Raw genomic sequence first — 57,671 nt, 5'->3', positions numbered from 1 at the left:
CGGCAAATCTTGCGAGCGCTGCATTATGACGACGCTGGACCCAGATACCGCAGAGCGATCTCCCGATCAAGAGCCTCTACGTAGCCTTGCCAAATTTAGAAAAACCGCTGGTGCTGTGCTATTTGGTCAAAACATCATCGCGCTGAATGAGGGCGAATTACGGCTGGATATGCCGGTTGAAGTGCTGGCGTAAAATTTTAAAGCCTTATAAAGAAAAATGATTGTGAATAGCGCCGCAGTTGACTGCCGCGCTATTTTTTTGCCTACGGCCGTCATTAGTGAAAATATTTCAAATTTAGCAAGCTAAACTGAGTTTTTATTTAAGATTGTTCGGGGTTATTGCGATGCAAGAAATAGCATTGTTATTGCAAGGCGGTGGGGCTTTGGGGGCTTATGAGCTGGGCGTGTTGCGCTATATGGGCGAGCAAAATAGGCTGCCAGTGCAATTGGTCGCTGGTGTTTCGATTGGTGCGGTGAATGCGGCGGTGCTGGTCGGCTCGCGTGATGCCGACCCGATTGCGGCGCTCAATACGCTGTGGGAAAAGCTCACCGTGCCGCATCTGCCATTTTTGCCTGAGGTGTTCGAGCAAAATCGGGCGCTGCTGGGCAATCCGCATATGTCGCGCTTGCGGCATGATTACTGGAACATGCAACACTGGACAGCGTTGTATTCGGCCGATCCATTGCGCGAGCTGCTGCATGAGCTGATCGATTTTGACAAACTGAATGCCTCAGCGACCGAGCTGCAATTATCGGCGGTGCAAATCGAATCGGGTGATGTCGAGATTTTTAGCAATCGCCAACACATTATTACGGCTGAGCATGTGATTGCTTCCTTGTCGATTCCGCCGATGTTCCCACCCGTGGAGATTGACGGGCTGCATTATTGGGATGGTGGCCTGTTTGATAATGCGCCGCTGAGGGCGATGATTGATGCGTTGCCGGTGGGCAGCGCCACTCGATTCGTGATTATTAATTTATTCCCATTGAAAGGCCAATTGCCCGATGGTTTAGCGCAAGTGCAAGATCGGATGCTGGAAATTATCTTCTCGAATAAAACGTTAGGCGATATGGCGCAAATGCAAACGTATAACGAGTTGACTGAACTCGCAGCCGCTTTGGATAAGGAATTGGCTGCCGATTCGAGCATTCGCCAGCAAGCAGGGTTTTTGCGAATTCAGAAATATCGCTATTTTGAAGATCCGATTGTCATCACTAACGATGAGCCTGAATCACAAGAAGGTACTTTAGACTTTTCAGGCAAATCCTTAGCGCGCCGCACTGAGGCGGGTTACCGCGATGCAGTCAGGATTTTCAATGCCAATTAAATAATTCGACAAGCAAAATTTTTCTTGAATTAAAAGGGTATAGCTAGCTAGGTATTGATCAATGATGCCTAGCTGCTTATACCCTTTAATTTTTATTTAAAGATAAATCCTTAATTTCTTGCTTCAGTCTGAAGCAAAGTTCGCTCTAGTGTGATTTGTACACAGAAGGTGTAACTGCACAAATTGGCCATGACTTAGCGCAAATTCTTACTTGAAAAATCAGCGTAGTCTGTGATGACAACATTTCGATTTTGATGAGGGCGATATCATGGCAACGACGGCTTTTTTTATCCCGAGTGTGAATTTAATGGGCGCAGGCTGTTTAAGCGACGCAGCGAAAACCATCCAAAGTTATGGCTTTAAAAAAGCGTTATTGGTGACGGATGCGCCCTTGGTCAGCATTGGCTTGGTGAAACGCGTGACCAATTTATTGGCCAGCCAAGGGGTGGATTGTGTGGTGTTTGATGGCGTGCATCCGAATCCAACGACAGCGAATGTGGCCGCCGGTTTGGCGCTGCTGCAAACCCATGCCTGCGATTGCGTGATTTCGCTCGGTGGCGGCTCACCGCATGATTGCGCTAAAGGCATCGCGTTGGTGGCGGTTAATGGCGGTGAAATTAAAGATTACGAAGGCTTGGATCGTTCGGCCAAACCGCAGTTGCCACTGATTGCGATCAATACGACGGCGGGAACGGCCAGTGAAATGACGCGCTTTTGCATTATCACTGACGAATCTCGCCATGTGAAAATGGCGATTGTTGATAAGCACACGACGCCGATTTTGTCGGTGAATGATCCCGAATTGATGCTACTTAAACCCGCAGGATTAACTGCGGCAACGGGTATGGATGCGTTAACGCATGCGATTGAAGCGTATGTATCGACTGCAGCGACGCCGATTAACGATGCTTGCGCGCTCAAAGCTGTTGAGATTGTCAGTCAGTCGCTGCGCCAAGCGGTGCAGCATGGCGACGATATCGCTGCACGCGAGCAAATGGCCTATGCGCAATTTTTAGCGGGGATGGCGTTTAATAATGCATCGCTCGGCTACGTGCATGCAATGGCGCATCAGCTGGGTGGTTTTTATGATTTGCCACATGGCGTTTGTAACGCAATCCTGTTGCCGCATGTTCAGGCGTATAACAAGCAAGTGTGCGCCAAACGTTTAGGCGATATTGCACGCGCGATGGGTGAAACGACTACTGGTTTGACCGACGATGCCGCTGCCGATGTGTGCTTGGCTGCGATTCGTAAACTCTCAGTTGATGTGGGCATTCCGACGGGTGTAGCGCAATTGGGCGCGAAAGAGGAAGACATTCCAACGCTGGCTGCCAATGCACTGAAAGACGCGTGTGGTCTGACCAATCCAAAACAGCCGACATTCGATGAAGTCTGCGAAATTTACCGCGCCGCTTTGTAATTGATTCGGTGAAATAGAAAAAGCCGCTTTGAATTTAAAGCGGCTTTTTCATGCTTAAGTATTAGCTCTACTGCAAGGAAGTCCAAATATCATCCCAATCGCTGTCTTGAATAATGCCTTCGCGTTTGAGCGTGATTTCGCCATTTTTGCCAATGACGACTAAGCTTGGGTCGCGCTTGATGCTGCCAAAGCTGTCTTTGTAATCTGAGGCATTGCGCCAAACGAGTGGAAATTGTTCGTCCTTTGGCGTTGTTACATTGACGAGCTGCGCGTAGTTTTTAAAGTGTTCGGGTTTTTTGTCTAAACCAATCCCAATCACCGAAAATTGGCTTTTTTTATTCGATTTATAAAACTCACGAATCAGTTTTAAGTTGTAAACACAGGCATCACAACCCGCGCTAAAAAAAGCCAGTAGCACGGTTTGATTTTTGTATTGCTGTAAAGAAACGGGTTTTCCGCTCATGATATCTACGCCTTCTAGCGTTTGTGCTGCGGCGGCGTAACCTTGGCTCAATAAAAATAAGGCAATAAGCCAATGGCGGATTTTTTTCATGCTTGCATCTCGGATGGGGGTTGGTGGCAAGAGCGTTGAATCAGTGTATCAAGGCCAAAGCGGCAGAGGGGCACGCAGGCGATGATCAACAGCATCAGCCCCCATTCTAAGTGATCTTGTAATGCTGACGGAATATCTTTCAATACATAGTAGTAAGATAACACTGCAGTTAAGTTTAATGCCGACAACCCCAGTGCAGATAATCTTGTGAATAGCCCCAGAGTTAGCAAGATGGGCAGTAATAATTCGCCAGCCGTTGCGCCGATTGCGGCAATCAGCGGCGGCAAGACGGGCACATGATATTCATTGCTAAATAAAAATAGGGTAGTGCTCCAGTCCTGAATTTTGGTCAGCCCAGACAGGAAGAAAACTTTGCTGATATAGAGGCGCAGCAGCAAGTCTGCGACTGGCGCGAGGGCACTGAGCGGTTTGGCCGTAATCAGTGCCTTTAAACAGTCGAGTCGTGACATCAAAATGGTCCAAGTATGGGATTCATTAATATAGTCGAAGTACGGCGCGTTTTCTTACATAAGTCGGCCAGTGAATTTTTTTTAGCGGTCAGGGCTGCGCTGACGCAGCCCTGTTGAGCGCTTAATGCGCTGCTGATTTACGTTGTAAATGCCGGCGCATTCGCCGCAGACCCAATGCGATGGTCGCCACGATTATGGGAATCGCAATCGCAGTGCTGATTTCAACATTCACATGCCAGCCACCGGCTTTGAGTCCTTTGAGCCCATAGCCCAGCAAACCAACGATGTAATAGGTAATCGCCGCGACCGATAAACCTTCAACAGTTTCTTGCAGCCGCAATTGCAAATCCGCGCGTTGCGACATCGCGCCGAGCAGGCTTTGGTTTTGTTGCTCCAAGCTAATATCAACACGGGTGCGTAGTAGCAAAGTCGCGCGGCTGACGCGTTCGGCGAGCTCACGTTGCCGCCGTGCCACGACCGCGCAATGCTCTAGCGCTGGCGTGAGGCGGCGCGAAATAAATTGCGTCAATGGCGGAATGCCTTGGATTCGCACTTCGCGCAACTCGGCGAGGCGCGTTTGCACAATCTCAAAATACGCATGCGAGGCGCTAAAGCGGTAATCGGTTTGCGATAGCGCGCCTTCGACGCGCGCTGCCAGTTGCGTCAATTGATCGAGCAAATTCGCTTCATCGGCTTGCCGCGCATCGGAGATTTGGCTAATTAGCTCGGCTAACTGCCGATCTGCGCTAGCCAGTTCGGGTGCAATCGATTGCGCCAAGGGCGGCGCGAGCATCGCCAGCGTGCGGTAGCCTTCAATATCAAACAGCCGTTGCAGCATGCGCCCAGCTTGGCGGCGACCCATAAAACGATCGACTAGCACGTAATGCGTGAAGCCATTGGCGTCGGTTTGGAAATCGCTGTACGCCATGCCCGCACCTTCGCCGATTTCCGCGCCAATCAACTCATTGCCCGCAAAAAAGTCGCGCGCGATGTGCGTGACAGTCAGCGGCGATTGCGCTTGCGGCAATACAATCGCATGCGTGGCGACCAAGATATTGCCCGGTAATTGCGACAGCCATTCGGCGGGCAATTCGGCCAGCGCAGGTTGTGCAAAGGGTTCGTTGTTGATCTTATTTGATGTCAACGGCGCGCTAACGCTAAAGCTAGAAAACTCGCTATAGCGCATCCACAGCACTTGGCAATCGCCCAAGTCCAAATTGAAATGGCTGGCGCTCGCGCTTGGTGGCGTTTGGCCGTAATGCTGTGCCAATTGCGTAAACAGCCACAGCTCATGCGCCAAACTCAGATGATGATTTAAGTAAGCCAAATGGCTGATTCGCCCCGGTGTCGGCAGGCGCGGGTAGGGATAAGTGTGAGCTTCGTTGGCAATGCTGCGGCGTTGTGGATGTTCGTGCAGCTTGAGCTCGAATGCGCGGGTTGTGGTGTGCATCGTCGTCTCCAATGAGTGCCGTTGTGCGGCAGCACAGACTACGTAGCACAAGCCATGCCAATGTGGTTCATAAAGGGTATATGAACATAGGCTTTATTTTGTAATGGCTAGGAGTAAATACATGATGGATGTATTAGAGGGGTAAGCGGCAGGGCGCTAATTTGGTGCAGATGAAGTTGATTTTTATGTGCTGCAATAAAACTGAGTGCAATAAAAAAGCCACCGACAAATCGGTGGCTTTCACATTCAAATGACCGCAATTAAGCGCGTTTTTTGAATTCGTTGGTGCGTGTGTCGATCTCGATTCTGTCGCCGATTTCGATGAATGCCGCTACTGGCAATTCAAAGTCAGTACCTTTGAGTTTAGCTGGCTTCATTACTTTGCCTGAAGTGTCGCCACGAACCGCTGGCTCAGTGTATTCAACTTCACGCACAACCACGGTTGGCAATTCAACAGAGATGGCTTTGCCATCGTAGAAAGTCACTTGGCATTGATCTTCCATGCCATCAACGATCAGGCCACGGGTGTCGCCCAAATTGTCGGCTTCAACGTCGTGTTGGTTAAATTCTGCGTCCATGAAAATGAACATTGGGTCTGCGAAGTATGAGTAGGTGCAATCGAGTTTTTCGAGCGTCACAACTTCCAATTTGTCGTCTGATTTGTAAACGACTTCAGAGCCAGAGCCTGTCAACAGACCTTTCGATTTTACTTTAACTACTGAAGAGTTACGGCCTGATTTTGAGAACTCAGTTTTTTGTACGACCAAAGGTTGGCCGTCAACCAAGATGACGTTACCAGCGCGAACTTCGTGTGCAGTTTTGATTGCCATGTTTTTACATACCTAAAAGCGGGATTAATTGAAGAACAAGTTTTAAGAGTGCGGCGATTTTGAAGTGCGAAACCTCAGTACTTTTAAAACGCGCTCGACACAATCCGCCATTTTAAATGGATTGGGTGAATTTGACCAGATTAGTCGCAAGATCTCCGTGCGCCGCTAGTCGCTTCGCCCAGTTTTTAGCATGTTGACGCAAAATTTCTCGCTCGGTATTGAGCATTCTCCAACTTTGCGCAATGTCGCCGCCTTGATTCCACGCGTAATAAAAGTCGCGCAGCGCTGTAGCGAGTTCCGGTGGCAAATCAGCCAGATACAGCTGCAAAAAGGCATCCAGCTTTTCAAGGTGCGTGTCTTCCGACTGCGGATAAATCTGCCAAATCATTGGCAACGCCGCCCATTGCGCGCGCACAAACGAATCTTCGCCGCGAACAAAATTCAAATCACAGCTCCACAGCAGCCGGTCGTAATCGTCTTGGCTGAGCATGGGCAAGATGGCGAGACTGACTGCGCCGTATTGATATACTTCCCCAGTGTGTAGCTCACCAAGCATTAATAGCTGTTCTATTTGTGGCAATACCCTACCTTCAGGTACAAAGAGCACAATTGGTGACGGACTGTCTTTGAGCTGCTCTAGCCATGCGTTGAGCGCTGGGTTTTCGTAGGCAAACAGTGAAAAATATTGCGTGTCAGCGTTTGTTACGGGCAGTTTGGGAGCCAGTCGTTGGCGCAGCGCTGCGGCATCGCTTGCTGTCCACGCGGCGCGTTGTTGGCGCATACTTTGCTCGCCAATCAGCCCGCCGGTTTTCTCATTAAAGCCGGGAAAGAAAAAATATTTTTTCAGCCCATTCTGCGGTGAGGGCAGGCCATGGCAGCCGCTGACCCAATCTTCGGCGCTGAGATAATCCAGATTGATCCAGATGGGCGCTGTCGAGTTTGCTGCCGCATGGGTGCGCATTTGCTCGATATAGGCGGGCGGTAAATCGCAGGCAAAAGTCTCGATAACGACATCGCTGGCGGGGATAGCTGCAGGCCAGTTTTCTGGCCAATGCCGAATCGTCACCGTTTCTAGTGTTTGCGTTGCCAAGTTGGAATTAATTTCAGGACGAATTTTGGCAAAGCTGGCTAGATCGTCCACCCATAAAGTGACGTCCAGTGCATGCTCGTTCGCGAGTTGCCGCGCCAAACGCCAGCAGACACCAATATCGCCAAAATTGTCGACAACGCGACAGAAAATTGCCCAAGTTTGCACGTGCTATTTCCGATAGTTTTTTAGTTTCTTCAACAGAAAAGGCCTCGGCGAAACCGAGGCCTTGAATCTTGCTTAATCTAGTGCTGATTATTTCTTTTCAGCCACTGCAGGCGTTTCCCAAGGCAGTGGTACTTTGATGCCATTCAAGATAAACGTGCCTTTAGTCAGTGATGCCGTCGTTGCCAGCAATTTACCTTCAACGCGAATTAGATTTTGTTCTGCGAGTTTATTAATTTGTCCTTCAACAAATTGCCCGGCCAAGAAATCCAAATCCGCCATATTCACTTGTGTATCCGGGCCGCCAAATACATTGCGTGCTTGCCACAGTGCCAAGGTTTCGACCACTTTACGTGGTACGGCAAAGTCGGCTTTGGCGACGATTTTATTCACTAATTCAACCGGTTTATCTAAATCGCTGGCGACAAAACCTTTCAGGCCAACTTCGCCGGTGAAGTGAATCGCGCCATCGGGCAATTTGACTTCGAGCTTTTTGATCGCCAATTGCGGATCATTTTGCAGCAGTGGCAGGCCGTGGGTTTTGGCTAAGGTCGTCAGCGCGGCGGTGAGTTGCTCGCGGTCGAGGTTTTGTTTTTGCAGTTTGGTTAGCTCATCGCCGATTTTAGCCAGCGTTGCGCCGTGCAAATGATTCGCTTCGGCAATTAAGACCGCTGGGCCGTAGGGCTGGCCGTCGAGGATCAGCTTGGCTAGATCAATTTTGGCGCTGCCATTAATAAATTCGCCCGCTTCTTTGATGTCGCCCACATAGCTTAGGTTTTCTAATTGCAGTTTTAGTGGCGTGCCTTCAATCAGATTCAAATCAAGCTTGCCAATTTTAGCGCTGGTGCTGCCCAGCATAATGCCGCTTTTGCCGCGTACTTGTTGCATATTCAGGCTAAAGTCGGCGAGTGAAAATTGACCTTTGCTTTTGGCTTCGCCAGTAATCCCCGGCGCAGTGGCGATCAGCGTCACGCGATTAAAATCGCCGCCGTAATCAAGCGTCGCGTTCAGACCTTTCCAATTGGCTTTGATGCCGGAAAGGGCTTCTTCGTATTCAAAGCTAGGCACAGAAAGATGCACGACACCATCATCATTAAAGCTGATGCGATTTTCGATATTAATGGGCTGTTGTTCGCCAAAGAATTTGGCTAAAAATTTCTGGGTATCGGCTGCAAACACAAATTCAGTATTGACTGCAGCCTTATACGGTATGAAGTTAAATTGGCTCAATAGCGGTAAAGGGCCGTGTTTGATGTGATTGGTATACGTTACTTCAAAGGTTTGCAGTGGCTGGCCTTCTTTTTCGAGCAGAAAACGATACAGCTCTGGGCGCACTTGCAAGGTGGTGGTTTCAGTCGAGCTGAACCAGCCACGTTGATATTTGTGGTTTTTCACGATGAAATACGGCAAGTTGGCGAGCCAGTCATGCTGTTTTTGCATGGTTTTTTCGACGGCTTGGCCTGCATAATAGCTGCCACCGACATAGGCAGCGGCGAGTGTAGCGAGGCTTAAGCTAGCGGCGATGACAACTTTACGTTTCACAGTGAATTCCTTTCGAACAGTAAGATTTGGTGTTGATAGTGTACCGTATGCTTGAGCCCCAACGTTCTACTCACCATGGTTGCGCTCATGCCGCGCGGCACTGACTTTTCTTGAACGGCCAAGAAAAGTAAGCAAAAGAAGGCCGCCCTAGTATCTGCATCCGGCTTCGCCGGATTCCCTCGCTGCGGACAATCGGCAAGGCGGCAGGCTTTAACAAAACAGAGCCCGCCGAAACCCCTTGCCGCTTGTTCCTCGCTCGGTTTGATACAAGGGATTTTAAGCCCCAGCCCAACGAGCGCGGCACTGCACAACACCAATCTGAACATTACCCTCTAGCAGGGCTTACGACTTAAATACGACGTGCTAGTTCCTCGGCAGTGCCAAGGTAGGTCGCTGGCGTCAGTGCTTTAAGGCGATCTTTCGCGTCTTGTGGGATCGCCAAGCCTTCAATAAATACCGCCAAGGCTTCTTTGGTAATACCGGTCTTGCCGCGCGTCAACTCTTTGAGTTGCTCGTACGGATTAGGCACACCGTAGCGGCGCATCACGGTTTGAATTGGCTCAGCCAAGACTTCCCAGTTGTTGTTCAAGTCAAAGGCCATCGCATCGCGATTGGCCATCAATTTGTTCAATCCTTTGAGTGCCGCCACGTAGCCAAGCAAGGTGTAGCCCATACCGACGCCCATATTACGCAATACGGTCGAATCGGTCAGGTCACGCTGCCAGCGCGAAACCGGTAATTTTTGGCTCAAGTGGATCAAGACTGCATTGGCCATCCCGAGATTACCTTCGGAATTTTCAAAGTCGATTGGATTCACTTTATGCGGCATGGTTGAAGAACCGACTTCGTTCTTGTTCACACGTTGCTTGAAGAAACCCAGCGAAATGTAACCCCAGATATCGCGGTTCATATCGACCAAAATCGTGTTGGCACGTGCGAAATCATCAAACAACTCGCTCATATAATCGTGCGGCTCGATTTGGATCGTGTATGGGTTGAAGTTGATGCCTAGACTTTCGACAAAGCGTTGGCAGAAACCTTCCCAATCAAAGCCAGGGTAGGCTGACAAATGCGCATTGTAGTTGCCGACTGCGCCATTGATTTTACCAAGCAATTCAACATCAGAAATGCGCGCCAGTTGACGTTCCAAACGGAAAGCCACGTTGGCCATTTCTTTGCCCATCGTCGTTGGTGTTGCCGGTTGGCCGTGCGTGCGGCTCATCATCGGTGCATCGGCCAATTCGTGCGCCAATTCTTTGAGTTTGGTGATGATTTCAACCAATTTTGGCAACATCACATCAGTGCGCGCGCCTTTAAGCATCAAAGCGTGCGATAGATTATTGATGTCTTCTGAAGTGCAGGCAAAGTGAATAAATTCACTCGCCGCAGACACTTCAGCGTTGCCTGAAAGGCGCTCTTTTAACCAATATTCCACGGCTTTCACGTCGTGGTTGGTGGTGCGCTCTATCGTTTTCACTTCAAGTGCGTGGTCGGTATTGAACTGGCTCACAACCGCATCGAGTTCGGCGATGGTGGCGGCAGAAAACGGCTTGATGTCTTCAAGCGCAGCGTCGCTGGCCAAGGCTTTCAGCCAAGCCACTTCGACCGTCACGCGGTTTTTAATCAGTGCATATTCACTGAAGTGGGCGCGTAAATCGGCCAATTGTTTTTCGTAGCGGCCGTCGAGCGGCGAAAGCGCGGTAAGTGCTGAAAGTTCCATAATGCCAACCCGTCCGTAGGTCTTAGAGTCTGTTTTAAAAGCCGAGAGCGCCCGTTATCACGGGAGGCATAGCTCTTTTATAAACAGGCTCTACTCTATAAAAGCGGCGATTCTAACACAGTGCGGGTGTCGGCTCACAGCCCAGCGCGCCGTGAGTCGGATCACTTTTTGTGTTGGCACGATGCACAACTATGATTGGGTTCGTGACAGCCGATTGAATCGGATGAATAATGCGATGTCTTACAAAAACGATCTTTTTTGTGATGATTTGTTTATTTTTGTAAGTCTTAACAGGTTTCATACGAGCAGGCCAATCGAGCGTGCCGTAACAAGTGTGGAGAGAGAGTGTAATGGCAAACTATACCCAGTTAACCCCCGAATGGCAGGAATGGATTGTTGATAATCTAGAGCGCGGCTGTCAGGCGCAAACTTTGGTGCAAACGATGATCGCCAAAGGCTTTGATGCGATGTTTGCCAATGCAGTGGTGTTTCATTTTTCGGCTAATCCAGTGCAGCGTTATTCACCGAATGCTCCAAGCGATAATCCTATCGCTTGAGGGGTATGTTCTTCTGTACTTTATTTATAAATAGCTCTGCTGATATACCCATATCATTTTATTAATAGTATCAATTTGTGTGCAGTTTGCGATACGGCAAAGCTGCACATTTTTGCGTCAAATTTTTATATTAAATTCGGGTTGCAATTAAAGTATTAAAATAGGTTCGCTATCGCTAAATCAAAATAGTAAATAGTTGGCAGGCTGCATTAATGACGCCCCAAAATGGGCAATTCCCGCTACGCTTGGCAGCAGTGATGATTATGGTGTGGACGGGTGCACTGGCGACATTGAAGCTTGAGCGCGGCATCAAATATGAGTTAGTTTTTCGTCTTTATATATCCGAGCAATTTGCACCCATTTCCCGCTTTGCGTTCGTAATAAGGAGGCTTAAATGTCGACGATTCTTGTTCCTGTTGATGGTTCTGTTCAATCGATTCGCGCTGTGGCTGCTGTATTGGCATTTCGCTCGCATGAATCGTATCGCGAGTTGTTTTTGTTGAATGTGCAGCCGCCTTTATTGGGGCGTACCCGAGGCTATGTGACGCATCAACAGTTAGATGAGTTATATCGAGCCGAGGCAAATTTAGCGTTAAGTTCAGCAATTGAATTGATTGTGGCAGCAGGTGTTCCGTACCAACAGCGAATGGTGATTGGTGCGCCAGCAGAAATGATTGCTACCGTCGCTCAGCAAGTGGGGGCGAGCCAAATTTTTATGGGAACGCGAGGTCGAGGGGCTAGCGCTGCGATTTTACTCGGTTCAGTTGCCAATCAGCTGGCTAGTTTGACGGATTTACCGCTAACACTGGTGAACTGATTTTGCTCAAGGAGACGATACGATGCCGACGATTCTAATTCCGATGGATGGTTCTGATTGCGCTAAGCGCGCGCTTGAGCATGGCTTGACTTTGGCTGCACGCGATCCTTCGCTCTCAATCACTTTACTTAATGTTCAGCAACCGACTTTATATGCGTCTTTGCTCGAAGGGATTAGCCCCGAGCTGCCGATGCAACAACTGTTAATTGAGCAAGGCGATGCCACATTGCAAACTGCAATTGAGCGGGTGCAAGCAGAGGGCGTTAAGTGTTCGCCGTTGACTAAACTGGGTAAACCAGCGCATTTAATTTGTGAACTCGCAGCACAGCCCAATTGCCTTCGCGTGGTGATGGGGACGCATGGGCGAGATAGCCTCGCGCGGATTATTCTGGGTTCGGTTGCCTATCAAGTTCTCGCGCAATCGCCAGTGCCAGTGACATTGATTAAATAAGCCGCTGAGTTCGAACTTGTAAGCACGCATCCTTGATGCGTGCTTTTTTGCGTCCTAAATTTCACTTGTTTACGTAATACTTTCAATTTTCTGTGTTTAATATATTGATTTAATTAGCAATCAGCGTTTGGAGCAAACTTACAAAAAATGCCCTTGAAGTATTGCTAATGAGAATGATTGTCGATATTATGCGCAAATGATTCTCGATAACAAAACAACGATTTGTGCGGTTGTCCTTGCTCATGCGGCTTTGCTGTATGGCGTGGTGAATATGCCGCCAGCCCCTACACGCCAAGCCGAGCCGCTGCTTATGGTTGCTGTGCCATTGCCGATGGGCGAGCCTGCGCCCGAAGTGATGCCAGCCAAACCGCTCGTCAAAGTAAAGCAAAAGCTGCAGCAAATTAAACAAGCGGTGCAAGAAAGGCGCCAAGTGAAAGCCAAGTCGGCACCGGTTTTACCTGTGCAAGCGGCGACGCCCGATCGCGTTGCCACGATGGAAGTCGCTGCCGTTGAAAAACCTGAAATTGCTCCGGCTAAAAACGAAGGGCAGGGCGAAACCAGTGCTAAATCAGTGGCCGCAGCAGCTGGCGGTGGTGCACAAGGGCAAAGCACTGAGCGCAATGAGGCGCCAACTGAGCCGAGCTTTCATGCCAATTATTTGAATAATCCGAAGCCACCTTATCCACCGCAATCACTTGCTTTGGGCGAAAAAGGGGTGGTGATGTTGCGTGTTGCGGTCAATGCCGCGGGGCAAGCTGAATCTGTTGTATTGCATAAAAGTAGCGGTTTTCCTCGCTTAGATGTGGTTGCCCAAAACACGGTGCAACGCTGGCGCTTTGTACCAGCTAAACGCGGCGACCAAGCGGTGGCTGGAACGGTGATTGTGCCGGTTAATTTTTCGATCAAAAATTCTTGAGGTATTGAGTAATGGATTTGTCTTTGGTTTTGCATTCAGGTGATCCGGTTTTGCAGTCGGTTTTTGCTTTATTGGTGGTGATGTCGGTGGTGAGCTGGGTCGTGATTGCCGCGCGTTCACGTTTGCTCTGGGTGATGAAACGTCATCAGCAGCAATTTATGAATCAATTTTGGGACGCCAATGATTGGCAAGTCGCTTTGGGTTTGGCGGCTAAAAATCAGTCACCAGCGGCTAAATTGGCGACTTCAGGTGCTGATGGCCTGCGCCACTACCGCGCACATGAAGGCAGCGGCTTGGGTAAAGCAGTATCGCTTGATGATTATTTAGTACGCAAATTGCGTACGCGTTTAAGCCAAGAAACAGCGCAAATGGAGCGCGGTTTAACTTGGTTGGCAACGACCGGTTCGGTTGCACCATTTATTGGTCTATTCGGTACGGTGTGGGGAATTTATAACGCGCTGGTCGGTATCGCAGCCAGTGGCAATGCCTCATTGGCAACGGTCGCTGGCCCGATTGGTGAAGCTTTGGTCGCCACCGCTGCGGGTTTGGCTGTAGCGATCCCAGCCGTCGTCGCCTACAACGCTTTTGTTCGCGCCAATCGCCGTTTTGGTCAAGAACTCGATGGTTTTACACATGATTTGCATGCGCAGTTGTTAACCGAAGGCGGCCACGGAATTCGCTAAGCGCAGTCATTTAAAAGTAAATCAGCTGATCTACGAGAAACTGCCGGTGCGCTGCTGCGCTTGTGCTGGTTTCTTGTGGGGGCTTTAAGGAGTAAGCAATGGGATTCGGTAGTTTTGGGCAGGATGATGCCGCGCCAATGGCAGAGATTAATACGACGCCGCTCGTGGATGTGATGCTGGTGTTGTTGGTGGTGTTTATTGTGACTGCGCCGGTGATGACGCATGCAGTCAGAGTGGAGTTGCCAAAAGCGACGACCACGGTTGTGCAGCAGCAAAAAACGCCGCTTCGGCTGACTTTACAAGCGGACGGCGCTTTGCTCGATGACAAAACTCCGATTGAACTTGCTGCGCTTGATGCGCGTTTTGCTGCTGTGTTTGCGGCTGATCCGCAAACTGAAGTGCATATCTATGCCGATAAAACGGTGCAATACGAACGAATCGCACAGACCATGGCCGCCGCTCAGCGGGCAGGTTTAACCCGAATTGGTTTAATGACCAATGGACAAGGAAGTTGAGATTGTCCTGTATACGAGTAGTACATCAAAAATTGTTTTGCCGCGCTGTGTCGCTTGGCCGCACTTGTGTCACTGCTGCTGGGCTGTACGCCGCGCCATAAAATTTTTGCAGATTTAACGCGCTTGAACTGGCGGGTTGAGAAACCCGCCATTTTTTTGTCAAAAATTAAAAAAAACCACCCAAAAATAGAGAAAACCATGCGAGAGAAACAAAAGTCAGGCATTCGCCATTTTGCAAAACTACCTGCCGCTGCCGCCTTATTTGGCGCAGTTGCGGGCGGTGTTCAAGCCGCTGAAACCGTATTAGCGCCGGTTGAAGTGAGTGCAGAAAATCCTCAAAGTAGAAACGGTACGGCCGATACGTATAAAGCGCCAACCGTTAGCGTGGGCCGCATTCAGCAAGAAGCGCGCGATGTACCACAATCAATCACCAGTATTACGCAGCAGTTGATGCACGACCAAGATGCCAACACGCTGAAAGAAGCGCTACGCAATGCCGTGGGCGTGACATTTAATGCTGCCGAAGGTGGCGCAAGTGGTGACGGTATCCGCATTCGTGGTTTTGGCGCTTCGAACGATCTGTACTTGGATAATTTCCGCGATTCAGCGCAATACAATCGCGATACTTTCCATATTGACACGCTTGAAGTATTGCGTGGCCCAGCTTCGATGTTGTTTGGTCGCGGTTCAACCGGTGGTGTGGTAAACCAAGTGAGCAAGAAACCATTCCGTGGTGATTTAAATCAGGTTTCTACATCGATTGGTATGGATTCGTTTTACCGCGTTGAAGGCGATTTTAATAAAGCCATCGGTGAAAATACAGCCGCGCGCGTGAATGTGATGGGGCAAAAAGCCGATAGTTTCCGCGAAGGCGCAGAAATGAATCGTTGGGGCGTTGCACCGACCATTACTTGGGGCCTTGGTGATCCGACGCAAATTACTTTGTCGTACTTGCATTATAAAGAAGACAATGTGCCAGATTATGGCGTGCCTTATAACCGTCAGGGACCAGGTTTTCGCACTACGACTGGGCCGAATGGCAAACCGGTGCAAACACCAGTAACAAATGAGTCGGTTCATGGTACGAATACACCGATTGATCGTGTTGATACCTTCTATGGTTTGAAAGATTTTGATACTGAAGAAACGCAAACTGATGTGTTGACTTTAAATATTGAGCATCAAATTAATGCCAATATGAAAATAAAAAATGCAACGCGCGCGGGTAAATATGATTTAGATTTGCGCGCTAGTGCGCCAGGTTTGTCGTTTGCGGCACCGACTGAAGTAGTCAACGACAATACAAAAATCACACGCGGCCGCAAATTGCGTATGCGTGAGCAAGAAATCTATTCGAATGTGACTGATTTTGTGTGGGATTTCGAAACAGGCACAATTCGTCATAACCTCTTGGCCGGTTTTGAATTAACGCGTGAAACCTTGCTCAGCACGGGCCGTTTGCAATTGGATACCACAGGTAAAGTGAAACCAAGTGCAACGACTGGTCTAGCTGGTTGCACTTTGCCCAACACGACCGTGGGCAATCCTGTAACGGGTGGTGTGCCAAGTAATTGTAGCGATCCGGTTAATACAGTAACTGCAGATTCGACAGCCGATACGATTGCGTTCTATATGCAAGATATGATCGATTTGACGCCGCACTGGAAAGTATTGCTCGGTGCACGTTATGATCATTTCAAAGCCAGTACTGAAAATAAATCGTTTACCAAGCAAAAGCCAGCAGATAATGTGAGCCGCACGGATAAAGTGTGGAGCTATCGCACGGGTTTGATCTACCAACCAGATCAAGTTCAGTCGTACTATGTATCCTACGGCACATCGTTCAACCCATCAGCTGAAGCGTATTCGACTGACCCGAAAGGTGCTCTGACGGATCCAGAAGAAAACGCAAACTATGAAATCGGCGCGAAATGGACTTTATTTAATGGCGATTTGGCATTGCGTACTGCCGTGTTCCGTACAGAAAAAACCAATGAGCGTCAAACGGATATCGAGCCTGGTGTTATCAAACCTTACTTGCTTTCAGGTAAACGCCATACTGACGGTATCGAATTGGAAGCTGCAGGTCGTTTGAGTGACAAATGGCAAGTGTTTGCTGGTGTTGCTTTGATGGATCCAGTGATTGATGATGTTGCTAATCCAGCGCGTAAATACCAAGAAGGTAATCGCCCAGATAACGCACCAACTTATACGGGTAATTTGTGGAGCACTTACCAAATTACTAGCAATTGGAAAATCGGTGGCGGGATGAACGCGATTAGCAAACGTTATACCAACTTGGATAATATCGTGTACTTGCCAAGCTATGTACGTTGGGATGCGATGGCAGAATGGTCGCACCGTGATGTGAGCATTCAATTAAACGTGTTGAACTTGTTTGATGAAGATCATTTCGAAGGTCTGTACCAAGGCTTTGCAGTACCAGGTACGACGCGTACGGCACGGGTTACAGCAGCGTATAAGTTCTAATTCTGCTGTAGTTTATTGCCAAGTATTCGGGTAAAAGTTTTATGGCAAGGAGTTGAAGCCGCAGACAGTACATTGAGTACGACTCGGGAAACTACGATGCAAGAAAATTTTTACTTATCTACTTAGGTATTGGCTTGTAGCCATTGAATGGGGTGTTCCTTATGCGAATACCCCATTTACTATTTGGAGTTTATATGTTGTTACATATCCCTGCGGTACTGGATGCGGCTACTGTATTGGCGTGCCGCGAGCGGCTTGATCGTGCGGCTTGGTTAGATGGTCGGATTACGGCGGGTAGCCAATCGGCCAAAGTAAAAAACAATCAGCAATTGCCTAACGATGAAGTCAATGCCGTCGCAGTACGCGAGGTAATTTTGGCGGCGCTGGCAAAAAATGATTTGTTCTTTTCGGCGGCCTTACCGAAACGGATTTTCCCGCCGCTGTTTAATCGTTATGGCGTGGGCATGGGCTTTGGTATGCATGTCGATAACGCAATGCGTCGCATGACCGAAACTGGCGAATGGGTGCGCTCGGATTTATCCGCGACGCTATTTTTCTCTGATCCTGCTGAATATGACGGCGGTGAGTTAGTGATTGAAGACACTTATGGCGTGCATGAAGTCAAACTTGCGGCTGGTGATATGATTTTGTATCCATCCAGCAGCTTGCATCGTGTTGAGCCGATTACTCGTGGCACGCGCGTCGCGTCGTTTATGTGGATGCAAAGCATGGTGAAAGACGGCGGCGAGCGCGGTTTGTTGTTTGAACTCGATACCAGCATTCGCCAATTGCGCGCTGATCATGGCGATAACGCTACGGCAATTTCATTAACGGGCGTTTACCATAATCTGTTGCGTAAATGGGGCGAGATTTGAGGTGGCTGGCTGAGGATGATCAAAGACGGCGGCGAGCGTGGTGTGTTATTTGAACTCGATACCAGCATCCGTCAATTGCGCGCGGATCACGGCGATAACGCGACGGCAATTTCGTTGACTGGCGTGTATCACAATCTGCTGCGCAAATGGGGCGAGATTTGAGGTGGCTGGCCGAGGATGGTGAAAGACGGCGGCGAGCGCGGTTTGTTGTTTGAACTCGATACCAGCATTCGCCAATTGCGCGCTGATCACGGCGATAACGCTACGGCTATTTCACTGACGGGTGTGTACCATAATCTACTGCGTAAAGCTGGCATTGTGCTAGCGCATTGCATTTTCAGCAAATGGCCTGATATAACACCTTCTATTATTTCGCGGAATTGATTCATGGAAGTGTTCATACTGCTCGGGCTGATTGTACTCAACGGCCTGTTTGCAATGTCGGAATTAGCGCTAGTCAGCTCGCGCAAAGCGCGGCTGGCTAAAATGGCCGATGCAGGTCATCGCGGTGCGATTGCTGCGCTTAAATTAGCCGAAGAACCAACCCAATTTATGTCGACGGTGCAAATTGGTATTACGTCGATTGGTGTGCTCAGCGGTATTGTCGGTGAATCAGTGTTGGCCAAACCTTTGGCTCTGTGGCTGGTTGAAATCGGCCTGCGCCCCGAACTCAGCGCTACCAGCGCCACGGTGATCGTGGTGGCCTTGGTAACTTATTTCTCGATTGTATTGGGTGAATTGGTACCCAAGCGTTTGGGACAGATTAGTCCAGAAAAAATAGCTGTTTTAGTCGCGCGGCCCATTCAAGTTTTAGCGCTTATTTCTAAGCCTTTCGTTAAATTACTGACGGTTTCAACCAAAGCGATACTGAGTTTGCTGGGTGCAGACCAAAATACGCAGCAAGTTGTTACGCAAGATGAAATCGATGCGATGCTGCATGAAGGCTCGGAATCGGGGCTGATTGAAGAGCATGAACATACGATGATGAAAAACGTGTTGCGTTTGGACGATCGGCACGTTGCTTCAATGATGATTCCGCGCACAGACATGATTGTGTTGGATTTGGACGATACGCTGGAAGCGAATATGGCGATTGTGTCTAGCGTGCCTTATTCGCGCTTTCCGGTTTGTCGTGATGGATTAGATAATTTGCTCGGCATTTTGAGCGCTAAAGATCTACTGCAAAAAGTGCTTAAAGGCGAAAGCATCGATTTATCCAGTAATTTGCAGCCTTGCGTGTTTGTGCCTGAAAGTTTGAGCGGGCTTGAATTGCTGGCACAAATGCGTACTTCTGGTGTGCAGATGGTGTTCTTGATTGACGAATACGGCGAAGTGGAGGGCTTAGTCACTCTGCAAGACGTACTGGAAGTGCTGACCGGCGAATTTGCGCCGCAAAACGGTGATGAAGCTTGGGCTATCGAACGCGCCGATGGTTCGTGGCTGCTTGATGGTTTAATCCCGATTCATGAGCTAAAAGATCGCCTTGATTTGCAATCGCTTCCCGATGAAGCCAAACATAATTACCACACACTCAGCGGATTAATGATGCATTTGCTCGGTCAAGTGCCGCGCACTGGCGATATTGCGTATTGGGAAAATTGGCAGCTTGAAGTCGTCGATATGGATGGTCGCCGGATTGATAAAATTTTGGCGGCGAAGAAAGTAATTTAAATTTTTAGGGGTATTGCCAGCTAGTCATTGGTTATCATTGCTTAGATAGCAATACCCTTAGTGCAGATTTTAGGTAAATTAATTTATTCAGTTTCAGCTTTGCCCGCCGCCGCCGCGCGAAGCTTGTCTTTTTTACTCATTCGCAAGCCTTTGATACCACCCGTGCCTTGCTCAGTCGTTGTAATCACGTCTTGCGGCTCAAAACCGGCGATTTGCTCGCGTTCAATTCGCATTTTGAGGCGATTTTCGAGCAGGCGAAAATGCGCTTCAGAGCTGGCGCTGACCAAACTAATCGCGACACCGCTACCACCCGCGCGCGCGGTGCGGCCGATGCGATGCGTGTAATCACTTGGTGAACGCGGCAAATCAAAATTGATCACGCACGGCAGATTGTCGATATCAATCCCACGCCCGGCCAAATCGGTCGCGACTACGACTTGTAAATTCGATGATTTAAATTCAGCCAATACTTGGCTGCGGCGGCCTTGGCTAAATTCGCCATGAAATGGCGCAGCTTTGATGCCTGCACCGCATAAATAACGCGCCAACTGCTCGGTGATGACTTTGGAAGCGACAAACACCAGCGCCCGCTCGTCGCCACTGTCGATAATCATTTGCGCCAGCAATTCTGCGCGGCGCGACTCGTCCACCGCAATCGCGCGTTGCAAGATATTCGGCGTATTTGCTTCAGACACTTCCATGATGATGCGGCTTGGATTATTCAAAATGCCAGCGGCCAGCGCACTCACATCATTCGGGAATGTCGCCGAGAAAAACAGGTTTTGCCGTGGCACTGGCAGTAGCGCCAAGATACGCTGGATTTCATCGCTAAAGCCCATATCGAGCAGGCGATCCGCCTCATCCAGCACCAGCGTATTAAAATTTTCCGGTTTGATCGCATTTTGCATGATCAAATCCAGCAAACGCCCCGGCGTTGCCACCAGCACATCGGCACGGCCACGCAGCGCCATCATTTGCGGATTAATCGACACACCACCAAACACGCTGACAACCTTAATCGGCGTTGGCAGATGTTTGGCCAAACCTTTGATTTCCTCGCCCACTTGCACTGCCAGCTCGCGCGTTGGTACCAAAATCAGCACTTTGCGCTGTACGGTTTGCACCAACTGTAAGAGCGGCAAAGCAAATGCAGCGGTTTTCCCCGAACCGGTCGCTGCCTGCGCCAGCACATCATCACCGCGCAAAATCAGCGGAATCGCCGCCGTTTGAATCGGCGTAGGCAGAACATAAAGTTTTTTACTGGCAGCGAGTGCAACGGCGGGAGATAAACCTAAAGCGCTAAAGGGCATGAAAAGCCTTAATCAAATAAACAGCGAAAGGTGCATGATACCAAGCGAGCGCGCTGCGCGAGAGAAAACATCACCATTGCTGCACGCCAACGGCAATTCAGTAAATAGAAACGGCAGGTTTACAATGGCAAAGCAAGGCGACGTTACGTGATAGTTACAATACAATGTCATTTAACGGTCAATAAGCTGTTCTTCACGCTAAACGCACGTCAATTTTTGATGGCAAAGTATCAACGCCATAGATTAGTGCCTACAAATACATCACCCACTTAAGCGACCCAAGTACATTCTGAGGGAAGTACCACCATGTATAAGAAACTCACCAAAAAACAGGTTAACCGGCTTGAGCAGCGTACGCTGAGTATTTCTATTTACACGATTATCGGCTTGGCCATCGCCGGGATTGGCTACGGGCTCTACATCGGCTCTGAAGCGGTGATGCTCGATGGCTTTTTTGCGTTAACCAGTTTGATGGGATCTGGGCTGTATTTGCTGGCGGCCAAGGTGGTCGAAAAACCGGCGGATCGGCATTTTCAATACGGCTACGCGCACATCGAGCCCTTGGTGAATAGCTTTAATAGTCTGATTTTGATGATTGTCTGTTTGTACGCTTTTTTTAATGGCCTTAAAGGTTTAAGTAGCGAGGGAAATCTGGTCGATGCGAATGACGTCGTGGCCTACAGCTTAATCACCGCGCTGGTGTGCGCGATTGTTTGGCAGTACGAGCGCCGCGTTGCACTGCGCAGTGATTCGGATTTGATACGCAATGACGCGCGTGAATGGATGATCAGTATGAGTTTCAGTGTGGTGACGAGCTTAGGCTTTGCGCTGCTGTGGGTTTTGCCAGAACCTGCGCGGACTTGGTGGGCGCAGTATGCCGATAGTGCAGTACTGGCTTTTTTAGCGTTGCTGCTATTGCCGGTACCGATGAAAACGTTTTACGTGAATATGCGGGAAGTGCTGGTGATTACCAATCCGCAGGATGAAGTGACATTGCGCGTGGCCGAAGTGATGCGGCAGATCGAGGCTGAATATGATCTAGAGGATTATTCCACGCACATTGCCAAAACCGGCCGAATTCATGTGATTGAAATTAATATTATGGTTGGGCCCGATTTCAAATTGCGAGGCGTGCCAGAGCTGGATGCGTTGCGCGCTAGAATCTGGAAAGACATCGGTTTACCACTAGAAGAAGCTTGGCTAGGTATTTTATTTACCGCGAATTCGCGTTGGCTGTGATGGGTTATATGTTGGCTGAAGTGTAGAGAATACAGACGCAGCGTTTTTGGAGCGGGCTGGCCCGCTCCTGCATACGATGACAGAGATGACCGTCGTATACTGATTTACTTTTTAAAAGCCGCCGTGATTTTACCGACGAGGGTGACCACGGCTAAAGTTGCTGCCCCAGCGGCAACGCCGACGATGGCATTGAGAAATGACGGCGTCAAAATGGCCAGCGTATGACCGAAATAGGGAATGGTTTCTGCATCGTGGCCGATGTGCTCGATGGTGTGGTGCAGGAAATCAATGCCGTGCGTGATAATCCCACCGCCGACCATAAACATCGCTAGCGTGCCGACAATCGCTAAAACACGCATCAATTTAGGCGCGCCCGCTAGCAGTGCGCGGCCTAGCATTCTGGTGAATAGATTGCTGTTGGGGCGTTGATTTAGATACAGCCCTGCATCGTCCATTTTCACAATTGCGGCAACAAGGCCATACACGCCAACAGTCATAATCATTGCGATGCCCGCCAATACGCTGAGTTTGCTCATAAACGCCGCTGTCGCAACTGTGCCTAGCGTAATCACAATGATTTCGGCAGAGAGTACAAAGTCAGTGCGGATCGCACCTTGGATTTTTTCGTTTTCAAAAGCCACTAGATCGATTTCGGTGTTTTGCACCGCTTCACTCAGCGCTTTATGCTCTGCATCATCTTCGGCATGGCTGTGCAAAAATGGATGGGCAATTTTCTCAAAGCCTTCAAAGCATAGATACAAACCACCCAGCATCAACAGCGGCATAATCAGAGGAATTGGGTAGCCAAAGGCTTTAAGTTGATCTTCGATAAAGCTAATCAGTAGCGCGGCAGGAACCAGAATCAGTTTGTTTTTAAATGAGCCTTTGGCGACGGCCCACACCACCGGCAATTCGCGCTCGGCGCGCACGCCTGAGACTTGCTCGGCATTGAGTGCCAAATCATCACCCAATACGCCAGCGGTTTTCTTAGCAGCAACTTTGGTCATTAAAGCGACATCATCGAGCACGGCTGCGATGTCGTCGAGCAATACTAAAAGGCTGGTTCCGGCCATGATTTATCCCAATTTATATAGTGTAATTTGGGCGTTAATATACCTGAAGTTCGCGAGGAAAAAATAAAATGCCCACTTAAAAGTGGGCATTGTCGTCAACAGCAGAATAAGTCTTGCGCCCGAAATTGTTCGCGCACGCGGTGGACGAGTTCTTGGCTGGGAGGCCGAGTTTCTGTTAGCTCGTATTTCATCCCCAGCTCTGCCCATTTGTCTTCGCCCATTTTGTGAAAGGGCAGCACTTCAACGCGCTCAATGAGATCCGGCGCTTGGCGGTTTAGATCGCCCAAATACTGAGCTAAGCCCGCTACATCGGCTTCATCGTCGCTAATACCAGGCACGAGCACATAGCGTAGCCAGATTTTTTTTTGCATTCGAATCAGGCGTTCGGTGAAATCTAAAGTCGGTTGCAGCGGTTTGCTGGTGAGTGCTTCGTATTTTTCGGGATTAAATTGCTTGATGTCGAGCAGCACCAAATCAATATTGTCGAAATACTCATCAGGTAAATGCGCGGCTAAAAAGCCTTGCGTATCGAGCGCCGTATGGATTTTGAGTTCATGCTTGGCGCGGCGGAAGATCTCGCCGATAAAATGCGCTTGCATCAAAGGCTCACCGCCCGAAATGGTCAGCCCACCGGCAATCCGCAAGAAACTGGCGTATTTGCCGATTTCGGCAACGATGGCGTCGACAGTGTATTGCTTGCCGTTGTGCAGTTTCCACGTATCGGGATTGTGACAGTACAGACAGCGAAATTGGCAGCCGCTGACAAATAGCGCAAAGCGCATACCGGGGCCATCCACCGCTGCGCCAGTTTCGATGGAATGCACGTAGCCAAATTGCTTGCCATCGGCGTCAAAGGCGGCGGGGACGATTTCACCTGCAGGTTTTTGCGTGTCGATAGGCATCATAGTTTCCAGTGTGGTTTTTATAATTTTAACTGATGTGACTTGCAGCGCGTGTGAATGAATGACTTTGAAGCGCTAGAAGTGAAAACAGACCGCAGGCTTGCCTGCGATCCGTTAATTAGAGCAGGGTGAGTGCATGTTTTAAGCTGAGCGAACGCCCGTCAGAACAGGGAGGCCGGAACGCAGAAACCGGAATGTACTTTTGTACATGAGGCTTCTGCAATTATCGAGTACCGCCTGAGCTGTTATCACGGGATGAATCGCCAGCTTAAAACAGGTACTCAGCACTTTTCGTGGAAAGTGCGGCTGATCACGTCTTGCTGTTGTTCGCGAGTGAGTTTGACAAAATTCACTGCATAGCCTGAAACGCGAATGGTGAGCTGCGGATATTTATCCGGATTTTCCATTGCATCTTCAAGCGTTTCTTTATTCAAAACATTCATGTTCAAGTGAAAAAGCTGAGCCATCATTGATCCTTTTGGGTATGTGCTTGTAGACATTATTTGTTAATGTCTGCATGGCAATACCCTTGTGAGGCATTGCCAAGCTTAAATCATTTCAGAATGTGAATTAAAAGTAGCGAGCCCTCGTCAGAATGGTGAGGCCGGAACGCAGGAACCGGAATGTACATGGGTACATGAGGCTTCTTCAATTCTCGAGTACCGCCCGAATCATTATCACGAGAGGCGTAGCACTTTTAAACGCATTCTTAACACTTCGCGTGGAAGGTGCGGTTAATCACGTCCATTTGCTGTTCGCGGGTGAGTTTCACAAAATTCACCGCATAACCTGAAACACGTATCGTCAATTGTGGATAGTTTTCTGGGTGTTCAATCGCATCCATCAAAGTATCTTTATTCAGCACATTCATGTTCAAGTGGAACAATTGATCGGGGCCTTGTTCGATTTCGCTTAGCTTCTGATCAACGAGCTCGGCGCTGGTGCAGTTAGGCACTTCTTCACCGTGGGGGCCAAACAAACCATCAATCGATGCGGCAAGGGTTTTCACGCGATCTGCTGCGTTGTGGCCCAGTGCGTCTGGCGTCATTGAAGCAGTCCAAGACACACCGTCGAGTGCTGATTCGTACGGAATCTTCGACACTGAGAAACCAGCAGCGACAAAGCCATTGGTATCACGGCCATTCATCGGGTTTGCGCCCGGTGAGAATGGCGCACCTGAGCGGCGGCCATCTGGCGTGTTACCGGTTTTCTTGCCGTAAACCACGTTCGACGTGATCGTCAATACCGATTGTGTTGGCATTGAATCACGGTAGAACACGGGTTGCGCTTTGATTTTCGCCATAAACTCAGTGGTCAACCACACGGCGATATCATCAACGCGGTCGTCGTTGTTGCCGTAAGCTGGGTAGTCGCCTTCGATGACGTAATCAACGGCCAAGCCAGCGTCATTGCGTTTGATATGCACTTTGGCGTGTTTCACCGCAGACAATGAATCGGCAGCGACTGACAAACCAGCGATACCACACGCCATCGTGCGCAAGATGTCACGGTCGTGCAGCGCCATTTCGATGCGTTCGTATGAGTATTTATCGTGCATGTAATGGATTGAGTTCAGTGCAGTCACATACGTTTTGGCTAGCCAATCAAGCATGACGTCGTATTTCGCCATCAATTCGTCGTATTCAAGCACGTCGCCAGTGATGGGTGTAAAGCCTTTCGCAACAGTTTTGCCGGTTTTTTCATCCACACCGCCATTGATTGCATAGAGCATGGCTTTGGCCAAATTCACGCGAGCGCCAAAGAATTGCATTTGCTTGCCGACGCGCATCGCTGAAACGCAGCAGGCAATTGCATAATCGTCGCCCCATTTCGGTAGCATCAAATCATCGTTTTCGTACTGAATCGCCGAGGTGTCGATTGAGACTTTCGCGCAGAATTCTTTAAAGCCTTGCGGGAATGAAGTCGACCACAAGACGGTCAAGTTTGGCTCTGGTGCTGGGCCAAGGTTGTACAGTGTGTTCAATACACGGAAGCTGGTTTTACTGACCAAAGTGCGGCCATCTTCACCTGTTCCGCCGATGGACTCAGTCACCCAAGTTGGATCGCCAGAGAATAGATCGTCGTATTCTGGCGTACGCAAGAAGCGCACGATACGTAATTTCATGACCAGATGGTCGATCAATTCTTGGGCTTGCGATTCGTTAATCGTGCCTTCACGAATGTCACGCTCGAAGTACACGTCAAGGAAAGTCGAAATTCGGCCAATTGACATTGCTGCGCCATTTTGTTCTTTTACGGCAGCCAAGTAGCCGAAATACAGCCATTGCACAGCTTCTTGCGCAGTTGCAGCAGGGCGGCTGAGATCAAAGCCATAGTTTTTCGCCATTTGTTTGAGTTCAGACAGCGCTTTGATTTGCTCTGACAACTCTTCACGCAAACGGATCACATTTTCGGTAAACGGGACGTGATCAAGCTCGGTTTTTTCGCGTTTTTTATCCGCAATCAAGAAATCCACACCGTACAGTGCCACGCGGCGATAGTCGCCGATAATGCGGCCACGGCCGTAGGAATCAGGCAAGCCGGTAATCACGCCTGAGCTACGGCAGGCCATGATTTCGGGTGTGTACACATCAAAAACGGCGTTGTTATGATCTTTGCGATATTTAGTGAAAATATCTTTGATCTGCGGATTCATTTCAAAATGGTAGGCTTTCAGGCCGTTTTCGACCATTTTTAGACCACCGTTGGGCATAATCGCACGGCGCAATGGTGCATCCGTTTGCAAGCCAACAATGGTTTCGAGTTCTTTATTAATATAGCCAGGGCCATGCGCGGTGATGCTTGAGCCGATTGACGTTGAAACTTCCAATACGCCGCGTTTGCGCTCTTCTTTGAGTAGTGCCGATAATTCTGTCCAAAGCTGCGTCGTGCGTTCAGTTGGGCCTGCCAAAAATGAATCATCACCCGTGTATGGCGTGTAGTTGGCTTGAATAAATTCGCGAACTAGCACTTTATCTTGCCATTCACCTGCGGTGAAACTACGCCAAGCGTTAATTTGCACGTTTTCTTGAGGGGCATTCATGGGGTGAGACTCCTTTTGGCGATGTCCTGTTGGGACTATCTATTGCGTCGAAGCTTTGGGCTGAACTCAGCGGGTAGCTGAGTCGCGTCTATGCAGCTGGGTTGTTGTGATTCATTTTGCAGTTTGTCCAGCAAGTTGGGTAGGACGAATGGGCGAAGTATCGTCAATAAAGCCGTGCTGACATTTGATATACATCATATTTCAGACTATGTTGCCGCTTATTTCTGACTACGCCTTTAGCATCCAAAGTCCAACTTTATCTGTGCTGGATTTTTCTGATTTCCATGACAATATCTTATGCTTTTACTGGCTGAAATGGAATGTGAAAATTGGCATAAGCTTCGTCAGAATTTGATGTAAATCAAATTTTGCATGGGCTTTGCAAACAAGAAAATGGTTTGCGGAGAGGGTGCGGAAAGGTGTTGATGTATATGCAGCTAGCACTTATAGATTAAGTGCTAGCTGCATATACCCTTAGAAGCGTGGTTCAGCTGATTGGGGTCCAAGCCAGCTGCGTAAATCGGCGAGCAATTCATCACGTAGTAAGACACGCCATGCGTGGTTGAGCGTCATTTGGCAGCGCGCTGCGCTGTTGTGATAATCGATTTCCACTGCACAACCATGCTCGGCGACATGCGGTGACAAAAGCTGCTTGAGTCGCGCCGCATCGCCATCAGAGCCCAGATTAATTTTGAGGGCGCGGGCGAAATGGCTGCGCGCTTCGGCGACATCAAACACGCGATCCGCGATAATCCGCTGGCCACCAGAAAAACGATCTTCCGAAATTTTGGCTTCAATCACCAGCAGTGTGTCTTCTTTGAGCTTGGTGCGATTGGCCTCATACGATTCCGAATACAGCGTTAGTTCCACTTTGGCGTGCCCATCATCGAGTTGCAAAAAGCACATCCGGCCACGTTCGCCGTTTTTGATTCGCATCCCAGCGACAATCCCAGCAATAAATTGCGGCTCGCGCTGATTGTTCAGGCGATCTAAACGCGTGCGGATCAGCCCTTTAATCGATACCGCGTGCGCGTCAAAGGGATGGCCGGATAGATAAAATCCCAGAGCAGATTTTTCTTCGGCGAGTTTGATTTTATCGTCCCACAGCGGCACTTCGATGTGCTCGATTTGCGGCGCAGCCGACGGCTCGAGCATATCAAATAGACTGCATTGGTTGGCGTTGGCCAGTTCCGCTTCAGCCACCGCCATCGCTTGCTCGACATTGGCCATCAATTTAGCGCGATGCGGATCAATTGCATCAAAAGCGCCGCCACGAATCAGCGCATCGACGACGCGTTTATTGACTTCTTTTTTGTCGGTGCGGCTGCATAAATCGTAAACATCTTTAAACGGGCCGTTTTTCTCACGCTCGGCCACAATCATATTCACTGCGCTTTCGCCGACGCCTTTAATCGCGCCGAGCGCATAACGAATTTGCTTTTTGCCAATGGGTACAAAGCGATAAAAGCTTTCGTTTAAATCCGGCGGCAAGATGACGAGCTTGTTCTTTTTATCGAGGCAATCGTCATAAAACACTTTGAGCTGCTCGGTATTATCTAGCTCGGACGACATCGTCGCCGCCATAAATGCCGCAGGATGATTGGCTTTAAGCCAAGCGGTGTGGTACGACACCACCGCGTACGCCGCCGTATGCGATTTATTAAACCCGTACTCGGCGAACTTGGTCATCAGGTCAAACAGTGTTTCGGCGAGCTTCGGGTCGTAGCCTAACTTGGCCGCACCCTCGGCAATCGTCTCCCTGTGCTTGGCCATTTCTTCGGGCTTTTTCTTACCCATCGCACGGCGCAACATATCGGCGCCACCGAGCGTATAGCCACCGATAATCTGCGAAATCTGCATCACCTGCTCTTGATACACGATGACGCCGTAAGTCGGCTCCAAGCATTTTTCCAAATCAGGATGGAAATAATCGGGTTTTTCTAGGCCTTTTTTCCGATTAATAAAGGTGTCGACCATGCCGGAACCCAGCGGCCCTGGACGATACAGCGCCAACACCGCAATAATGTCCTCAAAACGATCGGGCGCGAGTTTTTCCAGCAGCCGTTTCATGCCGTCCGACTCGACCTGAAACACGCCAGTGGTGTTGGCATCACGAAACACTTGATACGCGGTTTGGTCGTTAAATCCCATACTCATCAAGTCGAGATATTCGCCGGTTTGCGTCTTAATATATTGCAGCGCCAGCTCGATAATCGTTAGATTTCGCAGTCCCAAAAAGTCGAATTTCACCAGCCCAACGGCTTCAACGTCGTCTTTATCCAGCATGGAGACGGGTGAGGCATCGTCCCCTGATGCTTGATACACCGGACAAAAATCAGTGATTTTGTTCGGCGCGATCAACACGCCACCGGCATGCATACCGATATTGCGCGTGAGGCCTTCGAGCTTTTTCGCTAGCTCCCACAGCTCTTTTAATTCTTCTTCACGCTCAACTCGCTCGCGTAATTCGGGCACCATTTCCAGCGCATCATCCAGACTGTATTGCTTGCCCGGCGCAGCGGGGATTAGTTTGGAAACGCCGTCACAAAACATATACGGCAAATCGAGAACGCGGCCAACGTCACGCACCACGGCTTTGGCGGCCATCGTACCGAAAGTCGCAATTTGGCTCACGGCATCCGCGCCATATTTTTTGCGCACATACTCAATAACGCGCCAGCGATTTTCTTGGCAGAAGTCAATATCAAAGTCGGGCATTGAAACGCGTTCTGGATTCAAAAAGCGTTCAAACAGCAGCGCATACGCGGTCGGATCAATATCAGTAATGCCAAGGCTGTAAGCAACCAGCGAGCCAGCACCCGAACCACGGCCTGGCCCGACTGGGCAGCCATTCACTTTGCCCCATGCGATAAAGTCGGCAACGATCAAAAAGTAGCCGGGGAAACCCATGCCAACGATGGTATCGGTTTCAATTTTGAGTCGCTCATAATAGCGTGACCGCTCCGCCTCGCGTAGTGCTTCATCGGGGTATAGCTGCGCAAGGCGCATTTCTAAACCGCGCTTGGCCTCATACACCAAGAAATCATCCAGCGTCATGCCGTCTGGCGTCGGGAAGGGCGGCAGTACGTTTTCGCCGAGTACGATTTCAATATTGCAGCGCTGCGCAATCGTTACTGTATTGGCGAGCGCTTCGGGCAAATCGGCAAACAGTTCCTGCATTTGCGCGGTGGATTTAAAATACTGTTCTTCGGTAAAGTCTTTCGGGCGGCGTTTGTCGTTCATGACAAAACCCGCCGAAATGCAGGTGCGCGCTTCGTGGGCTTTGAAATCGTCTGGATCCATAAACTGGATCGGATGCGTCGCGACGACGGGCAACTGAAGTTCACCGGCTAAATCGAGCTGCCGTTGCAAGCTGGTTTCGCTCGCGGAATTGCCAGTGCGCTGGATTTCTAAGTAAAAACTAGCCGGAAATTGAGCTGCCCACCATTGCGCCGCAGCCTTGGCTGCCTCCGCGTTATTAGCCAATAATTGCTGACCAATTTCACCGAGTTCAGCACCTGAAAGTGCGATCAGGCCGCTATTATCGCCAGTCAGAAACCATTCTTTTTTCAACTCGCCACGGCCGCGATACTGATTATCGCGAAACGCCATCGTAATCAATTCGCACAGACGGCCATAACCGGCGCGATTTTTACAAATCAGCAGCGTGCGAAACGGCTTGTCGCGGTTATCTGGATTTTCTATCCACGCATCCAAGCCGATAATTGGCTTAATCCCCGCATTGCGGCAGGCTTTGTAATGCTTGACCAGACCAAATAGATTCATCAAATCAGACATGCCCAGCGCCGGCATTTTGTCGGCTTTGGCGCGTTTGACGGCATCTTCTAAACGGACAATACCGTCAGAAACTGAAAACTCGGAATGGAGGCGGAGATGGATATAGGCAGGTGCATTCATTGATGCATTTTATCATTACTCAATCGCTCGCCCTTCATTTTGTAGAAAAAAGGCCGATAATTAAGCGGTAACACAATGAAGGGGATCAAAATGAGCGATAGCATGGTGAATGCGGCGAGCAGTGCCTCGGCGAATAACCCCGTACCGCTGGTGATGTTGCGTAAAAGCATGGATATTCAGGCGCAAGGCGTATTGAGTTTATTGGCTGCGCTGCCACAAGCTGCCACAGTGAATCCGCCTAATTTGGGGCAGAATGTGGATGTCAAAGCATAGGTAGGTATTGAGCTGTAATAATTATTGGTAAAGGCTTGCAGCGATATACATAAAAATACGGCGCAAATGCGCCGTATTTTATTTTGCTACTTACATCTGATAAGTGCAAAAGTTTTATGGCAAGGCGCCGACGCCGCAGACAGTACAATGAGTACGACAAGGCGAGACAACGATGCAAGAAAACTTTTGCTTATCTACTTGGCTTAATGGCTAAACACCATCACGCCGTCTTTCACATCGACTTGAATCGTGTCTTTGGCAGCAAATTCGCCCGCCAAGAGACGTTTTGCCAACACGTTTTCCAGTTCGCTTTGGATCGCGCGTTTCAGCGGCCTTGCGCCGTAAACTGGATCAAACCCCGCTTCCGCAATTAAATCGAGCGCCGCATCGGACACTTGCAAGCCTATATCCATTTGCGCCAAACGGCTAGTGAGTTTATCCAACTGAATCCGCGCAATATGCCGAATTTGCGCTTGGCCTAGGCCGTGGAACACGACAACTTCGTCGATCCGGTTGATAAACTCTGGCCGGAAATGACTCTTCACTTCGGTCATTACCGCCGATTTAATCACTTGATAATCGGCTCCGGCCAAGCGTTGAATCTCATCGCTACCTAGATTCGACGTCATAATCACCACTGTGTTTTTAAAGTCCACGGTGCGACCTTGACCGTCAGTCAGGCGGCCATCGTCCAGCACTTGTAGCAGCACATTAAATACATCTGGATGCGCTTTTTCGATCTCGTCGAGCAAAATCACGCTATACGGTTTTCGGCGAATCAGCTCGGTCAAATAACCGCCTTCTTCATAACCAACGTATCCTGGCGGCGCACCGATCAAGCGCGCTACGGAATGCTTCTCCATAAACTCGCTCATATCGACGCGAATCAAATGCTCTTCTGAGTCGAATAAATAGTTCGCCAGTGTTTTGCACAGCTCGGTTTTACCGACGCCAGTTGGCCCTAAGAACAGGAAGGAGCCATAAGGCCGATTCGGGTCGCCTAATCCGGCGCGCGAGCGGCGAATTGCATCGGAAACCAAACGCACAGCTTCGGCTTGGCCCACCACGCGTTCGTGCAAAACGTCTTCCATATGCAGCAATTTTTCGCGTTCGCCTTGCAGCATTTTACTGATAGGAATGCCCGTTGCACGGCTCACCACTTCGGCGATCTCTTCGGCGCCGACTTGCGTGCGCAGCAATTTATTTGCGCCGCCAGTACTTTCTTTCGCTTCAGCCGCATGAAGTTTGGCTTCGAGTTGTGGCAACTGACCGTATTGCAATTCGGACGCTTTGTCCCAATCACCGGCACGGCGTGCGTTATCCATCGCCATTTTAACTTGCTCGATTTCTTCTCGTATCGCTTGGCTACCGAGCACGCTGGCTTTTTCGGCTTTCCAAATTTCATCCAAATCTGAATATTCTTTACCCAGCTGCTCGATTTCAGCTTCGATCAAGGCGAGGCGTTTTTTACTCGCGTCGTCTTTCTCGCGTTTCACCGCTTCGCGCTCGATTTTGAGCTGGATAATGCGGCGATCAAGCTTATCCATCACTTCTGGCTTGGAATCGATTTCCATTTTGATTTTTGCCGCCGCTTCATCGATTAAGTCGATGGCTTTATCTGGCAAGAATCGGTCGGTGATATAGCGATGCGAGAGTTCTGCCGCCGCTACAATCGCCGGATCGGTGATTTCTACACCGTGATGGATTTCGTACTTTTCTTGCAAGCCGCGCAAAATCGCAATTGTCGCTTCAACGCTTGGCTCGCCGACCAAGACCTTTTGGAAGCGTCGCTCAAGGGCTGCGTCTTTTTCGATGTATTTGCGGTATTCATCCAGCGTGGTGGCGCCGATGCAATGCAATTCGCCGCGCGCCAGCGCCGGTTTAAGCATATTGCCGGCGTCCATCGCGCCTTCGGTTTTGCCCGCGCCGACCAGTGTATGCAGCTCATCAATAAACACGATGACTTGACCCGCTTCTTTTTCCAGTTCGCTGAGTACTGCTTTAAGTCGTTCTTCAAAATCACCACGGTATTTAGCGCCAGCCAGCAGTGAGGCTAGGTCTAAGGTCAATACCCGCTTACCTTTCAGTGATTCTGGTACTTCGCCATTGATAATTCGCTGCGCTAAACCTTCGACAATCGCGGTTTTACCTACGCCCGGTTCACCAATCAGCACGGGGTTGTTTTTAGTACGGCGTTGCAAAACTTGGATTGCGCGGCGGATTTCATCGTCGCGGCCAATCACGGGGTCAAGCTTGCCTTGTCGAGCGCGCTCGGTCAGATCCATGCAATATTTATTTAAAGCTTCGCGCTGGCCGTCGGCTTCTGGATTATCCACATTATTGCCTCCGCGAACCGCGTCAACAGCGGCTTGAATTGCGGTTTTATTGCCGCCATGCTCTTTGAGCAAGCGGCCGGTTTCGCCTTTGTCGTCGCATAGCGCCAGCAGGAATAGATCGCTAGAAATAAACTGATCGCCACGTTGCATTGCGGCTTTGTCGGTCGCATTTAGCAAACGTGCTAGTTCTTTGCCTACAGTAATGTCGGCATCAGAGCCAGAAATTTTCGCAATCCGCGCTAATGCGCCATCCAGTGCCGCGCGCAGCGGTTGCACATTCACGCCAGCACGAGCGAGCAGCGCAGCGCTGCCAGAATCTGCGTCATTCAATAGTGCCAGCAATAAATGTTGCGGCTCGATATAGGCGTTGTCGTTCACATTGGCGATGCTTTGTGCATCAGCCAAGGCTTGTTGAAATTTGGTAGTTAATTTATCAAAACGCATTTTCTATCTCCAAATTGAGGCTCGTTTGACAATAGCAAATTGCATTGCAGCCAAATTTCTTTACAGCATATCGAGGCTGACTGTCATCGGAGCGATTGATTTAACAGTTACATGGCTGCAGTGAGGGCATTCTTCAAGTGGGTTGGTAATACTCACCAAATAGGTGGCGCAGTGAGCAAGGCTAGAGCGCATAAAAAAACCGCCAGATAGTCTGGCGGTTGATTGGCGGTTCGCTGCGCTGTTAAGTGCGTACGCAATCCATAAAGTAGTTGGTTTGTCCGCCTTCAGTCACGGCGACTAAGCCGTGAATATAGGTTTCAAAGCCCGGGAATTTTTGATTGAAATCGCGAGCAAATTTCAGGTAATCCACAATCGTCTTGTTGAAGACTTCGCCCGGAATCAGTAGTGGAATGCCGGGCGGATAAGGCGTGAGCATCACCGCTGTCACGCGGCCTTCGAGTTCATCAACAGGCACGCGATCTAGCTCTTTATGCGCCATTTTAGCAAAAGCTTTGGCTGGCTTCATCGCTGGCACCATATCTGACAAATACATCTCAGTGGTCAGGCGAGCAACGCCGTGTTCTTTGTAAATACCGTGAATTTGTTGGCAGAGATCGCGCAAGCCGAGACGTTCGTATTGCGGAAACTTGGCAATAAAGTCTGGCAATACACGCCATAGTGGCGCATTTTTGTCGTATTCATCTTTAAACTGCTGCAAAGCCGCCAGCAGCGTGTTCCAGCGGCCTTTGGTAATGCCGATGGTAAACATAATAAAGAAGGAGTATAGCCCGCACTTCTCAACAACGACGCCGTGTTCGGCAAGATACTTCGTTACAATGCTCGCTGGAATGCCTTGTGCATCGAAATCACCATTCAAATCCAAACCTGGGGTCAGGATGGTGGCTTTGATCGGATCGAGCATATTAAAGCCGTCGGCAATATCGCCAAAACCGTGCCAATTGTCACCTGCTTTGAGCATCCAAGCGTCGCGATGATCGAGGCCTTCATCGGTCAAATCATCTGGACCCCACACCGAGAACCACCAGTCTTCGCCGTATTCTTCATCCACTTTGCGCATCGCGCGGCGGAAATCGAGCGCTTCCATTAGCGATTCTTCAACCAGCGCCGTGCCGCCCGGCGCTTCCATCATCGCTGCTGCCACATCGCAAGATGCAATAATTGAATATTGCGGGCTGGTGGAGGTGTGCATCAAATACGCTTCGTTAAATAGATCACGATCTAATTTACGATTTTCTGGGTCTTGCACCAGAATTTGCGAGGCTTGGCTTAAACCTGCGAGCAATTTATGCGTTGATTGTGTTGAGAACACCATTGATTCTTTACAGCGTGGGCGGTCTTCGCCAATCGCGTGATAGTCACCATAAAACTCATGGAAGGCCGCGTGCGGCAACCAAGCTTCATCAAAATGCAGCGTATCGATTTCGCCGTCGAGCATGCCTTTGATGTCTTCAACGTTGTACATAATGCCGTCGTAAGTCGATTGCGTAATCGTCAAAATACGCGGTTTGAAGTTTGGATTTTCGAGTAATTTTTCGCGCGCAAACGGATTATCCATCATCTTTTTACGGATGTTTTCTGGCGTAAATTCGCTCTTAGGAATCGGGCCGATAATGCCGTAATGATTGCGCGTTGGCATCAAAAATACCGGCACGGCGCCCATCATCATGATCGAATGCAGAATCGATTTATGGCAATTGCGATCCACCACCACAACGTCACCTGGCGCAACGGTTGAATGCCAAACAATTTTGTTCGACGTTGACGTGCCGTTGGTAACGAAAAACAGATGATCCGCATTAAAAATCCGCGCCGCATTGCGCTCAGACGCCGCAATCGGGCCGGTATGGTCGAGCAATTGGCCGAGTTCTTCCACCGCATTACACACGTCGGCACGCAGCATGTTTTCACCAAAAAATTGGTGGAACATTTGCCCGACGGGTGATTTCAAAAACGCCACGCCACCTGAATGACCTGGGCAATGCCAAGAGTAAGAACCATCATTGGCGTAATGCGTCAGCGCGCGGAAAAACGGCGGCGCAAGCGTATCGAGGTAGGATTTTGCTTCACGAATAATATGCCGCGCCACGAATTCGGGCGTGTCTTCATGCATATGAATAAAGCCATGCAGTTCGCGCAGAATATCGTTTGGGATGTGGCGCGCAGTGCGCGTTTCACCGTAGATATAGATAGGAATATCTGGGTTGCGGCGACGAATTTCGGCCACGAAATCGCGCAAGCTAGTTAGCGCTTCGTGCGTTTCTTCTTGTGAGCCACCGCCAAATTCTTCGTCGTCGATCGACAAGATAAAACCCGAGGCGCGGCTTTGTTGCTGTGCGAAAGAAGTGAGGTCGCCATAGCTGGTGTAGCCGACGACATCCATGCCCTCGGCCTCAATCGCCGCAGCCAGTTCACGAATACCGGAACCACTGGTGTTCTCGGTGCGGAAATCTTCGTCGATGATGACGAGAGGGAAGTAAAAGCGCATGGTGTTCCTTCGCAAAAAATAAAAACGCCCCATGCTGGGGCAGGGGCGTAGTTTAAACGAGAATTGTGATAAATATATTGAAAAACGAATCTAGTAGATTAATAACGATTAATCTACTTTCCAAGCTTCTCCTGGCGGAGCTTGGTTAGTCCACCATTTGGCGCTGTAATTCACTCCAGCCTTTGATGCTTTATCCCCCGCAACATAGACTTTTCCTGGCACATAGGCTGGATAGGCAGGTGCTGCTGTTGGTGCAGGCGTCGCTGTTATTGCTGGAGTTGCTGTCGCTACTGGAGTTGCCGTTGGTACTGGAGTTGCCGTTGGGCAGGTTACTGGTGTCGGCAATATTTTGCGTAATGCTGATAAAGTAGTTTGTAGGTTTACATATGATTCATTTTTTACGTCACCAGAGATTGTAACTTCGGAATTGTCATCCCAATCTACCCTGACATTTAAAAATTTATGTGATATGCCATTTGGGCAAAGACCATCAGATGGATTGGGTGTGGGATTGGTATTGGTACTTGAAACGGCTTTGCATTTATTGATAATAGTGCAGGTTCTGGTTAAGTTTGAAAGTGTACCAGTTTTTGTGCTGCTGCAATTGGCTGTAGTAATATTATCAAATTCATTACCGGTCGGCATCCCGCATACTAATATTTCTGATTTTTGGCGCATCGTATCAATTGCATCTTGAGCAAATGATATGGCTTCCACTCGTTGCTTAGCATAAGCTCCCGTTTTAATTAAATCAGCTTGAAATTTTGTAATAGTTAATGCTGCAATCATTAGAATGAGTAGAGAAACTAAAACTTCAATTAAGCTAAATCCTTGTTTTTTTCTCATTAAAAATCTCTCCAGCCTGTTTTGTTTGTTATTTTCATTTTTTTGAATAATTCAGGCGGGTTGCTACCATCACTCGGCGGGAATATCGAAATACTGCTATAAGCATTCATATCTCCTTCGACAGCAATTCGACCGCCTAAGTTACAATTGCACCCAAAATTGGCATTCCCGCCTACATACAGTAAACCCCAATAAAATGCGGCTGGATTGTTCGGGTCTGCACTTGCACCAGTTGTTACTGATGTGCCACCAGGCCAGGGCTGACCCATATTAAGGTTGCCCGTTATGACGATCATCTGAGTTAACCCTGGCGTATATGTATTACCCCCGCCAATTATTTGCCCTGTTGCTGTCATCGTAGCATCGCCATTAATCCAAATTACTTTGCTCATTAAATCGGGGTTGCTTTGAAAGTCAGCTTTGGTTTCACCAAAATATTGCGCGAAATATTCATCTCCTGTTTTTTCTCCTCTTTGAAGAGGTGTATTTCGGCCACCTTCACTTCCATCAGCATTGCGAATAAAATACCCAGTGTTCAATGGGTCAGATATGCAGTCTGTATAAGTTTGAGAGCCAGAATTCCATGTGCCAGGCTTGCAAGTGTTGTTATTATTGCCGTAACCCATACCACCTTCAGTACCAAAGGGTAGTCCTCGGACCTCAACAGCGGCATCCCATGGTCGGTTGAGGTTTTTATTTACTGATAACCAATCACCTGTCCCACCACCACTTGATTGGTAATAAATATCTTGAAATACTTGCGTTTTTGCATCTGTTGTAGCGGTTGCGCAATTGACATCAGGCATGCATGAAATAGCCCAGATGCGAATTGCTTTTTCCAACCCTAAATCGGGTAATTGAGATGCTCGAAGTGTAGAACCTACCGGCATGGCAAATTTTGAATCTAGTGTGATATTTTTTTCCGTTTCAATACAGTCTAGTTTTCCAGGTGTAGAGTTTGAACAATCAAACTCTGTTTTTAATTTGTTCGTATTGTTTAAATAGCTTTTGATTATTTTTTCGTCGCTCAATTCTGCTATGAACGCTGATATTGCGGCTTGAGCTTTTTCTGTTGCTATATTTTTATAGTAGTAATTATTGTTGCTTCTATTTTCTGTTATTGTTGTTTTGTTTAGTGAAAGAAGAGTAATTGTCACAATGAGTGTTAAAACTATCGTTACAAGCAGTGTTGCAATCCCTGATTCTTTTTTTAGTGTTTTCATATTAAATTTCCAGAGTAACTGTTTGTATGTTTGGAACGAAAATCTTCAACGTTGTTGGGTTTATTTTGATTTTTTTTGTAGTGCTTGTCTCTGCTTTTTGGTTTGTTAGGCTAGCTGAATATATTAAATTAATCGATTTTTTTTCTGTACCAGATGTTGCATATTCAAATGTTGTTGAGTCTATATTAACTACTTTTGGGTCAGTTAGATCTTCCCAGTTCGAACTTGTTAGAGTATCAGTACATGCACCTGAACTTGAAGTTCTTAGTTGTATAATCCCAATGTCATTGGTGTTGTTTATTAGCCTAAAACCTGATGCTCTTAATGCGGGGGCTGTTCCAGAAATAGTGTAAGGTTTGTCATGGTAACTAAATATAATGCAATTGCCTTTGTTTGTTTCCCCAGATGCTAATTTAATTATGGCTGTAGGTGGCGCTGAAAGACTATCTGCAGTGAAGTTAGCTCTTTTAATTTCTTTGTTTATTAAATTAACTGCGGTTTGAGTTTCATTGCTTAGTGTGTTCATCAGTAGTGTAGATTTTATACTTGATATGTTATTGACATAGAAAGTTAGCACTGCACTAAGCAATAGCATTCCAATTGCCAGCGCGACAAGAATTTCGATTAATGAAAGACCAATTTGTTTTTTCATGGCATTAGCACTCAGAACTTGATGTTTTAGGTAAACCATTGATTGACTCGCCTGACACTGAACTGCTACACGTTTTTATTTTACCAACTGCTGATACGGTAATGTAGCCTTTAATTCCATTTGTATTTGATATAACCATCGTTTTTTTTGCAAGCGCTGCACCTGTAGTATCTATAGGTTGTCCGCGGATGGGCTCAAAGCCTAGGCTAGTTTCGAATGCTGTTGAGGTATTTAAAACAATATTCTTGTGATTTGAACTGGTAACAAATTTAAGTTTGCAGGAGTTGTTTGTGCTTGTGTCGCAGTTGCAATTTGCTAATGCGGTATTTGATGTTCCATAGCCATAGCACCAGTTATTTCCATCAACATAACTATGGAAGAAAATTACTCTGTTTATTCTTATTGCTTCTGATTTCGCGTTTGCTAGATCGCCGGATATGTTTTCGATGGCATTTTTCGTTCTAATCGAAGCAATTTGTTGTGAAAATGATGGTGCCGCTATTGCTAGTACGATTCCAATAATTGCAATTGCTACCAACATCTCTATAAGTGTGAAGCCTGATTTTTTTGAGGGTTGCACTTATTTACTCCAGCATGCGGCTGGAGTGCCTGTGGCATTGCCATTAAGGATATGCATATAAAGTGTGGAGCAGCTAGTTGCTCCTGCTTTGTCTGATGTTTGAGATTTTCCTGTTACTGCAACTGCTTTAACACAGTAGGTCGTGCCATCTGGAGTGCCAGTGCAAGAAGAAGCGCCGTCTTTCGCAATACTGATGGTGTAATAGCCGTTTTCAGTTGTACTGCTTGTGATGCCTAGATCACTTAAAGTAGCTGTATAGCTCGTATTATTCGCACGCCATTTTTCCTGTGCTTGCTGAATTTTACTGATCGTAACCGTCGCATCGGTGCGGCGGCTTTTTCGTACGTAATCTTGGTAATTTGGGATCGCAATCGCCGCTAAGATTCCGATGATGGCGACGACGATCATCATTTCAATCAGTGTAAAGCCGTTTTGTCTGCGGGTCATGGCACTCTCCTAGGGTTTTTACTTATTATATTTGATGGGAATAGTACTGGTATTTACTTACAGCAGGCAAGACCACTTTGCTCTGAAAAGAGGGGCGGTCTTGCTGGTGGGATAAACGGTAAGGCAGTGTGACAAGTAGAAGTTGAATGGTGAGATTTAGACTAGTTTTTGCTGCGCTGCACGATTGAGCCTATCGTGGATAGCGAGCCATTCTGCGCCTTCTGGCGGTGTTTCGAGTAGTAATAGATCAAAGCCTTGTTGATCCAGAGTACGTAAAGTTGCGTAAATGCTTTGCGCATAAGCGGTGGGTTCATCGGGCATTTTTTGCTGTGGGTAGCTTAAATCGGTGTGCTTCTCTTGTGTGAGCAATACCACTTTGTTATTTGCTTGCTGTTTCTCGTTGGCGATTTTTAAAATGGCCGCTAATGATCCGGTAATGAGCGGTGTACGCGGCGCGTAGTGCGAATCAAGCAATCCCGATACGCGTTGCTGTGCGCTGTGTTGATCGGTGTGATGCTCAATCGCGCTGTTGAGTACGGTTTCAATCGCGGCGCGGGAGATGCCGCCGGGGCGCAGTAGTTTGGCGACGCCGCCCACTAAGCTGACTATCGTCGATTCAACACCCACTTGGCAGGCTCCGCCGTCCAAAATTAAGCTCACTTGTTCGGGCGTGAATTCATGCCGTACATGCTCAGCCGTGGTTGGGCTGACGTGTCCGAATTGATTGGCGCTGGGTGCCGCGAGGCCGCCACCAAATTGGCGGAGTAATTCATGCGTGATCGGATGCGCTGGTGCGCGCAGGCCGACCGTGTTTTGCCCGCCCGTGACCGAATCACTGACATGCGCTTGGCGTTCCAAAATCAGTGTTAATGGCCCCGGCCAAAAAGCGTTGGCAAGCTGGTACGCTGATTCTGGAATGTTTTGTGCCCAATCGCTTAGCTGTTCAATACCGGCTATGTGCACAATCACTGGATGATCGTTGGGTCGGCCTTTGGCGGCAAAAATCTTAGCGACTGCAGCGGGTTGGCTGGCATCTGCCGCGAGGCCGTACACCGTTTCCGTCGGGATGCCGACTAATTCACCCGCGCGCAACAGCGCCAAGGCGGCAGAAAGGTCGGGAGTGGTGAAATCAGTAGACATAATGGGCTGCGCGGCAAGATAAGGATGCTGCAATTATAACATTGCCCTTGCATGTATTAAGCTGATTTGGCTTGCTTTGGGGTATTGTCTGCTGTGCTTTGTTTATTAATGCTTGTATTCGTATACTCTTTGCCAAACCCTTGTTGGCAAGCTGCCTGAGCTTCGAAAAAAATGGGTTTCGTAGGAGTGGGCTTGCCCGCGAATACACTGTCGCCAAATCAATTGCGCTTCGTATTTGGATGGCCTTTGCGGTCAAGCTCACTCCTAGGTTGCAAACCAAGGTAAGCGCAGCGCATCAATAAATCGGCAACGCCATAAAAAGTTTAATAACGAGCGCGTTGGCGATATCGATAAAAAATGCACCGACCATAGGTACAACAATAAATGCCAAATGCGAAGGCCCAAAGCGGTGCGTCACCGCTTGCATATTCGCAATCGCGGTCGGCGTTGCGCCTAGGCCAAAGCCGCAATGACCCGCGGCCAGCACGACCGCATCGTAGTTTTTGCCCATGATGCGGAAAGTCACAAAGATCGCGTAAGCCGCCATCGCCGCAGTTTGCACTGCCAAAATCAATAGAATTGGTAAGGCGAGGTGGGCAAGCTCCCACAGGCGCAAACTCATTAAGGCCATCGCCAAAAATAGCGCCAAACTCACATTACCGAGCACTGAAATTTCTCGATCAAAGACTTGATACCAGCCTAATCCGGCCAAAATATTGCGCAGTAAAACGCCATTAAAGAGCACGCAAACAAAAGTTGGCAATTCAAACGCTGTGCCAGCTAGCTGCTCAGCTAACATTTGTCCGCCTGCCAAGCTCAGCGCAATTAGTGCTAGCGATTCGATAAATGAATTCACCGTAATCAGGCGATTGGCTTGCGGTTCTTCAAAGCCGGTGGGGGCTTGATCTTGATTATGTTTTGCACCAGGAACTTGTACTTTACGCATTAAAAATTTGGCCACAGGGCCGCCGATCAAACCGCCCAAAATTAAGCCAAACGTGGCGCAAGCCATTGCTAGTTCAGTCGCGCCAGCAATGCCAAATTGTTCGGTAAACACTGCGCTCCACGCCGCACCTGTGCCGTGTCCACCAGAGAGCGTGATGGAGCCTGCGAGTAGGCCGAGATGCCCTTCAAGGCCGAGTAATTTGGCCAAACTAATGCCGATGATATTTTGCATCAGCAACAATCCAAGTACGACAAATAGAAATTTCACCATCACACTGCCGCCGGCTTTCAGGCTGGCCAGATTGGCTGAAAGGCCGATGGTGGCAAAAAACGCCAGCATGAATGGGGTTTGCAGCGAGGTATCAAATTTAACGGTGACGTCGGCAACCTGTTTGGCTAGCAGCATCAGCAAGGCCACAACCAAGCCGCCCGCCACAGGCTCGGGGATCGTAAACGCTTTCAGCGGCGCAGTTTTTTCGACCAGCACGCGGCCAAAAAGCAGCACGAGTGAGGCCGCAACGAGCGTTCCATATCCGCTAATGGTAATTAGATTCGTGTCCATAGTGACCTTGTGATCTTATTGATGCGATGAAGTTGAACTTTTACTCTGTTTGAGCGCTAAAACGGCAGCAATCAGCGAACTAAAAATACCAAGAAAAAGTAATGCACCCCAGAATTTCAAATTGAAAAGTGCGCGTTCCGTTGAGTAAATACTCCCCGCTTGGAGTAGAGCGAGGGCGCAGTAAAAACTAAATAATATAGAAATGCAGAATAGCACCCACAAAATTATTTTTTTTCATTTTTGCCCCTCCAGCGTTCACCAATAAAAATGGCTTGCATATTTTGCAAGCCATTTTATGTGAAATAAATCTAATCTGTATTGCCAAATAATAAGCTTGTGCTCAAGCCATATTATTGATCACGCAGGTGTTAAAGCTCCAATGCCAATAGTTCTGCAATCGTTTGGCGGCGACGAATTTGGCGCACGGCTTCGCCGTCGATTAACACTTCGGCAATCAGTGGGCGGGTATTGTAATTGCTCGACATACTCGCGCCGTAAGCGCCCGTGTCGTGTAACACCACAAAATCACCAATCTCAGCGGTAGGTAAATCGCGCGGTGTGACGACGCCGCCTTCTTCTTGTGTAAATACATCACCCGATTCGCACAACGGACCAGCCAAAACGGTAGGGCGGGTTTCGCCGCCTGCGATTGTGCCATCCGCGCGCAGCAGACTGATTTCATGGTAACTGCCATACATCGCTGGGCGCATCAGGTCAGAAAAGCCCGCGTCGACCAATACGAAATGGTTATTACCCACATCTTTTTTCGCGCGCACTTCAGCAATTAACTTGCCGCTTTCTGCAACAAGGAAACGACCCGGCTCAATTTCCAGATGCACTGGGTGCCCCAAATGTGCGGCGATTTCTTCGCGCGCTGCATTCCACAGGCTGAAATAATGCGCGGTATCAATGTGCTCGCCGCCCACTTGGTAAGGAATCGACAAACCGCCGCCCGCAGAAATCGCGCGAATATCGCGGCCCGATTGTTTCACTTGCGCCACCATTGCCGCGCACACTTCTTGCAAATGACTGTAATCCACACCCGAGCCGATGTGCATATGTAGGCCGACCAGATCAAGATTGTATTTTGCGATAAGCGCCAAGGCTTCCGGCAATTGATCGTGCCAAATGCCGTGTTTGCTTTGCTCGCCACCGGTATTGGTTTTTTGGCTGTGGCCGTGGCCAAAGCCTGGATTTACGCGCAACCAGACGCGATGGCCGGGATGCGCCTCACCGAGCTGCTCCAACATTTGCGGGCTGCCGCAATTGACTTGAATATCCAGCTCAACCACGCGCGCCAAAGTGGCGCGATCCAGCAAATCAGCAGTAAAAACAATATCGTCCGCGTCTTTACCTGTCGCAAAGCCCGCCGCAATCGCACGCTCGATTTCACCCAGCGACACCGAATCGACTTTTACACCTTGTTTGCGCATCAGTTTCAGAATGTGAATATTCGAATTGGCTTTTTGCGCAAAGCGAATCGTGTCGAACATCTGCAACTGGCCAATCCGCTCGCGTATCGTCGCCGCGTCGTAAGTCCAAACGGGCGTGCCAAATTCTTGGGCGATGGCAATGGTTTGTGGGGCGTTGATGGGTTTCATTGGGAATTTCCTATTTTCTAATGCCGCTATTCAATCAGACTCGCAAATCGTGGTAAAACGATAAATTCTTGCCCCACTGCAATTTGGCTTATGTTCGATTACAAACTTCTTGAAGCGCTGGATATGGTGCTGCGTTGCGGCAGCTTTGATGCGGCGGCGAAACGCTTGCATTTAACGCCATCGGCGATTTCGCAGCGGATTCGCCAGCTTGAAGAGCGCCACGGTGAAGTGTTGCTGCGGCGTGAAAATCCGCTGAGCGCGACGCCGACGGGTGAGAAATTACTGGCACATGTGCGGCAAGTTCGGCTGCTGGAAACCGATTTATCCGCACAAATGAATGTGCTTGACACCGCCGCGTGGACGAGTTTGCGCGTTGGCATTACCGCTGATAGTTTGGCCATCGGGCTGATTGCGGCGCTTGCGCCGAGCTTGGCAAATGCACATTTATTATTGGAATGCGTCATTGACGACGAAGCCTACACTTTAGATTTATTGCGCTCTGGCGAAGTGATTGGATGTATTAGCACGCAGCCATTGGCTGTCGCTGGCTGCACAGCAATACCCTTAGGTCAGCTTGCGTATATCGGCGTCGCTAATCCTGAATTTGTGGCGCAGTATTTCGCGCAGAGCGCGACTGCGGCGACTTTGGCGGCAGCACCGGCGGCGGTCTATGGCCGAAAAGACAGCCTGCATCGGCGATTATTGCGCGAACGTTTTGCGCTGCTGGAAGAGCAATATCCCTGCCATGTGATTCCTGAAAGCCATGCGCTGTATGCGGCGGCACGCTCCGGTTTGGCCTACGCTGTTGTGCCTTTGGCTCAGGCGCAAGCCGATTTGGCCGCGGGCAATATGCAGGAAATTGCTGAGCTGGCGGCGCAAGTGCCGCTGTATTGGCACCATTGGGCGCGCCAAACTCGCCCAGCATTGGCGCTCACGCAGGCGATGACGCAATTTGCTGCGCAATATTTTATTGAGATTGAATCATGACCGAACCACTGATTGTTTTTCTTGACCGCGCGACTTTGCCCGTGCCTTTATTGGCGGTGAACACGCCGCATCGTTGGCATGAATATGCGCAAACCTCGCCTGATGAAGTCGTTGAGCGCTTGCGTGGTGCAACGGTGGCGATTTCCAATAAAGTGCCGATCACGCGTGAAATGTTGGCGCAATTGCCGGATTTAAAACTGATCGCCGTAGCGGCGACGGGCTATAACCAGATCGATTTGGCTGCCGCGCGTGAATATACGGTAGGGGTGTGTAATATTCGAGACTATGCAATACATGGCGTAGCGGAACATACCTTTATGTTGATGCTGGCACTGCGCCGCCAGTTATTGGCGTATCGCCGTGATGTGGCGGCGGGGGCTTGGCAAGCGGCGGCAGGCTTTTGCGTGTTTGGCGCGCCGCTGCATGATTTGGCGGGCAGCCGCATGTGTATCGTCGGCTCAGGTGCTTTGGGTCAAGCGACTGCCAATTTAGCGCGGGCGTTTGGTATGGACGTGCAGTTTGTCGAACGCCAAGGCATGGCGACGATTCGTGCGGGCTTTCTGGCATGGGATGAGGCATTGGCGACTGCCGATGTATTGAGCCTGCATTGTCCGTTGACCGATGCAACGCGAAACCTAATTGGCACGGCGCAATTGGCGCAAATGAAGCCGTCAGCAATTTTAATTAATACTGCGCGCGGTGGTTTAGTGGACGAGGTGGCGTTATTGGACGCGCTGCGAGTCGGGCGATTAGCGGGCGCAGGTTTGGATGTACTGCACACCGAGCCACCGCGGGCTGGAAATGCATTGCTCGATGTCGATTTGCCTAATCTGATCGTCACGCCGCACGTCGCGTGGGCGAGTGTTGAAACGATGCAAACCTTAGCCGATCAATTAATCGGCAATATCGATGCCTTTTTACAAGGCAATCCTCGGCATATGCTTTAAGTTCAAAAGCCAAATAGATCACGAAAAGCACGAAAGAAGAGCAAAAAAGGCCGAAAAATACACGGCTAAATAAGTTCGATTCGATTTTTTTTTCGGCCTTGTTCGTGCCTTTCGTGATCCGCCGTTTGGTTTTTTTTCTTCCATGCCGCTGAAGTGAACGGCATTAAGGTCTAAATCGGCTCGGTTTTCTTCGGTTTTGTTTTCGAATTACTTTCGGCCTTGTTCGTGCCTTTCGTGATCCGCCGTTTAGTCCTTCTCTCGCCATGCGGCAATTTTTCGGAACAGCCAGCTTTGCGGTTGTTCTTGGCCGGTGCGGGCGTATTCTAGGTGGCTGATGTCGCTGCACATCGCTTGATGTGAGTCGCGTGCGTCATCGTCGCCGATAAATAGTAGTTCATCGCCAAAACTCAAAATCGTGTCAGCGGCAGGCAGTAAGGTTTCGACGCCAGCATGGCGGCGTAATAGCGCAATGCAGTTCAGTGTTGTGCCGTGATCCAGCACGCTGCTGTGAAAGTGAGTCAATTGCAGCGGTGGGTTGGGGCGTGCTAAAAAAGCTTGTACGGCGGCGATGTTTTTTGCATTGAGCTTAATCGTCCAGTTCTCCGGCACTTGGCCTTGGCAAACCGCGATGATTTGTTCGGTGAGCTGTTGCGCCCATTCATCGGTTTGCAATTCAACGGCGCTAATCGCGCTCGACAACAGTGGGCTAGACATGGCGCGCAGCGCTTCATGCGCTATCGTTTCGCTACGAATCGACGTGACATCGGGCTTAAACGCTTCAAATAAAAGATGATTGGTCGCCAGATTTTGCCGCGCAATAATAAATAATTTGGGATTGATCGCGCGGGCGGTGGCTAGCGCTGACAAATTATTTGCATCATGGTCATGGCTGACCAACAAGCCAACTGCGTGTTCGATTCCTGCGGCATTGAGCGAAGCGGCATCCACGCCGAGCGCTAAATGAAAACAAGCGGGATCGACATCGGGTTGGGGTTCGGGATCGATAATGCAAACGCTCAGGCCTTTTAATGTGAGCGCGGCGTGCACTGATTTGCCAAAGCGACCATAACCGACAATCACCCAATGCCCATGCGGCGGAGCTACCCAGTCTGGGATCGGGTTTTCGGGGAAGTCCGACAGAATATTGCGTAAATGCGATACCGCTGGTGAATGCAGTGCGAGCTGAAATTGTTGGCCGACGGATTCAAATAGGTTGATGACTTTATTGGTGCCAAACGATGCCATATTGTCGCTGACCGCTTGATTTTTGCTACGGCAAATCGAGAGCAATTTTGGGCGCAGCACAAAAGCGCTAATTGCAATCGATAGATTAGTATTTTCATCGCCAGTAATCCCCAGCACGCCGATGCAAAGGCGGTGATCTAATCCAGCAATTTTGAGTAATTCAGGATTGGCGGCGTCGCCAGAATAGTAGGGCGCATCAAAATGATAATCGGCCAGCGCGACTTCATTAATGCGCTCTTCACGTAAATCCATCACCACGAAGCGAATGTTTTGCTCATCCAGCACTTTGCACAGCAAGCGCCCCGTTTGGCCATAGCCGCAAATCAGGTAAAACGGCTCGCTCATTTTGCGCACTTTGCTTTTAAAGCGCGTGTATAAAATGGCTTTGGCAAAGGCTTGGTCGCGCGATAAGGAAAACACCGAACCCAAAGTGTAAGTCCAGCCGATCACGGCCAAATAAATACACGCCAGCACCCACATCCGCTGTGCATTGGTAAATGCATAGGGCACTTCGCCAAAACCAATCGTTGTGGCGGTGTAGCTGATGAAGTAAAACGCATGGAAAAAATCCATGCGATACACATTGCCATCATTATCGACGCCTGGGATGAGCACCAAGCCAAAGACAGAAATGGCATAGATACAAATCAGCGTAATAATCGGCGTGCGCAAACGCCGTAGCATTAAAAAGAAGATATTCGGCATCGTGCTAGCCTAGCGGCGATGCTGCAGCGTTTCGCCAATCAATAAAATCACCGACACCAGATTGGCCGCTAATGCACCTGCTGATAGGGAAACAATCGTGGTCGTCGTTCCGGGTGTCATGCCCAATTGAGTGATATTCATCGCATGCCACCACACCAAGCTGGCAGCGATCAATTGCAAGTCTGCCACCAAGCTGGTTGCCAAATGCAGCGCGCCCACTTGGGTGCGGTCGCCAAACTTAATCACCGTGGCGATCAGGTTCACGACAATCGCGGCAAACAGTTCATTCACATCATGCTGATGCGCGACATCGATTTGGCCGATGACAAAGCCAAAGTTCAGCGTAAATGCCAGCAAAATAAAGAAGCCAAAAATAACTTTTTCTAAATTCATGATGAAGTCCAGTCCGTGAAAATACGGCGGTGAGCGCGTTAATAATGAGAGTGTAGCTGCTCAAACGCCGCTCTGGCTAATTGGCGGCAAGCTGGCGATTGGCTTTGCTTGCTGGCTGCAAATTGATTTATCCCCAGCTATCGTGGATAAAAAACCGCATTGTCTGTGGATAAGTCTGCTAAGTCCTTGATGGAGCTGCACTCCATGCTCTGTGCATCGCGACTGTGAAAAAATAGGCCATTCAGCCAAGTTATGCCCAGCAGCAAAGCGTAGTTGCTGGATAAGCTGTGGGTAAGTGCGCTAGTGGCTTGATCTATTGGGGAAATATATTGTTGCTGCATTTTTAGGCAGTTTTGGACTATTTGCAGTAAAAAATAAGGCGCAAAGCACTGAAATCCTTGCTGCTGTGTAGTGTGTTCTGAATTAAATCGCTTTAAACAGCGGATTAAGGCGAAAAAAAACCGGCGAAAGGCCGGTTGTGCTGATCGACGCATCAAATAAAGTCGTCGATTATTTTTTGCCGTCTTTCGCAACTGGCATAAAACCCGCCGCTGGTACTGTGGCAGTTTTTTCTTTCTTTGGTTTTTTAGTTTCTTTATTACTACGCGCTTGACCTTTGGCCATGATGTTTCTCCGATTTGGCGGGTATTTAAAATACACCCGTACATTTTAAAACGACTTTGCAGCGGACTGAGCTGCTTGCTCAAGCGCCGATGCACAGAGCACCACGAACGAGCATCAGCTCATCATAGCCGCATCGGATGACAGACGGGGTTTTATTTGTCTTTGCGTGCCAAGCGCTGTCATTTATTTTTGGGTGTTTGGCTGTGTTTTGTCGCCCTAGAATCACTAAGGGTATATCTCGCTGGTGCTGATTAAATAAATTCTAGCGGCTTATACCCATTATTTCGCGCCGCCAAGCAAAGTGACCAACTGATTGTAGCGAGCGTAATAGGCTTTTTCTTGTGCTGTTTTGACACTAGGGTCGAGCTTGGTGTTGAAGGTGAGGCGAAATAAATCGTGAAACAGCTGTAAATCGGTCACTTGGCGCAAGTTGCGATTATCGGCTGCGGTAAAGCCCGCCAGTTGATCGGCGTAGTAGAGGCGCTGTTTGGCTAGGGCGGTGTTGGTGCCAGTGCGGCCATAATCGAGGAAAAATTGGCTGATTTTGGCTTTTTGCGATGCGGGTAAATCGCGGCGCATAATCAGTGGATCGAAAGTGAATTCTGGCGATTGCCAAACGATGCGCATTTGCGAGAAATCACGCGGATATTTTTCTTTGAGCTGCTCTAGATCGAAACTATTACTCACAGCGACATCAACTTTTTTCTGCGCCAATGACGTAAAAGATTGTTCTGCATTGCCGACAATGATTTGCTTGAAATATTGCTCTGGCAAAATATTCTTTTTCATAAACAAATGATATTGTGGAATATAAAAATCGGCCGTGCTCGATGATTTACCGGCGGCATAGCGCAGTTTTTTCGGCTGATCGAGCAATTGTTCTGCGTTTTGAATCGGACTTTCTTTGCGTACCAGCATCACGCTGCGATAGGTTTTGAGATTGCCACTTTGAATTAAACTCGCAAACACATCGCTTTTCCCGCTTTCTACCGCATCCAGTGCCAGTTTATTATCAACGCGAGCGACTTGAATTTCGTTATTTTGAATTTTACGCAGCATCGCTTCTCGATCACTGCTCACCCAGCCTTTAACGGGTTGGCCGATGGCGGCAGAGAGATCATTCAAAATCGGCTGCCAATCTTCTAGCGTTTGTTCATCGGCACGCGTGGTGAGTAGGCCGACGGTGATATCGGCGTGCACTGGCAGTGAGAGTAGGCACAGGGCGCAAAGAAGGCTGAGAAAGCGCATTAGGGTATTCCCGAGTATTGCTAGAAGGGTATAGATCCTAGTGATGGCATGTTACGGTAGTGTGAAAATTTTGTAAGGAATTGAGATGCCCTATATTAATTTACGTATCGCGGGTGAATTGAGCCGCGAGCAAAAACAACAAATTGTCGCTGAATTCACCGAAACCATGGTGCGCGTGGCGAATAAACCAGCGGAGTATGTCATTGTCACCATCGATGAATCGCCGCTAGAAAATTGGGGTTGGGGCGGTGCTTTGCTCGATAGCGAAGAATAAATAAGTTTCAGCGTCATTGTGAAGTCGCTCATTGGATGGACGATTTCGACCTTGGCGTGCGAACAAGGTATAATCGCCCGCTTTGATGTTGCGTGTGAAGATTCAAGCTATGCCAATTTATGCTTATCGCTGTGCCGAATGCGGCCACCAAGATGAACATTTGCAAAAAATGTCGGCCGATGCCCTTACGCAATGCCCGTCGTGCCAAGCGCAAAAATACGAAAAATGCGTGACGGCAGCAGGGTTTCAGCTCAAAGGTTCGGGCTGGTATCAAACCGATTTTAAAGGTAGCAAAGCGGCCAGCAGCTCCGATTAGTCTGTCGTGCAAAAATTTGATTGCAGGGCAATACGGCAAGAAAATTCTTGCTTTACTACTTAGGTAAATTTGTGACCTCATTGTTTAAGCGCTATCTCTTTACCGGTTTGCTGATCTGGATCCCCATGGTGATTACCTTGTGGGTGCTGGATTTACTGATCGGCACGATGGACAAACTGGGTGCGTATTTACCGAATCAAATTCGCCCTGATTATTGGATTTTGCAAAGCCTCGCTAAGCTCTTTCCGCACTTTACTGGGATGGATAATATTCCTGGTTTTGGCGTGATTTTGACCGTGCTGGTGCTGCTGATTACCGGCATTGTCGCTGCGAATATTCTCGGCCGTCGCTTGTTACAAATTGGCGAGTCGATCCTGAAACGCATCCCGATTGTTCGCTCGATTTATATGAGTGTGAAACAAGTTTCAGATACCTTATTTTCTGATTCGGGCAACGCATTTCGCAAAGCCGTGCTGGTGCAATTTCCGCATCAAGGCACGTGGTCGGTCGGTTTTGTGACCGGCATTCCGGGCGGTGAAATTAGCGAGAAATTGGGCGGTGATTTGATTTCGGTCTTCGTGCCGACCACACCCAATCCAACGTCAGGCTTTTTATTTATGGCCAAAGCGGCGGATGTGAAAGAACTCGATATGTCGGTGGATGAAGCATTGAAATATGTAATTTCCTTGGGTGTGGTGATGCCAATGCCAAAAGAGATTACTTATCCTAAGGCACAGTCTTTAGCTGAAATTAAAAGCAGCGAATTAATTAATTAGTTTCAGTATGAATTTAAGTGGCGCTGTGCGCCGCAAGCGGGCTAGCTGCCCGTGCAATGTTTAAGTACCAGTACAAAAATTTTATGGCAAGGCGTCGAAGCCGCAGGCCGTACTTTCGTACGACAAGGCGAGACAACGATGCCAGAAAACTTTTGTCTATCTGCTTAGTATTATTTATTTTTGAGGATTTCTTTGATGCGTACCGATTATTGCGGGCTGATTGACGGCCGTTACCTAGACCAAACTATCACCTTGAAAGGCTGGGCGCACCGCCGTCGTGACCATGGTGGCGTGATTTTCATCGATTTGCGCGACCGTGAAGGTTTGGTGCAAGTGGTGTTTGCACCAGAAACGCCAGAAGCGTTTGCCATCGCTGATGCAACGCGCAATGAATACGTATTGGAAATCACTGGCGTGGTGCGTGCGCGTCCAGAAGGCACGACCAATAGCAAAATGTTTACTGGCCAAATCGAAGTGTTGGCGCAAAGCATTACCGTACTCAATCAAGCCGCAACGCCACCGTTCCAGATCGACGATGAAAATCTCTCTGAAAACGTGCGTTTGACCAACCGTGTGATTGATTTGCGTCGCCCTGTGATGCAAAAAAATATGCGCCTGCGTTACCGCGTCGCGATGTTAATCCGTAACTACCTCGATGGTTTGGGCTTTATCGACATCGAAACGCCAATGTTGACCCGCTCGACGCCAGAAGGCGCACGTGATTACCTCGTGCCTAGCCGCGTGCACGATGGCCAATTCTTTGCCTTGCCGCAATCGCCACAATTGTTCAAACAATTGTTGATGGTGGCGGGTTTTGATCGCTACTACCAAATCGTAAAATGCTTCCGCGATGAAGATTTGCGCGCCGATCGTCAACCTGAATTCACGCAGATTGATATCGAAACTTCGTTCTTGAACGAAGACGAAATCATGAGCATCACCGAAGCGATGGCGATTCACGTATTTAAAGAAGCGATCAATGTGGATCTGGGCGAATTTCCGCGCATGGCCTATGACGACGCAATGCGTTTGTATGGCTCAGACAAACCAGACCTTCGCGTGTCGTTGCAGTTCACTGAACTGACTGACTTGATGAAAACCGAAGAATTCAAAGTCTTCCGTGGCGCAGCCGATATGGAAAACGGCCGCGTTGTCGGCTTGCGAATTCCTGGCGGCGCGAGCATCAGCCGCAAAGAAATCGACGACTACACCAAGTTCGTGGCGATCTACGGCGCGAAAGGTTTGGCCTACATCAAAGTCAACGATGTAACGAATCTGAGCAATGGCGAAGGCTCTGGCTTGCAATCGCCAATCGTGAAGAATCTGAGCGAAGCTTGCTTGCAAGAAATCATCACCCGCACTGGCGCGCAAACTGGCGATTTGATTTTCTTTGGCGCAGACAAAGAAAAAATCGTCAACGAAGCGATTGGCGCATTGCGCTTGAAAGTCGGCCACGAAAAAGGCGAAGCAGCGGGTTACTTTGTACGCGGCTGGAAACCATTGTGGGTGGTTGACTTCCCAATGTTTGAACGCGACGACGACGCTGGCCGCTGGAACGCATGCCACCATCCGTTCACTAGCCCGAAAGTCGAGCACATCGAATTCCTCAAAACTGATCCAGGCAAATGCAAAGCGCGCGCTTACGATATGGTCTTGAACGGTTGGGAAATGGGCGGCGGCTCAGTGCGTATCCATCGTGCAGATATGCAATCGACGGTTTTTGAAGCGCTCGGTATCGGTGAAGAAGAAGCGCAAAACAAATTCGGCTTCTTGCTGGATAACTTGCAATTCGGCGCACCACCGCACGGCGGCCTCGCATTTGGTTTGGATCGTTTGGTAACGTTGATGACCGGCGCAGAATCAATCCGCGACGTGATCGCCTTCCCGAAAACTCAACGTGCGCAGTGCTTGTTGACCAATGCCCCGAACGAAGTGGACGAGAAACAACTCCGCGAATTACATATTCGTTTGCGCAATACAGCGGCGAATGTCGTTGCTTAATTAGCGACGTGGTTTGAATTAAAAAAAGGCGACTTCGGTCGCCTTTTTTATTGGGTATTGTCTTGTAGGCGTTGAACGGTAATGGCTGCGTTAATATACCTAGCCTAAAATGTGCTAGGCTGTCTTATTGTTGATCGCTTGCTTTGCCATGAATACTCAAAAATTTCGAGATTCAGTAAAATGATGAAAGTTTTAAATTAGTGAATCAGGTTGATTGGCAAGCATCTGCAAGGAAAATAAAACTGTTTAATGGGCAATACCTTGAACTGCCGCTTTAAAATATTGGCTTGCATTTTTATAAACCCAAAGCACAAGGTGTGCTGAATTAAAATTGAGTGACGTAATGAAAATTCGCCAACAGAGTCTGTTTTTCCGATTGATTCGAAATTGCATTACTGCAGCTCTCATTGTATTGGGCGGAGCATCCAATATGGCTTTGGCTGATGAGTTTGAAAATCCGAAAACGCATATTGAGCATGTTTATAAAGAATTGCGCCAAGATTTTGCAGGAAATTCGGCGCTGAAAAAATGTGAAGAATCGGCAATTAAAGAGTATTTATCGACAAAATTAGGAAATTATATCAGTACGCAGAATGTACTCACTGATATTGGGTTTAAATTGGCGAAAGATTCTTTGGCTGGAATGGAGGATGATTTTAAGAATCAATTGGATGCTGAATTTACCACGTTTTTAATTCAAGATAATTTAAGTGCTATCAAACAATTTTGCTCGGCACTCGATTTAAAAACACTCAGTAGTAATGTCGATTACACTGTGAGCTCGGTCACGGTTTCGCTTAAATTAGCGAACAATAAATCTAGCCGCTTTGATGTCATGCTATATCGAGGTTGGGATCATTGGCTTGTCTTTGATATCTATTCAAAAAATAAGTCCTTGCAAGATAAATATCGAAACTTATTCGGTAAAACAATTATGACAGAGGGTTACGCAGGATTGCTTAAACAGCTTGCTGCACTGAATCAAAAAAATGCCCAATAAAGATCAATAAGAAGTATATCGAGAGAGCGTTGGCATTGGGCGGCTAAGCCAAAGGCATTCGCCGCCAAACAAATTTTGCCATTGTATTCTGAGAATCAGCGCGGCTGTTCATAATGCATATCATGTTGCTCAATATACTGATGCGCTGCGTAAGCCGAAGTGATTTTTCGTTCAGGCCTGAGGCTTGATTTACTCGAATTGATTTGCGAAACCAATCCACGGCGTAATGAAACCTCAGCTCGTTCTGGGCTTCGTTCTTTCAATTCGAATGTATTTTTTTGTCGATGTAAATATCGATCTGAAATTAGGCAAAACAAAATTGGAAATAGCATAATCGCGAACAACAACATGATTAAAGAAATTTCGGCACTCATAGTTTGCTTCCTCAGCTTTTTGACGTTCCCAGCTTAGGGCGATTCAAATTAAATTTTTATAAATTGTGGTTCGGTATATATAAAAAATGTGCAAAATTGCAATGAATGTTTATCTGAATGCGCAATTTTTAAACAGAATGAGGATTTAGAATCGCAATTATATGACTACGCTGAGTCGCGCTCATACCGCGCGGCACTTTCTTTTCTTGAACAGCCAAGAAAGTAAGCAGGCGACCCTGTATCTGCGTCCGACTTCGTCGGATGCTACTCAAGGGCATCCCCGCTAAGCTTTGGCGCCACCTAGCTCGGTTTGACACAAGGGATCTCGCACATATCAATGATTTTTGCTATTAAGTCGATGTATTGCCAGTTAGGTATTGTAGTTAAAGGGCTGCAATTAAATACTTCAAGGGTTGGAAAGTGTTTTATCGTTACGCGGTAAATGTTGAGCTGCGCAAGCTTAGCCCAACCTACCGTGCTTGATCTTAATGGCTCTTTCTGGATAGACTTTCACCAAGGCATCGGTATTCATATTCAGCAGTACATCTCAATCTCAAAGAAGAAAAGAATGCAAGAAAAAAAAGTAGACATTATTGATGGCAGTATTCAAGAGAAAAGCTGGGCATTTATACTGAATACATACCAAATAACCTGCGATTTGCCATTTTCGATATCACCAACAATCCAACTTAAGAAAGCCACTGCAGAACAAATTTGTAAAATCAAAGACATTTTAAATCCACAAGTCAGTGGTGGAATTATTCACCAATATGAATCCTTACGTGAAGAATTAGACCAAAACACAAATAGCTATCCTATTCGATATTTACCAGAAGATGAGTGGAGATATTATATAGTCGAATTTGACCAAGGGGAGCCAGAAAGACTTAACCTTCAATTTGCATCAAATGTATCAAAAATGCCAATTGATCTCTCTACGTGCTTTTACTCTAAAGGAAGATCTCAGGGAATGATTTCTTCACGGCCATTCTCAACGTTTAATGCCATTCCTTATAAAGAACCTAAAAAAATTGGACTATCTGAACTCGAAGATCTAGCGGAGATATATAAGCAATCAATGAGTGTAATGAGTGAGCTTTCGGATAGTAGTGTTGTAATGTTTCCAGAAATTCAACGAGCACTGGAGTTGTTAGATAGCTTAAGCCTTATACCAGGATATTCAAATTTTCATATTCTTGGTTTATTTGCTATTATTGAAATGCTTATTACTCACAATCCAAAATTAGAAGATCGTGGTGACTCTATAACACATCAAATGCATTCAAAAATTCCACTGCTATCAAATCGATTTACTAAAAAAATTAGCTATACTGAATTCTTTGGCAATACTTCAGAAAAAAAAGTATGGTCTGCACTTTATAAGTATAGAAGTGCTATTGCCCACGGAGGAAGCCCAGACTTTTCAAAAGGTGAACTTGCACTCCTCAAAGATCCAATTACAGCAAAAATCTTCCTATTAGGTGTTGTTAGGAAAATAATTCGGCATGCGCTTATTGAACCGATTCTTTATAGAGACCTTCGAGAGTGCTAGCCAAGCACGGTAGGTTGGGCTAAGCCTGCGCAGCCCAACGTTTACCGAGTAACGAGATAAAATACATTACCTTAGTATTTGATTGCAGGTCTTTATTTATAATGCTTAGGTGGCTATGCATCGAAATAAATTCAAATTTCGTTGAGCTGCACGAGATCCCTTGTATCAAGCCGAGCGAGGAACAAGCGGGGCGGGGTTTTTGCGATCACCTGTTTGAGCGAGGCCGACGCTTTTGCTGTTGAGGCCGAACGAGTTTGATCGCAACCGCCTCGATTGTCCACAGAGAGGGTATCCGACGAAGTCGGACGCAGATACTAGGGTGGCTTTCTTTGCTTACTTTCTTGGCCGTTCAAGAAAGTAGATACCGTCTTGTTCGTCAAGCATTTTGATACTCTGCTTGATACTTTTTTTGGGTTTTCAGTACGCCGAAACAGATATGAACTAGCTTACGCATTGCCGCGCCAAGGGCAGACATTTTGCTTTTTCCTTTCACCAATAGACGCTCATATAAAGCCTTAACATGCGGATTGTGCTTGATCCCAACCATCGCCGCCATGTACAGCACGGCACGCAGGCGAGCAGGTCCATTTTTCGATAAGCGGGCTCGCCCAAGTAGCGATGTACCTGACTGTCTTTCGATCGGAACCAG

At 48.5% G+C, this 57,671-nt stretch carries 51 protein-coding genes (1 of these 51 running past the window's edge); 24 read left to right on the top strand and 27 right to left on the bottom strand.

From position 1 onward, the window contains the following. The 3 genes from Q320_RS0110195 to yiaY all read left to right on the top strand — a co-directional run. Window positions 1-193, top strand: the end of a protein-coding gene (locus tag Q320_RS0110195) for an MOSC domain-containing protein (RefSeq protein ID WP_027468913.1). Its footprint begins 599 nt before the window's first position; 193 of the gene's 792 nt are visible here — the last part of the coding sequence; its start codon lies beyond the left edge, outside the window; it ends in the stop codon at window positions 191-193. Window positions 194-344: 151 nt separating this feature from the next. Continuing rightward, complete coding sequence (locus Q320_RS0110185) at window positions 345-1,328, top strand: patatin-like phospholipase family protein (protein ID WP_027468912.1); 984 nt, start codon at window positions 345-347, stop codon at window positions 1,326-1,328. Between the two features lie 268 nt (window positions 1,329-1,596). Next, window positions 1,597-2,748 (top strand): L-threonine dehydrogenase, encoded by a 1,152-nt coding sequence (gene yiaY, locus Q320_RS0110180; RefSeq protein WP_027468911.1) that lies wholly within the window; start codon window positions 1,597-1,599, stop codon window positions 2,746-2,748. A 67-nt stretch (window positions 2,749-2,815) separates the two neighbouring features. On the opposite strand, the gene Q320_RS0110175 is transcribed toward yiaY, so the two are convergent. From Q320_RS0110175 to purB, 7 genes are all read right to left on the bottom strand, one after another. Further along, entirely contained in the window at window positions 2,816-3,301 is a 486-nt protein-coding gene (locus Q320_RS0110175; protein WP_027468910.1) for a peroxiredoxin family protein, read from the bottom strand. Further along, window positions 3,298-3,771, bottom strand: coding sequence for a DoxX family protein (locus tag Q320_RS19425; RefSeq protein WP_051534652.1), 474 nt, complete (start codon window positions 3,769-3,771; stop codon window positions 3,298-3,300). Before Q320_RS19425 ends, Q320_RS0110175 begins: the two co-directional genes overlap by 4 nt. 121 nt (window positions 3,772-3,892) lie before the next feature. Next, window positions 3,893-5,221: a DUF3422 family protein gene (locus Q320_RS0110165; protein ID WP_027468909.1), complete on the bottom strand. Its 1,329-nt coding sequence runs from the start codon at window positions 5,219-5,221 to the stop codon at window positions 3,893-3,895. 260 nt (window positions 5,222-5,481) lie between these two features. Continuing rightward, complete coding sequence (locus tag Q320_RS0110160; protein ID WP_027468908.1) at window positions 5,482-6,045, bottom strand: elongation factor P; 564 nt, start codon at window positions 6,043-6,045, stop codon at window positions 5,482-5,484. Between the two features lie 118 nt (window positions 6,046-6,163). Beyond that, window positions 6,164-7,306 (bottom strand): elongation factor P maturation arginine rhamnosyltransferase EarP, encoded by a 1,143-nt coding sequence (gene earP, locus Q320_RS0110155; protein ID WP_027468907.1) that lies wholly within the window; start codon window positions 7,304-7,306, stop codon window positions 6,164-6,166. A gap of 87 nt (window positions 7,307-7,393) precedes the next feature. Further along, complete coding sequence (locus Q320_RS0110150) at window positions 7,394-8,845, bottom strand: YdgA family protein (protein WP_027468906.1); 1,452 nt, start codon at window positions 8,843-8,845, stop codon at window positions 7,394-7,396. Window positions 8,846-9,194: 349 nt separating this feature from the next. Then, entirely contained in the window at window positions 9,195-10,565 is a 1,371-nt protein-coding gene (gene purB / locus Q320_RS0110140) for an adenylosuccinate lyase (protein WP_027468904.1), read from the bottom strand. 350 nt (window positions 10,566-10,915) lie between these two features. Here purB and Q320_RS19420 point away from each other — a divergent pair, with 350 nt between their 5' ends. The 11 genes from Q320_RS19420 to Q320_RS19410 all read left to right on the top strand — a co-directional run bounded on the left by Q320_RS19420 (window position 10,916) and on the right by Q320_RS19410 (window position 19,540). Then, window positions 10,916-11,122, top strand: coding sequence for a hypothetical protein (locus Q320_RS19420; protein WP_035853441.1), 207 nt, complete (start codon window positions 10,916-10,918; stop codon window positions 11,120-11,122). A 394-nt stretch (window positions 11,123-11,516) separates the two neighbouring features. Beyond that, window positions 11,517-11,939: a universal stress protein gene (locus Q320_RS0110130; protein WP_027468903.1), complete on the top strand. Its 423-nt coding sequence runs from the start codon at window positions 11,517-11,519 to the stop codon at window positions 11,937-11,939. A 22-nt stretch (window positions 11,940-11,961) separates the two neighbouring features. After that, window positions 11,962-12,390 carry a universal stress protein gene (locus Q320_RS0110125; protein WP_027468902.1) on the top strand — a complete coding sequence of 143 codons (429 nt, stop codon included), beginning with the start codon at window positions 11,962-11,964 and terminating at the stop codon, window positions 12,388-12,390. 196 nt (window positions 12,391-12,586) lie between these two features. Further along, a complete protein-coding gene (locus Q320_RS20810) occupies window positions 12,587-13,306 on the top strand; it encodes an energy transducer TonB (RefSeq protein ID WP_051534651.1) in 720 nt (239 codons plus the stop codon). A gap of 11 nt (window positions 13,307-13,317) precedes the next feature. Next, window positions 13,318-13,989, top strand: coding sequence for a MotA/TolQ/ExbB proton channel family protein (locus Q320_RS0110115; protein WP_027468901.1), 672 nt, complete (start codon window positions 13,318-13,320; stop codon window positions 13,987-13,989). Window positions 13,990-14,087: 98 nt separating this feature from the next. Further along, entirely contained in the window at window positions 14,088-14,504 is a 417-nt protein-coding gene (locus Q320_RS0110110) for an ExbD/TolR family protein (RefSeq protein WP_027468900.1), read from the top strand. 198 nt (window positions 14,505-14,702) lie between these two features. Beyond that, window positions 14,703-16,994, top strand: coding sequence for a TonB-dependent receptor (locus Q320_RS0110105; protein WP_156939040.1), 2,292 nt, complete (start codon window positions 14,703-14,705; stop codon window positions 16,992-16,994). Between the two features lie 194 nt (window positions 16,995-17,188). Beyond that, complete coding sequence (locus Q320_RS0110100; RefSeq protein WP_027468898.1) at window positions 17,189-17,869, top strand: Fe2+-dependent dioxygenase; 681 nt, start codon at window positions 17,189-17,191, stop codon at window positions 17,867-17,869. A 15-nt stretch (window positions 17,870-17,884) separates the two neighbouring features. After that, entirely contained in the window at window positions 17,885-18,031 is a 147-nt protein-coding gene (locus Q320_RS21575) for a 2OG-Fe(II) oxygenase family protein (protein ID WP_156939039.1), read from the top strand. Window positions 18,032-18,046: 15 nt separating this feature from the next. Then, complete coding sequence (locus Q320_RS0110090) at window positions 18,047-18,253, top strand: hypothetical protein (RefSeq protein ID WP_027468897.1); 207 nt, start codon at window positions 18,047-18,049, stop codon at window positions 18,251-18,253. A 3-nt stretch (window positions 18,254-18,256) separates the two neighbouring features. Continuing rightward, entirely contained in the window at window positions 18,257-19,540 is a 1,284-nt protein-coding gene (locus Q320_RS19410) for a hemolysin family protein (RefSeq protein ID WP_035853439.1), read from the top strand. Window positions 19,541-19,623: 83 nt separating this feature from the next. On the opposite strand, the gene Q320_RS0110080 is transcribed toward Q320_RS19410, so the two are convergent. Further along, window positions 19,624-20,850 carry a DEAD/DEAH box helicase gene (locus tag Q320_RS0110080; protein WP_027468896.1) on the bottom strand — a complete coding sequence of 409 codons (1,227 nt, stop codon included), beginning with the start codon at window positions 20,848-20,850 and terminating at the stop codon, window positions 19,624-19,626. Window positions 20,851-21,156: 306 nt separating this feature from the next. Between Q320_RS0110080 and Q320_RS0110075 the strand changes: the two genes are divergently transcribed. Continuing rightward, on the top strand, window positions 21,157-22,089 hold the full coding sequence (locus Q320_RS0110075) for a cation diffusion facilitator family transporter (protein WP_027468895.1): 933 nt from the start codon (window positions 21,157-21,159) through the stop codon (window positions 22,087-22,089). A 104-nt stretch (window positions 22,090-22,193) separates the two neighbouring features. Here Q320_RS0110075 and Q320_RS0110070 read toward each other — a convergent pair whose 3' ends face one another. The 5 genes from Q320_RS0110070 to dnaE form a co-directional block, all read right to left on the bottom strand. After that, window positions 22,194-23,162, bottom strand: coding sequence for a DUF808 domain-containing protein (locus Q320_RS0110070; RefSeq protein WP_027468894.1), 969 nt, complete (start codon window positions 23,160-23,162; stop codon window positions 22,194-22,196). Window positions 23,163-23,257: 95 nt separating this feature from the next. Continuing rightward, window positions 23,258-24,067 (bottom strand): pyruvate formate-lyase-activating protein, encoded by an 810-nt coding sequence (gene pflA / locus Q320_RS0110065; protein ID WP_035853438.1) that lies wholly within the window; start codon window positions 24,065-24,067, stop codon window positions 23,258-23,260. Window positions 24,068-24,345: 278 nt separating this feature from the next. Beyond that, window positions 24,346-24,567, bottom strand: a complete 222-nt coding sequence (locus Q320_RS0110060; protein ID WP_373277223.1) for an autonomous glycyl radical cofactor GrcA — start codon at window positions 24,565-24,567, stop codon at window positions 24,346-24,348. 206 nt (window positions 24,568-24,773) lie between these two features. Next, window positions 24,774-27,107, bottom strand: a complete 2,334-nt coding sequence (pflB, locus tag Q320_RS0110055) for a formate C-acetyltransferase (RefSeq protein ID WP_027468891.1) — start codon at window positions 27,105-27,107, stop codon at window positions 24,774-24,776. A gap of 474 nt (window positions 27,108-27,581) precedes the next feature. After that, window positions 27,582-31,025 (bottom strand): DNA polymerase III subunit alpha, encoded by a 3,444-nt coding sequence (gene dnaE, locus Q320_RS0110050; RefSeq protein WP_027468890.1) that lies wholly within the window; start codon window positions 31,023-31,025, stop codon window positions 27,582-27,584. A gap of 90 nt (window positions 31,026-31,115) precedes the next feature. Here dnaE and Q320_RS0110045 point away from each other — a divergent pair, with 90 nt between their 5' ends. After that, the gene (locus Q320_RS0110045; protein WP_027468889.1) at window positions 31,116-31,298 is read left to right on the top strand and encodes a YjfB family protein; all 183 of its coding nucleotides are present in this window, start codon (window positions 31,116-31,118) and stop codon (window positions 31,296-31,298) included. 203 nt (window positions 31,299-31,501) lie between these two features. Here Q320_RS0110045 and clpB read toward each other — a convergent pair whose 3' ends face one another. The 10 genes from clpB to lysA form a co-directional block, all read right to left on the bottom strand. Beyond that, on the bottom strand, window positions 31,502-34,078 hold the full coding sequence (clpB, locus tag Q320_RS0110040; RefSeq protein ID WP_027468888.1) for an ATP-dependent chaperone ClpB: 2,577 nt from the start codon (window positions 34,076-34,078) through the stop codon (window positions 31,502-31,504). 241 nt (window positions 34,079-34,319) lie between these two features. Further along, window positions 34,320-36,584, bottom strand: coding sequence for an arginine/lysine/ornithine decarboxylase (locus Q320_RS0110035; protein ID WP_027468887.1), 2,265 nt, complete (start codon window positions 36,582-36,584; stop codon window positions 34,320-34,322). A 108-nt stretch (window positions 36,585-36,692) separates the two neighbouring features. Then, the gene (locus Q320_RS0110030; RefSeq protein WP_027468886.1) at window positions 36,693-37,430 is read right to left on the bottom strand and encodes a prepilin-type N-terminal cleavage/methylation domain-containing protein; all 738 of its coding nucleotides are present in this window, start codon (window positions 37,428-37,430) and stop codon (window positions 36,693-36,695) included. Beyond that, the gene (locus Q320_RS0110025) at window positions 37,430-38,653 is read right to left on the bottom strand and encodes a pilus assembly PilX N-terminal domain-containing protein (RefSeq protein WP_027468885.1); all 1,224 of its coding nucleotides are present in this window, start codon (window positions 38,651-38,653) and stop codon (window positions 37,430-37,432) included. Before Q320_RS0110025 ends, Q320_RS0110030 begins: the two co-directional genes overlap by 1 nt. Before the next feature lies 1 nt (window position 38,654). After that, the gene (locus Q320_RS0110020; protein WP_169734448.1) at window positions 38,655-39,305 is read right to left on the bottom strand and encodes a PilW family protein; all 651 of its coding nucleotides are present in this window, start codon (window positions 39,303-39,305) and stop codon (window positions 38,655-38,657) included. 4 nt (window positions 39,306-39,309) lie between these two features. After that, window positions 39,310-39,885 carry a GspH/FimT family pseudopilin gene (locus tag Q320_RS21360; protein ID WP_084282561.1) on the bottom strand — a complete coding sequence of 192 codons (576 nt, stop codon included), beginning with the start codon at window positions 39,883-39,885 and terminating at the stop codon, window positions 39,310-39,312. Further along, window positions 39,886-40,332 carry a type IV pilin protein gene (locus Q320_RS22020; protein WP_027468883.1) on the bottom strand — a complete coding sequence of 149 codons (447 nt, stop codon included), beginning with the start codon at window positions 40,330-40,332 and terminating at the stop codon, window positions 39,886-39,888. 156 nt (window positions 40,333-40,488) lie between these two features. After that, on the bottom strand, window positions 40,489-41,472 hold the full coding sequence (locus Q320_RS0110010) for an L-threonylcarbamoyladenylate synthase (RefSeq protein ID WP_027468882.1): 984 nt from the start codon (window positions 41,470-41,472) through the stop codon (window positions 40,489-40,491). 295 nt (window positions 41,473-41,767) lie between these two features. Next, the gene (gltS, locus tag Q320_RS0110005) at window positions 41,768-42,979 is read right to left on the bottom strand and encodes a sodium/glutamate symporter (RefSeq protein WP_035853437.1); all 1,212 of its coding nucleotides are present in this window, start codon (window positions 42,977-42,979) and stop codon (window positions 41,768-41,770) included. Between the two features lie 368 nt (window positions 42,980-43,347). Further along, complete coding sequence (gene lysA / locus Q320_RS0110000) at window positions 43,348-44,580, bottom strand: diaminopimelate decarboxylase (protein WP_027468880.1); 1,233 nt, start codon at window positions 44,578-44,580, stop codon at window positions 43,348-43,350. Between the two features lie 90 nt (window positions 44,581-44,670). On the opposite strand from lysA, the gene Q320_RS0109995 reads away from it, so the two are divergent. Together Q320_RS0109995 and Q320_RS0109990 are read left to right on the top strand one after the other, a co-directional pair. Next, window positions 44,671-45,567, top strand: a complete 897-nt coding sequence (locus Q320_RS0109995; protein WP_027468879.1) for an ArgP/LysG family DNA-binding transcriptional regulator — start codon at window positions 44,671-44,673, stop codon at window positions 45,565-45,567. Then, on the top strand, window positions 45,564-46,514 hold the full coding sequence (locus Q320_RS0109990) for a D-2-hydroxyacid dehydrogenase (RefSeq protein WP_027468878.1): 951 nt from the start codon (window positions 45,564-45,566) through the stop codon (window positions 46,512-46,514). Before Q320_RS0109995 ends, Q320_RS0109990 begins: the two co-directional genes overlap by 4 nt. Before the next feature lie 246 nt (window positions 46,515-46,760). Here Q320_RS0109990 and Q320_RS0109985 read toward each other — a convergent pair whose 3' ends face one another. From Q320_RS0109985 to phnD, 3 genes are all read right to left on the bottom strand, one after another. Next, window positions 46,761-48,464 carry an NAD-binding protein gene (locus Q320_RS0109985; protein ID WP_027468877.1) on the bottom strand — a complete coding sequence of 568 codons (1,704 nt, stop codon included), beginning with the start codon at window positions 48,462-48,464 and terminating at the stop codon, window positions 46,761-46,763. A 9-nt stretch (window positions 48,465-48,473) separates the two neighbouring features. Beyond that, window positions 48,474-48,857: a DUF6394 family protein gene (locus Q320_RS0109980; RefSeq protein ID WP_027468876.1), complete on the bottom strand. Its 384-nt coding sequence runs from the start codon at window positions 48,855-48,857 to the stop codon at window positions 48,474-48,476. A gap of 903 nt (window positions 48,858-49,760) precedes the next feature. After that, on the bottom strand, window positions 49,761-50,729 hold the full coding sequence (phnD, locus tag Q320_RS0109970) for a phosphate/phosphite/phosphonate ABC transporter substrate-binding protein (RefSeq protein WP_027468875.1): 969 nt from the start codon (window positions 50,727-50,729) through the stop codon (window positions 49,761-49,763). A gap of 85 nt (window positions 50,730-50,814) precedes the next feature. On the opposite strand from phnD, the gene Q320_RS0109965 reads away from it, so the two are divergent. From Q320_RS0109965 to Q320_RS0109935, 6 genes are all read left to right on the top strand, one after another. Continuing rightward, a complete protein-coding gene (locus tag Q320_RS0109965) occupies window positions 50,815-51,003 on the top strand; it encodes a tautomerase family protein (protein WP_027468874.1) in 189 nt (62 codons plus the stop codon). Between the two features lie 109 nt (window positions 51,004-51,112). Further along, entirely contained in the window at window positions 51,113-51,319 is a 207-nt protein-coding gene (locus tag Q320_RS19405; RefSeq protein ID WP_051534711.1) for an FmdB family zinc ribbon protein, read from the top strand. Window positions 51,320-51,444: 125 nt separating this feature from the next. Further along, a complete protein-coding gene (locus Q320_RS19400) occupies window positions 51,445-52,095 on the top strand; it encodes a DUF502 domain-containing protein (RefSeq protein WP_051534710.1) in 651 nt (216 codons plus the stop codon). 195 nt (window positions 52,096-52,290) lie between these two features. After that, window positions 52,291-54,096: an aspartate--tRNA ligase gene (aspS, locus tag Q320_RS0109950; protein WP_027468873.1), complete on the top strand. Its 1,806-nt coding sequence runs from the start codon at window positions 52,291-52,293 to the stop codon at window positions 54,094-54,096. A gap of 343 nt (window positions 54,097-54,439) precedes the next feature. Continuing rightward, a complete protein-coding gene (locus Q320_RS0109945; protein ID WP_027468872.1) occupies window positions 54,440-55,096 on the top strand; it encodes an ABC transporter substrate-binding protein in 657 nt (218 codons plus the stop codon). Window positions 55,097-56,038: 942 nt separating this feature from the next. Beyond that, window positions 56,039-57,022, top strand: coding sequence for a HEPN domain-containing protein (locus tag Q320_RS0109935; RefSeq protein ID WP_169734447.1), 984 nt, complete (start codon window positions 56,039-56,041; stop codon window positions 57,020-57,022). Between the two features lie 376 nt (window positions 57,023-57,398). Here Q320_RS0109935 and Q320_RS0109930 read toward each other — a convergent pair. Continuing rightward, window positions 57,399-57,671 (bottom strand): IS110 family transposase (locus tag Q320_RS0109930; RefSeq protein WP_027468869.1); only part of this gene is annotated, 273 nt, incomplete at its 5' end.

Origin of the sequence: Deefgea rivuli DSM 18356 (genome assembly GCF_000620145.1) — a bacterium.
In the GTDB taxonomy this organism is placed as follows: Bacteria; Pseudomonadota; Gammaproteobacteria; order Burkholderiales; family Chitinibacteraceae; genus Deefgea; species Deefgea rivuli.
Note: the sequence above shows the minus strand (reverse complement) of the source record. Positions and strands in the feature narration are given on the sequence as shown.

Bases quoted from the DNA above. Each gene is read 5' to 3' on its own strand.
- gltS (WP_035853437.1), bottom strand. From the start codon at position 42,979: ATGGACACGAATCTAATTACCATTAGCGGATATGGAACGCTCGTTGCG.
- Q320_RS0109990 (WP_027468878.1), top strand. From the start codon at position 45,564: ATGACCGAACCACTGATTGTTTTTCTTGACCGCGCGACTTTGCCCGTG.
- Q320_RS19400 (WP_051534710.1), top strand. From the start codon at position 51,445: ATGGTGATTACCTTGTGGGTGCTGGATTTACTGATCGGCACGATGGAC.
- Q320_RS0110090 (WP_027468897.1), top strand. From the start codon at position 18,047: ATGGTGAAAGACGGCGGCGAGCGCGGTTTGTTGTTTGAACTCGATACC.
- Q320_RS0110075 (WP_027468895.1), top strand. From the start codon at position 21,157: ATGTATAAGAAACTCACCAAAAAACAGGTTAACCGGCTTGAGCAGCGT.
- pflA (WP_035853438.1), bottom strand. From the start codon at position 24,067: ATGATGCCTATCGACACGCAAAAACCTGCAGGTGAAATCGTCCCCGCC.
- Q320_RS19420 (WP_035853441.1), top strand. From the start codon at position 10,916: ATGGCAAACTATACCCAGTTAACCCCCGAATGGCAGGAATGGATTGTT.
- Q320_RS0109980 (WP_027468876.1), bottom strand. From the start codon at position 48,857: ATGAATTTAGAAAAAGTTATTTTTGGCTTCTTTATTTTGCTGGCATTT.
- Q320_RS0110125 (WP_027468902.1), top strand. From the start codon at position 11,962: ATGCCGACGATTCTAATTCCGATGGATGGTTCTGATTGCGCTAAGCGC.
- Q320_RS0109965 (WP_027468874.1), top strand. From the start codon at position 50,815: ATGCCCTATATTAATTTACGTATCGCGGGTGAATTGAGCCGCGAGCAA.
- Q320_RS0110100 (WP_027468898.1), top strand. From the start codon at position 17,189: ATGTTGTTACATATCCCTGCGGTACTGGATGCGGCTACTGTATTGGCG.
- yiaY (WP_027468911.1), top strand. From the start codon at position 1,597: ATGGCAACGACGGCTTTTTTTATCCCGAGTGTGAATTTAATGGGCGCA.
- Q320_RS0110130 (WP_027468903.1), top strand. From the start codon at position 11,517: ATGTCGACGATTCTTGTTCCTGTTGATGGTTCTGTTCAATCGATTCGC.
- purB (WP_027468904.1), bottom strand. From the start codon at position 10,565: ATGGAACTTTCAGCACTTACCGCGCTTTCGCCGCTCGACGGCCGCTAC.
- Q320_RS19425 (WP_051534652.1), bottom strand. From the start codon at position 3,771: ATGTCACGACTCGACTGTTTAAAGGCACTGATTACGGCCAAACCGCTC.
- Q320_RS0110185 (WP_027468912.1), top strand. From the start codon at position 345: ATGCAAGAAATAGCATTGTTATTGCAAGGCGGTGGGGCTTTGGGGGCT.
- Q320_RS22020 (WP_027468883.1), bottom strand. From the start codon at position 40,332: ATGACCCGCAGACAAAACGGCTTTACACTGATTGAAATGATGATCGTC.
- Q320_RS0110010 (WP_027468882.1), bottom strand. From the start codon at position 41,472: ATGTCTACTGATTTCACCACTCCCGACCTTTCTGCCGCCTTGGCGCTG.
- Q320_RS19410 (WP_035853439.1), top strand. From the start codon at position 18,257: ATGGAAGTGTTCATACTGCTCGGGCTGATTGTACTCAACGGCCTGTTT.
- phnD (WP_027468875.1), bottom strand. From the start codon at position 50,729: ATGCGCTTTCTCAGCCTTCTTTGCGCCCTGTGCCTACTCTCACTGCCA.
- Q320_RS0109945 (WP_027468872.1), top strand. From the start codon at position 54,440: ATGAAAATTCGCCAACAGAGTCTGTTTTTCCGATTGATTCGAAATTGC.
- Q320_RS0110110 (WP_027468900.1), top strand. From the start codon at position 14,088: ATGGGATTCGGTAGTTTTGGGCAGGATGATGCCGCGCCAATGGCAGAG.
- Q320_RS0110165 (WP_027468909.1), bottom strand. From the start codon at position 5,221: ATGCACACCACAACCCGCGCATTCGAGCTCAAGCTGCACGAACATCCA.
- Q320_RS0110175 (WP_027468910.1), bottom strand. From the start codon at position 3,301: ATGAAAAAAATCCGCCATTGGCTTATTGCCTTATTTTTATTGAGCCAA.
- aspS (WP_027468873.1), top strand. From the start codon at position 52,291: ATGCGTACCGATTATTGCGGGCTGATTGACGGCCGTTACCTAGACCAA.
- Q320_RS0110045 (WP_027468889.1), top strand. From the start codon at position 31,116: ATGAGCGATAGCATGGTGAATGCGGCGAGCAGTGCCTCGGCGAATAAC.
- Q320_RS0110025 (WP_027468885.1), bottom strand. From the start codon at position 38,653: ATGAAAACACTAAAAAAAGAATCAGGGATTGCAACACTGCTTGTAACG.
- pflB (WP_027468891.1), bottom strand. From the start codon at position 27,107: ATGAATGCCCCTCAAGAAAACGTGCAAATTAACGCTTGGCGTAGTTTC.
- Q320_RS21575 (WP_156939039.1), top strand. From the start codon at position 17,885: ATGATCAAAGACGGCGGCGAGCGTGGTGTGTTATTTGAACTCGATACC.
- clpB (WP_027468888.1), bottom strand. From the start codon at position 34,078: ATGCGTTTTGATAAATTAACTACCAAATTTCAACAAGCCTTGGCTGAT.
- Q320_RS0110080 (WP_027468896.1), bottom strand. From the start codon at position 20,850: ATGCCCTTTAGCGCTTTAGGTTTATCTCCCGCCGTTGCACTCGCTGCC.
- Q320_RS0109995 (WP_027468879.1), top strand. From the start codon at position 44,671: ATGTTCGATTACAAACTTCTTGAAGCGCTGGATATGGTGCTGCGTTGC.
- dnaE (WP_027468890.1), bottom strand. From the start codon at position 31,025: ATGAATGCACCTGCCTATATCCATCTCCGCCTCCATTCCGAGTTTTCA.
- Q320_RS20810 (WP_051534651.1), top strand. From the start codon at position 12,587: ATGATTCTCGATAACAAAACAACGATTTGTGCGGTTGTCCTTGCTCAT.
- lysA (WP_027468880.1), bottom strand. From the start codon at position 44,580: ATGAAACCCATCAACGCCCCACAAACCATTGCCATCGCCCAAGAATTT.
- Q320_RS0109985 (WP_027468877.1), bottom strand. From the start codon at position 48,464: ATGCCGAATATCTTCTTTTTAATGCTACGGCGTTTGCGCACGCCGATT.
- Q320_RS0110030 (WP_027468886.1), bottom strand. From the start codon at position 37,430: ATGAGAAAAAAACAAGGATTTAGCTTAATTGAAGTTTTAGTTTCTCTA.
- Q320_RS0110020 (WP_169734448.1), bottom strand. From the start codon at position 39,305: ATGAAAAAACAAATTGGTCTTTCATTAATCGAAATTCTTGTCGCGCTG.
- Q320_RS19405 (WP_051534711.1), top strand. From the start codon at position 51,113: ATGCCAATTTATGCTTATCGCTGTGCCGAATGCGGCCACCAAGATGAA.
- Q320_RS0110115 (WP_027468901.1), top strand. From the start codon at position 13,318: ATGGATTTGTCTTTGGTTTTGCATTCAGGTGATCCGGTTTTGCAGTCG.
- Q320_RS0110035 (WP_027468887.1), bottom strand. From the start codon at position 36,584: ATGCGCTTTTACTTCCCTCTCGTCATCATCGACGAAGATTTCCGCACC.
- Q320_RS0109935 (WP_169734447.1), top strand. From the start codon at position 56,039: ATGCAAGAAAAAAAAGTAGACATTATTGATGGCAGTATTCAAGAGAAA.
- Q320_RS0110105 (WP_156939040.1), top strand. From the start codon at position 14,703: ATGCGAGAGAAACAAAAGTCAGGCATTCGCCATTTTGCAAAACTACCT.
- Q320_RS0110070 (WP_027468894.1), bottom strand. From the start codon at position 23,162: ATGGCCGGAACCAGCCTTTTAGTATTGCTCGACGACATCGCAGCCGTG.